Origin of the sequence: Streptomyces sp. NPDC057099 (assembly GCF_042671245.1) — a bacterium.
GTDB classification, from domain to species: Bacteria; Actinomycetota; Actinomycetes; order Streptomycetales; family Streptomycetaceae; genus Streptomyces; species Streptomyces purpurascens.
In genome coordinates, this window is sequence record NZ_JBHUTX010000048.1 from 1 (window position 1) to 57445 (window position 57445).

Below are 57445 nucleotides of genomic sequence, written 5' to 3' on the forward strand. Positions count from 1 at the left end.
GACCCGGGGCCGTACAGCTGTGGCTGCGTACATCCTCCGACGCGTCATGGGCGCGGTGCTGTTGCTGCTGGTGGTCAGCGCAGTCACTTTCGCCATCTTCTTCCTGGTTCCCCGCATCGGGGGCCAGACGGCCGACCAGTTGGCCACCCAGTACGTCGGCAAGGACGCGAACCCCGAGTCCGTCGCCGCGATCAAGCAGAACCTCGGCCTGGACCAGCCGGTCTACGTCCAGTACTGGGACTTCATCAAGGGCATCGTGATCGGCGCCGACTACAAGTTCGGTCCCGACGCGACGCACTGCAGCGCACCCTGCTTCGGGTACTCCTTCAAGAACCACGTCGAGGTGTGGCCCCAGCTTCAGGAACGGATCCCCGTCTCCTTCTCGCTGGCCGTCGGCGCCGCGGTGATCTGGCTGGTCTTCGGTGTCACGACCGGTGTGATCTCCGCGCTGCGCAAGGGCAAGCCCATCGACCGCATCGCCATGTTCATCGCCCTCTCCGGCGTCTCGCTCCCGATCTTCTTCACCGGCCAGATCCTGCTCGCGCTCTTCGTCTACGAGATCCCCATCTGGGACAGCGTCGACTACGTCCCGTTCACCGAGAACCCCGCGGAATGGGCCTGGCACCTGATCCTGCCCTGGGTCAGCCTCGCCTTCCTCTTCTCCGCTCTCTACGCCCGGCTCACCCGGGCGGGCATGCTGGAGACGATGGGCGAGGACTACATCAGAACGGCCAGGGCCAAGGGCCTGAAGGAGACCACGGTCGTCGCCAAGCACGGACTGCGCTCCGCGCTGACCCCGATCGTCACGATCTTCGGTATGGACTTCGGTCTGCTGGTCGGCAGCGCGGTGCTCACCGAGACCGTCTTCTCGCTGCAGGGCATCGGGGCCTACGCCATCCAGTCCATCCAGCAGAACGACCTGCCCATCATCATGGGTGTGACCATGGTCGCGGCGTTCTTCATCGTCTTCTGCAATCTGATCGTCGACCTGGTGAACGCCGCCATCGACCCCCGGGTGAGGTACTCGTGAGCAAGCTCGACAAAGCCGCTCTCGGCGAACCGGACCCCGTCGCCCCGTCCACCGCGGACGACGTGTTCCTGTCCGTACGGGATCTGCGCATCCACTTCGACACGGACGACGGTCTGGTCAGGTCGGTGGACGGCGTCAGCTTCGATGTCCGCAAGGGCAAGACCCTGGGCATCGTGGGCGAGTCCGGCTCCGGCAAGTCCGTCACCTCCCTCGGGCTGATGGGCCTGCACCGCTCGGCGCGTGCCCACGTCTCCGGCGAGGTGTGGCTGGACGGCCAGGAGCTGATCGCGGCCGACCCCGACGAGGTACGGCGGCTGCGCGGCCGGAAGATGGCCATGATCTTCCAGGACCCGCTGTCGGCGATGCACCCCTACTACACGGTGGGGCAGCAGATCGTCGAGGCGTACCGGGTCCACCACGACGTCAGCAAGAAGGCCGCCAAGCAGCGGGCGGTCGACATGCTCGACCGGGTCGGCATCCCCGAGCCGGCCAAGCGCGTGGACGGCTACCCGCACGAGTTCTCCGGCGGTATGCGCCAGCGCGCGATGATCGCCATGGCGCTGGTGAACAACCCCGAGCTGCTCATCGCGGACGAGCCGACCACCGCCCTGGACGTCACCGTGCAGGCGCAGATCCTCGATCTGATCCATGATCTGCAGAAGGAGTTCGGCTCCGCGGTCATCATGATCACCCACGATCTGGGCGTGGTCGCCGAGATGGCCGACGACCTGCTGGTCATGTACGGCGGCCGGTGCGTGGAGCGCGGTCCCGCCGAGGACGTGTTCTCCGAGCCCCGGCACCCCTACACCTGGGGTCTGCTCGGCTCGATGCCGCGTATGGACCGGGAGGAGACCGACCGGCTCATCCCGATCAAGGGGGCGCCGCCCTCCCTCATCAACCTCCCGTCCGGCTGCGCCTTCAACCCGCGCTGCCCGTACGCGGACCTCCCGAAGGACAACGTCACCCGCACGGTCCGCCCCGAGCTGACCGAGGTCGGCGGCGGGCACTGGGCCGCCTGCCACATGACCCAGGAGCAGCGGGAGCGTATCTGGACCGAAGAGATTGCGCCGAAGCTGTGAGCGACGAGAAACCGGTGAGCAAACCGGACACCAGCGCGGCCACCCTCACCAAGGACTCCGCCGCCGACGGCGAGATCCTGCTGAAGGTGACCGGCCTGCAGAAGCACTTCCCGATCCGCAAGGGCCTGCTCCAGCGGCAGACCGGCGCGGTGCGCGCCGTCGACGGCATCGACTTCGAGGTCCGCAAGGGCGAGACGCTCGGTGTCGTGGGCGAGTCGGGCTGCGGCAAGTCCACCATGGGCCGGCTGATCACCCGGCTGCTCGAACCGACCGGCGGCTCGGTCGAGTTCGAGGGCAAGGACATCACACACCTCGGCACGGGCGATCTGCGCCCGATGCGCCGTGATGTGCAGATGATCTTCCAGGACCCGTACTCCTCGCTGAACCCCCGGCACACGATCGGCACGATCGTCGGCGCCCCCTTCAGGCTGCAGGGCGTCGAGCCCGAGGGCGGCGTGAAGAAGGAGGTCCAGCGGCTGCTGTCGGTGGTCGGCCTCAACCCCGAGCACTACAACCGCTATCCGCACGAGTTCTCCGGCGGCCAGCGCCAGCGCATCGGCATCGCCCGGGCGCTCGCGCTCAACCCCAAGCTGGTCGTGGCGGACGAGCCGGTCTCCGCGCTGGACGTGTCGATCCAGGCGCAGGTGGTGAACCTGCTGGACGACCTCCAGGAGGAACTGGGCCTGACGTACGTGATCATCGCGCACGACCTGTCGGTCGTCCGGCACGTCTCGGACCGGATCGCGGTGATGTACCTCGGCAAGATCGTCGAGCTGGCCGACCGCGACAAGCTGTACAAGTCGCCGATGCACCCGTATTCCAAGGCCCTGCTGTCGGCCGTGCCGGTACCGGATCCGAAGCGCCGGGGCACCAAGAGCGGGCGCATCCTGCTGAAGGGCGACGTGCCCTCGCCGATCGCCCCGCCGAGCGGCTGCCGTTTCCACACCCGGTGCTGGAAGGCGACCCAGATGTGCAAGACGACCGAGCCGCCGCTCAAGGAGCTGCGGGCCGGGCAGCGCGTCGCCTGCCACCACCCGGAGAACTTCGAGGACCAGCAGCCGCAGGACACCGAGCTGCTGTCGTCGGCCCACAAAGCCGCCGCGGAGAAGACCACTCCCTCCGTCGAGAAGTGATTCCGCCCGAGCCCCCGCCCCTCACCCGGGGGGCGGGGGCTCGGCCGTGGGTAAAAATGTTCGGGTGCTCCAGGAACTCTTCACCCCGTCCGTCCAGCACTCGCTCGAGCTGATCGGCATCTTCGTCTTCGCGATCTCCGGCGCCCTGCTGGCCGTCCGGAAGAACTTCGACGTGTTCGGCATGGCCGTGCTCGCCGAGGTCACCGCGCTGGGCGGCGGTCTCTTCCGTGACCTGGTCATCGGGGCGGTGCCGCCCGCCGCCTTCACGGACCTGGGGTACTTCCTCACCCCGCTGCTCGCCACCCTCCTCGTCTTCTTCCTCCACCCCCACGTGGAACGCATCCAGGTCGCCGTGAACGTCTTCGACGCGGCCGGCCTCGGCCTGTTCTGCGTCGCCGGGACCACGAAGGCGTACGAGTACGGGCTCGGCCTGACCGCCTCCGCGTGCCTGGGCATGGCCACCGCGGTGGGCGGGGGAGTGCTGCGGGACGTGCTCGCCAACGAGGTGCCCTCCCTGCTGCGCTGGGACCGCGACCTCTACGCGGTCCCGGCGATCGTCGGCTCCACCATCGTGGTGCTGTGCATCCGGTACGACGCCCTGTCCCCGCTGACCAGCGCCCTCGCGGTGATCACCGGCTTCGTCCTGCGGTTGCTCGCGATGCGGTACCACTGGCGAGCTCCGCGGGCCTGGCATCGGCGGTCGACGGTGAGCGAGGAGGAGGAGCCCCTCCTGCCGTGACGGGCACGCGGCCCGTCATCGCCGTCAGCCGGCGGAACGCCGGGACCACCTGCGGCCGCCACAGTGCCATGGTGTGACCGCCCGCGCTCCTCGGCAGGGGCCTCTTCGCGGCCTGCTCCAGCGCCACGGCGTCCTCGTAGCCTCGTGCGGCCGGCCGGAGAGGTAGAGCGCGATCCGTGGCGGGGCGGGCGCCTCGCGCAGCAGCGTGTACGGGTCGTTCCCGGCACGCAGGGCGGGGCTCCGCGCGGCGAGCGAGTCGCGTTCGCCGATCGGGCCGTTGTAGCCGGACAGGCTGACGGCGGCCCGGTGGCGGTCCGGGTGGGCGACGGCGAGCTCGGCCGCGCAGTGCGCGGAAGCTGTCCATGACCATCCTCGGCACATCGACGCTCAGCCAGGTGTCCGCGTCGAAGGTCTGGCGCACCATGGGCAGCCGCTCCAGGGCGAGGCCGCCGGTGCCGACCAGGGTGAAGACCAGGGCCACGGCCGTCCCCTGCGCGAACAGCGGCATCAGCGTCCGGGCCGCGGCGCGCAGGGCCCGGGTGCCTGTCCGGACGAGTCGGACACTTGCCGAGAAATTGCCCGTGTCTCACCGAGTCGGGGGTGCGGGCCGAGCGAGAAAAGCTACCGCTTAGTAGTCAGTTCTTGTACTGTTCAGCCATGCCAGAAGCAGCCACCGCCCCGGCCGTCCGGGCCACGATCGGCGACAGCGAGTTCGACCGCGACACCGCGCTCACCCCCCGCGCGCCCGGCGTCTACGACATCGACCTCTCCGCCGGCTGGACGATCATCAGCGCCGTCAACGGCGGCTATCTGCTGGCCGTCCTGGGCCGCGCGCTCGCGGACGCCCTGCCGCATGCCGACCCGTTCACCGTCTCGGCGCACTACCTGACCGCGTCCCAGCCCGGCCCGGCGGTCGTCCGCACGGACGTCGTGCGCACCGGCCGCACCCTGTCGACCGGCCAGGCCTCCCTCTTCCAGTACGACGACGAGGGCCGCGAGGTCGAACGCATCCGTGTCCTCGCCTCCTACGGCGACCTGGACGCCCTGCCCGACGACGTCCGTACGACGGCCGAGCCGCCCGCGATCCCGCCGATGGAGCACTGCTTCGGCCCCGAGGACGGGCCGGCCCCCGTCGACGGCAGCTCGGCCATCGCCGACCGCCTGATGCTCAAGCTGGACCCGTCGACGCTGGGCTGGGCCCTCGGGCAGCCGTCCGGCAAGGGCGAGATGCGCGCCTGGTTCGGGCTCGCCGACGGCCGTGACCACGATCCGCTCTCCCTGCTGCTGGCGGTGGACGCCCTGCCGCCCACCGCCTTCGAGATCGGGCTGAAGGGCTGGGTCCCCACCGTCGAGCTGACCGTGCACGTCCGCTGCCGCCCGGCGCCGGGCCCCCTGCGCGTCTCGATCACCACGCGCAACCTCGCCGGCGGCTTCCTGGAGGAGGACGCCGAGGTCTGGGACAGCGCCGACCGCCTGGTCGCCCAGTCCCGGCAGCTCGCCCGGGTCAGGCTCGGCTGAACTTCGCCTCACTGACAGGCAGATCACAGGGCGTCCCGAGGGGAGTCCTGGGCGGCGTTGGTTGAGTGCTCGCCTCAGGACTTCCTCATCCTCCCTGGAGCTGTCTCTCATGAAGCGTGCTCGTCTCCTTCCTGCCGTGGCCCTGCTGGCGTTGTCGCCCCTCGCTCTGGCGGCCTGCGGCTCGGGTGACTCCTCGTCGTCCTCGAACAGCGGCGGCGGCTCCGGGCAGCAGCAGGCCTGCCAGGTGCCGTCGGGTGCTCCTTCCGGGGCTCCGTCGGGCGTCCCTTCTGGTGCACCCTCGGGGGCGCCCTCCGGGGCACCTGCGGACGCTGCTTCCGGAGGTGCCAAGCCGTCGGGGGCGCCGTCCGGGGCGCCGTCGGGGGCGCCCAGTGGTGCGCCGGGCGGTGCTCAGGGCGGCGGGCGGGGCGGCCCCGGCGGTGGCCAGGGCGGCGGCTGCGGCGGGCCGGGCGGCGGTGGTCAGACCTCGGGCGGGCAGGGGCAGCAGACCCCGCAGGCGCAGAAGGAGCAGTAGGCGGAATACGACAGGGGCGGCGTGCTCGGCGAACGGGCGTGCCGCCCCGGCGCGTTGTGCGCGCGGTGTCAGTCCAGCCAGTGGTGGCGGCCGAGGCCGATCAGCCGCATCTGGCGGGTCGCCACCTGCGCGACGTGCCGATTCCGCTGCTCACGCTCCTCCTCGGGGCCCTCCAGTGCCTCCAGGAAGAGCGACGCCGTGATCAGCATCTGGTCGACGTAGAGGTGCGCGAGCATCAGCAGGTCGTCCTCGGTCCAGCCCTCGGAGACCGGGTCCTTGGCCAGCTCGTCCTTGACCTCCTGGGCGAAACGGGCCAGTTGCTCCCGTATCGCCTCCCGTACCGGCTGTACTCCGCCATGCCGTTCGCGGGCGATGAAACGGACATGCGCGGGGTACGTGTCGACATGACGGGCGATCAGCTCGATGGCGCGTGTGACGCGCTCCTCGTGGTCGCCGGTCGCGGACACCGTCGTCCGGATCATCGGGTGCAGGCTTCCCAGCGCCTCCTCGACCAGGGCCACGCCCAGATCCGCCGTGGAGCGGAAGTGCCGGTAGAAGGCCGTCGGGGCGACACCGACGGCGCGTGTGACCTCGCGCAGCCCCAGGCTGCTCAGGCTCTGCTCCTCCAGCAGTCCCAGGGCCGCGTCCAGGAGTGCCTGCCGGGTCTTCTGTTTCTGGGCCTGCCGGATGCCGAGAGTGTGACTCATACCATGCAGTTAACAACTGTTCTCTGGAATTTGAAAGTCATGGGAGACGCTAGACTGGGAAGTCAGTGAACAACTGTAACCACAACCGTTCATCGAAACTCTGGGGGCTTTTCCCATGCTGTTCATCGTCGCCGCACTCCTGCTGCTGGGAGTCCTGCTGGGCACCGTGGCCCACGCGCCGCTCACGTTCTCCGTCGCCGCCGGCGTGGTCATCGCCGCCTGGCTCGGCATCTTCGCGATCCGCGAGCGCCACAGCCGCCGGCGCCACACGCAGGCCCACTGACCGCCGTCCCGCGACCACCGCCCGCCGACCCGACAGGGAGTCGATCATCATGCAGCTCACCGCTCCGGCCACGCGCCGCACCGGTATCCGCGACACCGACGGCATGGCCGTCGCGTCCTTCATCCTCGGCCTGCTCGGCCTGCTCGTCCTCAACCTCTTCCTCGGCCCGATCGCCATCGCGCTCGCGAGCATCGCCCTGTGGCGCGGCACCGAGCGCCCCGGCCGCGCCTACCTCGGCCTCGGCCTGGGTATCGCGGACCTGCTGGTCCTGGCGGCGTTCATGGAGTTCGACAGCTCGATCTCCTGGAGCTTCTGAGCCGCACTCCTGAGCCTCCGAGCCGCCGTCGGACGACCGTGCGCCGGCATGGCGCGGCCGGGCCCGTGGACGACGGGCGGCAGCCGTGCGGGAAAGCGGTTCACGTTCGGCCAACCTTGCTCTGAGGCCCGTGGAAGCAGAGCCGTAGAATCGGGCTCACCATGGCTTACCTCGACCACGCCGCGACCACCCCGATGCTTCCGGAGGCGGCAGAGGCGCTCACCGCGCACCTGGGTGCCACCGGCAACGCCTCCTCTCTCCACGCAGCCGGCAGGCAGGCCCGCCGTACCGTCGAGGAGGCTCGCGAGATCCTCGCCGAAGCCCTCGGCGCCCGCCCCAGCGAGGTCGTCTTCACCTCGGGCGGCACGGAGGCCGACAACCTCGCCGTCAAGGGCCTGTACTGGTCACGCCGCGACGCCGACCCGGCCCGCACCCGCGTCCTCGCCAGCCCCGTCGAGCACCACGCCGTCCTCGACGCCGTCCACTGGCTCGGCGAACACGAGGGCGCCACCATCGAGTACCTGCCGGTCGACGCCCACGGTCGCGTCCACCCGGACGCCCTGCGCGAGGCGATCGCCCGTGACCCCGACGACGTGGCCCTCGCCACCGTCATGTGGGCGAACAACGAGATCGGGACGATCCTGCCGATCCGCGAACTCGCCGACGTGGCCGCGGAGTTCGGGGTCCCCCTGCACTCGGACGCCGTCCAGGCCTTCGGCCAGATCCCCGTGGACTTCGCCTCCTCCGGCCTCGCCGCGATGACGGTCTCCGGCCACAAGGTCGGCGGCCCCTACGGCATCGGCGCCCTGCTCCTGGGCCGCGAGCACGCCCCCGTACCGGTCCTGCACGGCGGCGGCCAGGAACGCCATGTGCGCTCCGGCACCCTCGACGTACCCGCCATCGCCTCCTTCGCGGTCGCCGGGCGACTGGCCGTCGAGCAGCGCGAATGGTTCGCCCGCGAGGTCGGCGCCCTGCGCGACGCCCTGGTCACCGCGGTCCGCTCGGCCGTGCCGGACGCGATCCTCGGCGGCGACCCCGCACCGGAGGGCCGCCTCCCCGCCAACGCGCACTTCACCTTCCCCGGCTGCGAGGGCGACTCCCTCCTCCTCCTGCTCGACGCCCAGGGCATCGAATGCTCCACGGGCTCCGCCTGCACCGCCGGCGTCGCCCAGCCCAGCCACGTCCTCCTCGCCACCGGCACCGACCCCGACCTCGCCCGAGGCACCCTCCGCTTCTCCCTCGGCCACACCTCCACCGAGTCCGACATCAAGGCCCTCGCCAAGGCCATCGGCCCGGCGGTGGAACGGGCGCGGGCGGCGGGGCTGACCTGAGGCCAGGTCAGTCGGACGCGGTCCGCTGCGGCTTGTGCCCGCTCCCCGGCGCCGACTGCGGGGCGGCGGCCGGAGCCGTGATGGCGCGGAGCACGGACTGCTGCGGCGCGATGCTCTGCGGGGGCGGGAACTTGGCCGCGAGGCCTGTCAGCAGCCGGATGTAGGCGGCCCGTTGGGGTGGACGGGGCTCCGAACGGCCCGCTTCCCACGCGCTCACGGCCTCCCTGCGGACCCCCAGTGTGTGGGCCACACGTTCCTGACTGAGACTGCCGGCCTCACGCAGGCGCTTGCGCTCGGCGGGCTCGGGCAGTCCGTCCACTGGTGAAGCCTCTTCCAGCAGGGCGTCGACCGCGTCGAACAACGCGTTCCCCTGTTCCTCGGACACGCTGGTCACCTACCGTTTCCGTTTCTGGGAGCATACCGAAGCGCACGTTGAACCGCTTGGCGAACCGCGCATCTGGAACGCACGTGTTTCGCACGCGGAACGCTTGCCCCCGCTTTTCGGGAGCGGCGTCGCAGGTGAGGCCCTCAAAGGGCTGATGACCTGGGCTTCAGCGCGACAGGTCCGATCTGCGCCACCCAACCGGCTCCCAGGACCCCATCAGAGGCTTCTGTGCGACCGGGATAGTTTTCGGGGTCGCAGATTGTGCATTTCTGCCGACGAGGTCTCGGTGGTCGCAACGTTAACGTGAGCTTTGCGCGCACGTTTCTCACGGGTCGCGCACAGTCCCCCGCTGCGGGACATCGCCTGCCCTTGGGAACGGAACCTGCCATGCCTTCGCACGCGCTGACCGAAGCCGCTGCCGCCGCCGCGCCCGTGTATCTCACGGCCGTGGTCACGGCGGGCCTCGGGCTTCTCGCTCTGGCGGTCAATCTCGTCCTGCGCAAGCTCAAGCAGCGCCGTCAGGACCTCGCAGGCCCGCTGGCGGCGCTGACCGATCTCTTCACCCGGCTCCGTCAGCTGGACACCAGGCCCACGACCGCCAAGGACCTGGAGTTCGTCCAGGAGAAGGTCGATGTGTTCGAAGCCGCGGTACTCAGGCGGAAGAGGCTGGGCGAGGTTCTCGGCGACGTCATCCGTCTCGCCGGCGCGTACCGGGCCATCGAGTTACCCGAGGTCGGCGACCGTCTTCCGGCCGGCTTGAGCGCCAGCGCCCTGTACGAGCGCTCGCGCAAGCAGGGCGCCGTCGCGCGGGAACTCCATGACGCCGTGGTCGCCGCCACGAAGCAGCTCGAGCGGATGCACAGCCGCTGATCGCCGCTCCCGTCACGCCCGGGCCTTGCGCGCCTCCCGCACCAGCCGCATGTACTTGTCCCAGTCCCAATGCGGCCCCGGGTCCGTGTGGTCCGTGCCCGGGACCTCCACGTGGCCGATGATGTGCTCGCGGTCGACGGGTATGTCGTAGCGCGCGCAGATGCGGGCCGTGAGGCGGGCGGAGGCCTCGTACATCTCGTCCGTGAGGTCCTGCGGGCGGTCCACGAAGCCCTCGTGCTCGATGCCGACACTGCGTTCGTTGTAGTCGCGGTTGCCCGCGTGGTACGCCACGTCCAGCTCGCGGATCATCTGCGTGACGTGCCCGTCCTGGCGGACGATGTAGTGCGTGGCCGCCTTGTGCCCCGGGTCCTGGAAGGCCTTCACCGCGCTGTCGAAGCTGCCCTGCGTGACATGGACGATCACCATGTCTATGCCGAAGTCGTCGGGGCGGTCCGCCCGGCGCCAGTTCGCCTCCGACGCCGCCACCCAGCGGGCACCCGCGAAGTCGACCTCGCCCGCCTTGCGCGGCTTCTCGACGCCGGGAGTCCGCCACCACAGGCGCGCGAGCTCGTCCCGGGCCAGCACGGCCGTGCCCGCCGCTGCCGCCGCCCCGCCGATCAGCAGCGCGCGACGCCCGACCTTCCGGTCGCCGTCCTTCGAAGCCTTCCGCTGTCCCATGTGATCGTCAACGGATACTCGTGAGCTCTGGTTCCCGCGCCCCCTTACCCTGGAGGGGCTATGACTGACACCCCGCAGCGCTCCCGTCCCCTCCGCGTCCTGGCCGCCATGTCCGGCGGAGTCGACTCCGCCGTCGCCGCCGCCCGCGCGGCCGAGGCGGGCCACGATGTGACCGGCGTCCACCTCGCCCTCTCCGCCAACCCCCAATCCTTCCGGACGGGCGCGCGCGGCTGCTGCACCATCGAGGACTCGCGCGACGCCCGCCGCGCCGCGGACGTCATCGGGATCCCCTTCTACGTCTGGGACCTCGCCGATCGCTTCCGCGAGGACGTGGTCGAGGACTTCGTCGCCGAGTACGAGGCCGGCCGCACCCCCAACCCCTGCCTGCGCTGCAACGAGAAGATCAAGTTCGCCGCCCTCCTCGACAAGGCGCTCGCGCTGGGCTTCGACGCGGTGTGCACCGGCCACTACGCCAAGGTCGTCACGCTCGCCGACGGCACCCGTGAGCTGCACCGCGCCTCCGACATGGCCAAGGACCAGTCGTACGTCCTGGGCGTGCTGGACGACCGGCAGCTCGCCCACGCCCTCTTCCCCCTCGGCGACACGGTCACCACGAAGGACGAGATTCGCGCGGAGGCCGAGCGCCGCGACCTGGCGGTGGCCAAGAAGCCCGACTCCCACGACATCTGCTTCATCGCCGACGGCGACACCCAGGGCTTCCTGGCGGACCGGCTCGGCAGGTCCGAGGGCGACATCGTCGACGAGTCCGGCACACGGATCGGCACGCACGAGGGCGCGTACGGCTTCACCATCGGCCAGCGCAAGGGCCTGCGCATCGGCACCCCGGCCCCCGACGGCAAGCCGCGCTACGTCCTCGACATCTCCCCGGTGGACAACACCGTCACGGTCGGCCCGGCCGCCGCGCTGGACGTCAGCGCCCTGACCGCGATCAAGCCGCGCTGGTGCGGTGCCGCCCCCGCGGGCCCGGGCACCTACACGGCCCAGCTCCGCGCCCACGGCGGCGAGACCGAGGTGCGTGCCGAACTCGTCGACGGCTCCCTTGAGGTCACCTTCACCGAGCCGGTCCGCGGCGTCGCCCCCGGCCAGGCGATCGTGCTGTACGACGGCACGCGCGTGGTGGGCTCGGCGACGATCGCCTCGACGACCCGGGCGACGGCGGGCGTGGCCTGACGCCGGGCCCGTCAGCCCTGCAGGAAGAAGTCCGTCAGCACCGGCGCCAGCACGTTCGGCTCGACCATGTGCGTCTGGCCCTGGAGCGTGCGGTACGTGCCCGTGGGGACCGAGTCCGCGATCGCCCGGGCCGCCTCACGCAGCCAGGCGGGGCTCGCGTCGCCCGCGACCGCCAGCACCGGGACGCCGACCGCGGCCAGCCGGTCGCGGGGCACCCGGCCGTCGCGCATGACGGCGTCGTCGTAGGCGAGGCTCGCGGCGATCGCCTCCATGCCGGCCCACATGGGGGACTGGCGGGCGCCCTGGATCATCCCCTCGGCCAGGCCGGCCAGCCGCAGGAACAGTTCGACCGCGTCGCCGCGCCGTCCCTCGGCGAGCGCCTCCGTCAGCCGCCCGGTGTACTCCGCGCGCTCCTCGGCGCCCTCCTCGGACATCGCGAACGGTGTCTCGTACACCGCGACGCGGCGCACCGGCAGTCCGCTCGCCGCCGCCTCCAGGGCCAGCGCCCCGCCCGACGAGATGCCGTACAGGAACGACTCGCCGCCCACCGCCTCGATCACCGCCGCCAGGTCCTCGAGCTCACGCTCCACGGCGTACGGCGCGGTGTCCCCGCTGGCACCGCGGCCCCGTCGGTCGTACACCACGGCCTGGAAACGCTCCGAGAGCGACACGGCCAGCGGCGCCAGGGTGCCGCCCGTCGACATCGCGCCGCTCACCAGAACGACCGCGGGGCCCTGTCCGGTGCTCTCGTAGGCGATGCGGGTGCCGTCGCGCGAAAGGATCTTCTTGTCCATGCTCATGCAGACTGCCGCACGGCACGGTGTTCATCGGTGAGGCGGGCCGTGCGTCAGCCGATCACATCACTTCCACCTCGTAGAAGCACAGGTGGTCCTTGATCTCCGCGACATCCGGCTTGGGATCCGGATACGCCCACACGAGGTCCGCCGCGCCCGGCAGCGACCAGTAGGAGGCGTCCCCCTTGAACGGGCAGTGTGTGTGAGTGCCCGACGGTGTCAGCAGGTCCAGGCGTACGTCCTCGGCCGGGATGTAGTACCGCTCGGGACAGCCCGTCTCGCGCAGGACCAGCGACCGGTCGCTCTCCGCCAGGATCTGTCCGCCGTGCACCACGCGCACGTGGCGGCCGCTCGGTTCGACGGTGATGCGGTGCCCTCTGGTCACGATCGCCCTCCTTGGGTAGCCGAGTCCCTCGTTACAGCGCACGCTGTAGCGGAGTTCTTCCCTCGCCGCAGGAGGCCCCCATGCGAGCAACGGAACCATCCGGAAACCGCAGCACCCTGGCCCACCAGGTCAGGTACGCCCTGCGCCACCCGGGGCGCGTGCCCGCGCACGCCCGGCGCACGGTGCGGGACGCCTGGCTGCGGCTGCGGTACCGCGACCACATCTCCTACTACCGCGCCGTCATGGCCTCCGACGCGGCGCGCAGCGCGGAGGCGGCGGTGGGGCACAACCCCTCCCGCGAGGCGTGGACGCGGATCGGGCGCATGCAGTTCGACTACCTGGTGGGGCACGGCCTCCAGCCGCAGCACCGGATGCTGGAGATCGGCTGCGGCAATCTGCGCGCCGGACGCCTGTTCATCGACCACCTCGACGCCGGCCACTACTACGGCATCGACATCTCGCCGCACATCCTGCTCGCCGCCCAGGACACCCTCGTGTCCGAGGGCCTCCAGCCCAAGATGCCCTACCTGGCGCTCGCCGACGACCTCACCTTCGCCTTCCTGCCCGACGCGCACTTCGACGTCGTGCACGCGCACAGCGTCTTCTCGCACTCGCCGCTGCACGTCATAGAGGAGTGCTTCGCCCATGTCGGCCGGATCCTCGCACCCGGCGGCTTCTTCGACTTCACGTTCGACCGCACCGAGGGCGTGGAGCACCAGGTGCTCCACGAGGACTTCTACTACCGGACCCGGACGCTGACCGAACTCGCCGCGAAGCACGGCCTGGAGGCCCGGTTCATGGACGACTGGGAGAAGCTCCCGCACCGGCAGTCCAAAATGCGGGTCACCGCGGCGCCCGACCGTGCCCGTACGGTGGGCTCATGAACATCTGTGTCTTCCTCTCCGCCGCCGACCTCGACGAGCGCTACACCCGCCCCGCACGCGAATTCGCGACCCTGCTGGGCAAGGGCGGTCACACCCTGGTGTGGGGCGGCTCGGACGTCGGCCTCATGAAGGTGGTCGCCGACGGGGTCCAGGAGGCGGGCGGCCGGCTCACCGGCGTCTCCGTGCAGTTCCTCTCGGCGAAGGCCCGCCCGGGCGTCGACGAGATGGTCGTCGCCAAGGACCTCGCCGAGCGCAAGAGGCTCCTCCTGGAGAAGGCCGACGCCGTGGTCGTCATGGTCGGCGGCACGGGCACGCTCGACGAGGCGACCGAGATCCTGGAACTGAAGAAGCACGGCCACACGGACAAGCCTGTCGTCCTGCTCAACACCGCGGGCTTCTACGACGGTCTGAAGGAGCAGTTCCGCCGCATGGAGGCCGAGGGCTTCCTGCCCCGCCCGCTCACCGACCTGGTCTTCTTCGCGGAGGAGCCGGTGGGTGCCCTGGCGTACCTGGAGGAGAGCCGCGGCATCGAGTGATGAGGGGCCCGGCGCTGATGCGAGCATGGCGGGCATGGCTACTCATGTGATCACCGGAGCGGGCTCCGGCATCGGCGCGGCCGTGGCCCGCCGTCTGCACGCGCGCGGGGACGACCTCGTGCTGCACGCGCGCGACGCGGGCCGTGCGAAGGAGCTGGCGGCCGAGTTCCCGGGGGCGAAGACCCTCGTCGGCGACCTGGCCGACCCCGACAAGCTCTCCTGGGCCTTCTCCCACCAGTCGCTGCCCGACCGCGTGGACTCGCTGCTGCACATCGCCGGGGTCGTCGACCTCGGCCCGGTCGGCGACCTCACCCCGAAGACCTGGCGGCACCAGCTCAACGTCAACCTCGTCGCCCCCGCCGAGCTGACCCGGCACTTCCTGCCCCAGCTGCGCGCCGCCCGGGGCCACGTGGTCTTCGTCAACTCCGGCGCCGGACTCAACGCCCACGCCGGCTGGTCCGCGTACGCCGCCTCCAAGCACGGCCTGAAGGCCCTCGCCGACTCCCTGCGCCACGAGGAGCACGCGGGCGGCGTCCGTGTCACCTCGGTCTACCCCGGCCGCACGGCAAGCCCCATGCAGGCCAAGGTCCACCAGCAGGAGGGCAAGGAGTACGACGCCGCCAAGTGGATCGACCCGGAGTCCGTGGCCACGACGATCCTGACGGCCCTGGACCTGCCGAGGGACGCCGAGGTCAACGACCTGACGGTGCGACCGGGGAACTGACCCCGGCGGAGCCGCTGCGTAGGCTTCTCCGGTGAGCGAAAACAGCCAGTTCAGCTTCGGCGCGGCCACCGGTGTGGGCTCCCTGCCCGGTGGCGACGCCCGAGAAGCCGCCAAGACCGCCACCGGAACCTTCGAGGACTTCCCCTTCCTGCCCGAACTGCCCGCCCGGGGACCGGGAGCGGACATGATCGGGCGGACCGCGGGCCTGCTCGTCGAGCTGTACGCGCGCGTGGAGCCCAGCGGCTGGCGGCTCGGCGACCGGCCCGGGCGGGACACCAAGCGGGCCCGCTCCTGGCTCGGCGAGGACCTCGACGCGCTGGAGGAGTTCACACAGGAGTACGAGGGCCCGCTGAAGGTCCAGGCCGTCGGGCCCTGGACTCTCGCCGCCAACCTGGAGCTGCGAGGCGGCGAGGTCGCCCTCTCCGACCCCGGAGCCTGCCGCGACCTCGCCGCTTCCCTCGCTGAGGGACTGCGTCTGCATTTCGACGAGGTGCGGCGGCGCATCCCGGGCGCGCAGCTCGTCCTGCAGCTCGACGAGCCGTCCCTCACGGCCGTCCTGCGCGGCCAGGTGAAGTCCGCCAGCGGCTACCGCACCCACCGGGCCGTCGACCGGCAGGTCGTCGAGGCCACGCTCCGCGATGCCATGGGGGTGCACGACGGCCCGGTCGTCGTCCACTCCTGCGCACCGGACGTCCCGTTCGCCCTGCTCCGCCGGGCGGGCGCGGCGGCCGTCTCCTTCGACTTCTCCCTGCTCACCGAGCGTGACGACGACACGATCGGCGAGGCGGTGGAGGCCGGCACCCGGCTCTTCACCGGTGTCGTCCCGGGCACGGAGGGTCCATTGTCAGACCCTGCCGGTAGCGTCATGGGTGTCAGGACGCTGTGGCGCAGGCTGGGGCTGTCACCGGGGCTTCTCGCGGAGGCGGTCACGGTCACCCCGGCGTGCGGACTCGCGGGGGCCTCCCCGGGGTACGCGCGCACGGCTCTCGCCCACTGCGTCCAGGCGGCGAGATCTCTCGCGGACAACCCAGAGTAACGGGAGGACGACACGGTGGCCGGGGACAAGCAAGCGGAGACGACGACGGTGCCCGCCGAGGCACGGGAGAAGCACGCGCGCCTCGCTGAGCAGATCGAGGAGCACCGCTTCCGGTACTACGTGAAGGACGCTCCCGTCGTCAGCGACGCGGAGTTCGATGAACTGCTGCGTTCCCTGGAGGCGCTGGAGGAGCAGTATCCGGAACTGCGCACGCCGGACTCGCCGACCCAGAAGGTCTCCGGGTCGTACGAGACGGAGTTCACGGCGGTCGAGCACCGCCAGCGCATGCTCTCCCTCGACAACACGTTCAACGACGAGGAGATGGCCGCCTGGACGGAGCGCATCGCCAGGGAACTGGGCGAGCAGGACTACCACTTCCTGTGCGAGCTGAAGGTCGACGGCCTCGCCGTGAACCTCACCTACGAGCACGGCCGTCTCACCCGCGCGGCCACCCGCGGCGACGGCCGCACCGGCGAGGACATCACACCGAACGTCCGGACGATCGCCGAGATCCCGGAGCGCCTCAAGGGCGACTCCGTTCCCGACCTCGTGGAGATCCGCGGCGAGGTCTACTTCCCGATGGAGAAGTTCCAGGAACTCAACGCCCGTCTGGTCGAGGCCGGCGACAAGCCCTTCGCCAACCCGCGCAACGCGGCGGCCGGTTCACTGCGCCAGAAGGACCCGCGCGTCACCGCCACCCGCCCCCTGCACATGGTGGTCCACGGCATCGGCGCTCTTGAGGGCTTCACCGGCCTGACCCGCCTCTCCCAGGCCTACGACCTGCTGAAGACCTGGGGCCTGCCGGTTTCCGGCCACAATCGCGTGGTCGACGGCCTCGACGGCATCCGGGAGTTCATCGCGTACTTCGGCGAGAACCGCCACTCCGTGGAGTGGGAGATCGACGGCGTCGTCGTCAAGCTCGACCAGATCCCGCTCCAGGGCCGCCTCGGCTCCACCTCGCGCGCGCCGCGCTGGGCCATCGCGTACAAGTACGCGCCGGAGGAGGTCAACACCAAGCTCATCAACATCCGCGTGGGCGTGGGCCGTACGGGCCGGGTCACGCCGTACGCGCAGGTCGAGCCGGTCACGGTCGCGGGCTCCGAGGTCGAGTTCGCCACCCTGCACAACCAGGACGTGGTCAAGGCCAAGGGCGTCCTCATCGGCGACACCGTGGTGCTGCGCAAGGCCGGTGACGTCATCCCCGAGATCCTCGGGCCGGTCGCCGACCTGCGCGACGGCAGCGAGCAAGAGTTCGTGATGCCGAGCGAGTGCCCCGAGTGCGGTACGGCGCTGCGGCCGATGAAGGAGGGCGACGTCGACCTGCGCTGCCCGAACGCCCGCACCTGCCCGGCCCAGTTGCGCGAGCGCCTGTTCTACCTCGCGGGCCGCAAGGCGCTGGACATCGAGCACTTCGGCTATGTGGCGGCGGCGGCCCTCACCGCGCCGCTGGAGCCGAAGGACCCCCCGCTGGTCGACGAGGGCGACCTGTTCGACCTCACCATCGAACAGCTGCTGCCCATCAAGGCGTACGTCCTCGACTCGGACAGCGGCCTGCCCAAGCGCGACCCCAAGACCGGCGAGGAGAAGGTCGCCACGATCTTCGCCAACCAGGAGGGCAACCCCCGAAAGAACGCGCTCGCCATGCTGGAGAACATCGCGGCGGCCAAGCAGCGTCCGCTCGCCCGCGTCCTCACCAGCCTGTCGATCCGTCACGTCGGACCGGTCGCGGCCGAGGCGCTGGCCAGGGAGTTCCGCTCGATCGAGCGCATCGACCAGGCCACGGAGGAGGAACTGGCGGTCACCGAGGGCGTCGGTTCGACCATCGCCGCCTCCCTCAAGCAGTGGTTCGCCGAGGACTGGCACCGCGAAATCATCCGTAAGTGGGCGGCCGCCGGTGTCCGCATGGAGGAGGAGAGCACCGGCGAGGACGAGGGGCCGCGCCCGCTCGAAGGGCTCACCGTCGTCGTCACCGGCACCCTCGAACACTTCACGCGGGACGGCGCCAAGGAGGCGCTGCAGAGCCGCGGAGCGAAGGTGACCGGGTCGGTTTCGAAGAAGACGTCATTCGTCGTTGTGGGTGACAGCCCAGGATCGAAGTACGACAAGGCGATGCAGATGAAGGTGCCGGTCCTGAACGAGGAGGGTTTCGGCGTCCTGCTGGAGCAGGGATCCGACGCGGCGGCCGAACTCGCGCTTTCGGCCGAGGAGTAGCGGTTGAAGGCCACCCGTTCGGCGCATACCAGATGCATACGGGTGGCCGGGGCGCATTCGGGCAACCGTCCGCGACCGCTGCCCGTGGAAGCCTTCTGCGGCCTACTGTTGAGATGTGCGCCTGCCGTGCCCAGCTGCGGTCGGGGCATCTTCGTGCTCGCACAGAGCGCGGGGAAGGGTTTCCAACGCGGACCGTCGAGGGTTGTCGGGCACCGGGCCGCGGGGCGTGGGCACCGCCGGCTGTGAGAGGGACGGGAATGGAACCGACCGAGAGCGCCGTGCCGGGCTCACGGCTGCGCCTCAGCCGCCTGGCGGTCGTATGGCGCGCAGTTCGTGGGGCCGGACGGCCGGCGGGGCGTCCGGGTGCGGAGGTGCGCGCCGTCGGACAGTACACCGCGGACGGACGTGCCGTCGGAGGGCGCGCCGCGGCGGACGGCCGCGGCGCCGCACAGCCGGTCACCGAGCACACCCCAGGACTGACCGGCGAGGACACGGACGGCGAACGGCACCAGTCCTGGCCCGCGCTGCCCGCGGGGATCGTCGCGGCGGCCGGGTTCGTCCTGGGCGCCGGCTTCTACCGCGCCTTCACCGGCGGCCACGCGCTCTTCCCGTCCGGCACGGCCGGCTGGGCGCTGGCCGTGCTGACCGGCATCATCGTCGGCCATCTCGTCATGCTCGGCCGCTCCCGCTGGTGGGGCGGCACCGGCTCGGGCGCCGCCCTCACCCTCGCCGTGCTGCTGCTCTACGGCTGGGTACCGGCCGGCATGGTCAGCCTCACGGTCGTCGTGCTGGTCGGCGTGGCCCGCCGCAACCGCTGGCGCCAGGGCGTGCTGCACGGGGCGGTCGACCTCCTCGGCATCGGCGCCGGCGCCCTGGTGCTCGCCGCGTTCGGGACCGTGCCGACCGTCGAGTCGCCCGCGCGGCCCGACGCCTGGACACTCGCCACCGGCCCCCAGGTGGCGCTGGTCGCCGCCGCCTACCTGATGGTCACCCGCGTCCTGCTCTGGTATCTGCACGCCCCGCGCCCCGGACTGCCCACGGTCGCCCGCACCGCCCTGGTCAGACAAGGGCTGGTCGCGGTCGCGCTGCTGGGGATCGCGCCGCTGGTCTGCGTGGTGGCCGTGGCCAAGCCGATCCTGCTTCCCCTGTTCTCCATCCCCCTCATCGCCCTGGACTCCACCCTGTGGATAGCCCGGGCCCGGGCCGAGGAGCAGCTGCGCGACCCGCTCACCGGGCTGCCCAACCGCCAGTGGCTGCTGGAGCGCATCTGGACCGCGCTGGACGACGCCGAGCGGATCGACGCCCGCGCCGCCCTGATGCTGATCGACCTCGACCGCTTCCGGTCGGTCAACGACACGCTGGGTCATCTCGCCGGCGACCGGCTGCTGCTGCAGATCGCCGACCGGCTGCGGGTGGCGCTGCCGCGCGGGGCCGAGGCCGCCCGGCTCGGCGGGGACGAATTCGCCGTCTTACTGCCCGTCGCCGACTCCACGACGTCCGCGACCCGGGTCGCCCGGGGCCTGGTCGCCGCACTCAGCTCCCCCCTCGACCTGGACGGCCTCACCCTCGTCCTGGAGGCCAGCGCCGGAGTCGCCGTCTTCCCCGACCACGCCCTGGACGCCGAAGGGCTGCTGCGGCGGGCGGACGTGGCGATGTACCAGGCGAAGCGGGACCGTACGGGCGTAGAGGTCTACGAGTCCAAGCGCGACTCCAACACCCCCGACCGGCTCGGTCTGCTGGGCGATCTGCGCCGCGCCCTCGAAGCCAACGAAGTGCATCTGCACTACCAGCCGAAGGTCCGCTTCGACGGACAGGTCGTGGGCCTGGAGGCCCTGGTCCGCTGGGTGCACCCCGAGCGGGGCAAGGTGCCGCCGGACGAGTTCATAGCGATCGCCGAGTCCTCGGGCCTGATGCCCCACCTCACCGAGTACGTCCTGGAGGCCGCGCTCGGCCAGGTCGCGCGCTGGCGCTCCCAGGGCCTGTTCGTCCCGGTCGCGGTGAACGTCTCCCCGCGTGACGTGCACAGCGCCGGCTTCGCGGGCTCCGTCGCCGCCCGGCTGGCCCGGCACGGCGTGCCCGCGGGAGCGCTCCAACTGGAGATAACGGAACACGTCCTCCTGGAGGACCCGCAGCGCGCCGCCGACACCCTCAACGCGCTGACCGGGCACGGCGTGAAGATGTCCCTGGACGACTTCGGCACGGGGTACTCCTCGCTCGTGCACCTGCGCCGGCTCCCGGTCAGCGAACTGAAGATCGACCGCTCGTTCGTGGCGCGGCTCGCGGTCGACACCGAGGACGCGGAGATCGTGCGCTGCACCGTCGACCTCGCGCACTCCCTCGGCCTGCTCGTCGTCGCCGAGGGCGTCGAGGACGACGAGACCTGGGAGCGGCTGCGCGACCTCGGCTGCGACGCCGTCCAGGGCTGGCTGGTCGCCGCCGCGATGCCCCCCGACGAGACGACGGCCTGGCTCCGCGCCCGGGGCTCCCGCGGCTGGCAGCGGCCCCGCGCCGCCCTGCCGGCGGCGACGGCGGACGACTCGGGCCGGGTCGGCTAGGTTCCGTACCTGAAGCGCCCCGGCGGGGCCGGGGCGCGGCTGCCCGCGAAACCGTTTCACGGGCATGGCCCCCCGACCCATAGGATTGGGCCAAACCACACTCACTCACCACCCCAGAGGATCGCTGCATGCCTGGCATCACGCGCGAGGAGGTCGCCCACCTCGCCCGGCTGGCGCGTCTGGAGCTGAAGCCCGAAGAGCTCGACCACTTCGCGGGACAGCTGGACGACATCATCGGCGCGGTCGCCCGCGTCAGCGAGGTCGCCGACCAAGACGTACCGCCGACCTCGCACCCGCTCCCGCTGACGAACGTCATGCGCGTGGACGAGGTCCGTCCGTCGCTCACCCCCGAGCAGGCGCTCTCCGGCGCCCCGGCCCAGGAGCAGCAGCGTTTCAAGGTGCCGCAGATCCTGGGGGAGGACTAGAAGTCATGACGGACATCATCAAGCTCACGGCCGCCGAGACCGCCGCGAAGATCGCCTCCGGCGAGCTCACGGCCGTCCAGGTCACCGAGGCCCACCTCGCCCGCATCGAGGCCGTCGACGAGAAGGTGCACGCCTTCCTGCACGTCGACCGCGAGGGCGCCCTCGCCCAGGCCCGTGCCGTCGACGAGAAGCGCGCCAAGGGCGAGAAGCTCGGCCCGCTGGCCGGCGTCCCGCTCGCGCTGAAGGACATCTTCACCACCGAGGGCGTGCCGACCACGGTCGGCTCGAAGATCCTCGAGGGCTGGATCCCGCCGTACGACGCGACCGTCACCCAGCGCCTGAAGGCCGCCGACGTCGTCATTCTCGGCAAGACCAACATGGACGAGTTCGCCATGGGGTCCTCCACCGAGAACAGCGCCTACGGCCCGACCGGCAACCCCTGGGACCTCACCAAGATCCCCGGCGGCTCCGGTGGCGGTTCGTCCGCCGCGCTCGCCTCCTTCCAGGCCCCGCTCGCCATCGGCACCGACACCGGCGGCTCCATCCGCCAGCCCGCCGCCGTCACCGGCACGGTCGGTGTGAAGCCGACGTACGGCGGGGTGTCCCGGTACGGCATGGTCGCCTTCTCCTCCTCCCTCGACCAGGGCGGGCCCTGCGCCCGCACGGTCCTGGACGCGGCCCTGCTGCACGAGGTCATCGCCGGGCACGACCCGCTCGACTCGACCTCCATCGACGAGCCCGTCCCGGCGGTCGTCGAGGCCGCCCGCAACGGCAGCGTCGAGGGCATGCGCGTCGGCGTCGTCAAGCAGTTCCGCGGCGAGGGCTACCAGGCCGGCGTCATCCAGCGGTTCGACGAGTCCGTCGCGCTGCTGAAGGAGCTGGGCGCCGAGATCGTCGAGCTGGACTGCCCGTCCTTCGACCTCGCGCTGTCGGCGTACTACCTGATCGCGCCGTCCGAGTGCTCCTCCAACCTCGCCCGCTTCGACGGCCTGCGCTACGGCCGCCGGACCGGCGACGACGGCACGCACTCCGCCGAGGAGGTCACCTCCCTCACCCGAGAGGCCGGCTTCGGCCCCGAGGTCAAGCGCCGCATCATGCTCGGCACGTACGCCCTGTCGAGCGGCTACTACGACGCGTACTACGGCAGCGCCCAGAAGGTCCGCACGCTCATCAAGCAGGACTTCGACAAGGCGTTCGAGCAGGTCGACGTCATCGTCTCGCCGACGACCCCGACCACCGCCTTCGCGATCGGCGAGCGCGCCGACGACCCGATGGCGATGTACCTCGCCGACCTGTGCACCATCCCGACCAACCTGGCGGGCAACGCGGCCATGTCGCTGCCGTGCGGTCTCGCCCCGGAGGACAACCTCCCGGTCGGCCTGCAGATCATCGCCCCCGTCATGAAGGACGACCGCCTGTACAAGGTGGGAGCCGCCGTAGAGGCCGCCTTCGTGGAAAAGTGGGGCCATCCGCTGATCGAGGAGGCTCCGTCGCTGTGAGTGCACTGACCAAGGCCAAGGGCTTCAAGAAGTCCAAGTCCGGCACGTACCTGTCCATGGCCGGGACCGCGTTCGGCGCGATCGGCGTCGCCAAGCGGCTGAAGAAGGCCCGCGCCGAGCAGGACACGCTGGTCCTGATCGACGCCACCGTGTCCGCCGTCGCCATCGTCACCGGCCTCGCCATCCTCTACCGCGAGCTGAAGCGGCTGGGCGACGACGACGTCCTGCTGGGCTGAGAGGGAAGTTTCACCGTGACCACCACGACCGACCTGGCGTCGTACGAGGAAGCACTCGCGTCGTACGACCCCGTCATGGGCCTCGAGGTCCATGTCGAACTCGGCACCAAGACCAAGATGTTCTGCGGCTGTTCGACCGAACTCGGCCAGGACGCCAACACGCAGACCTGCCCGGTCTGTCTCGGCCTGCCCGGCGCGCTCCCGGTCGTCAACGCGACCGGCGTCGAGTCCGCGATCAAGATCGGCCTCGCGCTGAACTGCGAGATCGCCGAGTGGTGCCGCTTCGCCCGGAAGAACTACTTCTATCCGGACATGCCGAAGAACTTCCAGACCTCCCAGTACGACGAGCCGATCGCCTTCAACGGCTACCTCGACGTACAGCTGGAGGACGGCGAGACCTTCCGCGTGGACATCGAGCGCGCCCACATGGAGGAGGACACCGGCAAGTCGACGCACGTCGGCGGCGCCACCGGCCGTATCCACGGCGCGTCCCACTCCCTGCTCGACTACAACCGCGCCGGCATCCCGCTCATCGAGATCGTCACCAAGCCGATCGAGGGCGCGGGCGAGCGTGCCCCCGAGGTCGCGCGGGCCTACGTCCGTGAGCTGCGCGAGCTCATCAAGGCGCTCGGCGTCTCCGAGGCCCGGATGGAAATGGGCCAGATGCGCTGCGACGTGAACCTGTCGCTGCGCCCGAACGGCACCGAGAAGTTCGGCACCCGCTCGGAGACCAAGAACGTCAACTCCCTGCGGTCCGTGGAGCGCGCGGCCCGCTTCGAGATCCAGCGGCACGCGGCGGTCCTCAGCAGCGGCGGCACGATCATCCAGGAGACCCGGCACTTCCACGAGGACACGGGGTCGACGACCTCGGGCCGTGTGAAGGAGGAGGCCGAGGACTACCGGTACTTCCCGGAGCCCGACCTGGTGCCCGTGGCCCCGTCGCGCGCGTGGGTCGAGGAACTGCGGGGCGAACTGCCCGAGCTGCCGCTGGTCCGCCGCAGCCGGCTCCGTGAGGAGTGGGGCGTCTCGGCCGTCGACATGCAGGCGATCCTCAACGCCGGTGCGCTGGAGCCGATCGTCGCCACCATCGAGGCCGGGGCCGACGCCGCATCCGCCCGCAAGTGGTGGATGGGCGAGCTGGCCCGCAGCGCCAACGAGTCGGGCAAGGCGCTCGACGAGCTGGCGATCACGCCGGAGCAGGTCGCCCGGGTCACCGAGCTGGTGGCGAAGGGCGACCTGAACGACAAGCTGGCCCGCCAGGTCATCGAGGGCGTCCTCGCCGGAGAGGGCACCCCGGACGAGGTCGTCGACAAGCGCGGTCTGAAGGTCGTCTCCGACGAGGGCGCGCTGACGGCGGCCGTCGAGGAGGCCATCGCGGGCAACCCGGGCGTCGCGGACAAGATCCGCGGCGGCAAGGTGGCCGCGGCCGGCGCCCTGGTCGGCGCGGTCATGAAGGCGACCCGGGGCCAGGCCGACGCGGCTCGCGTCAAGGAGCTGATCCTGGAGAAGCTGGGCGTCAGCGAGGGCTGACCTTCGCGGACCCCACAGGGGGGATGCACCGGACCCGGTGCATCCCCCCTGCGCGTGTTCTACGGCTTGCGCCCGACGACCCGGACGAAGCCCAGCGTGCCGCCCTGGTCGAGCCGCAGCATCTCGGCGCACTGGCCGGCCATCCGGATGTGCCAGTCGTCCGTGTGCTCGTCGGCGACGACCTCGCACCAGCGCAGCCAGTCGCGCCAGCCGTCCTCGAGCCAGTCGGCCGTCTCGACCTCCACGGCCCCGCTGCGGGTCCAGTGGCGTCGCCACCAGGCGGCGGTGTGGAAGCACCAGAATCCGGGCTCCCAGAATGGCTTGAGGTGCTCCGGCGGCTCGACGCCGTCGATCTCCTCGCGCAGCGCCGGTACGACGACACCGATCCGCCCGCCGGGCTTCAGCAGCCGCGTCAGTTCGGGCAGGTACAGGTCGTTCGTGCCGAAGTACTGGTAGGCGTCGACGGAGACGATCGCGTCGAAGGTGCCCTCGCCGAACGGCAGGTCGTGCGCCTCGGCGAGCACGGGCAGGACACGGTCGGCCACGCCCGCCTCGGCGATGCGCGGCGCGTTCTCGCCGGGCTTGACCCACAGGTCGGCGGCGGTGACCTGAACGTCGTACTCCTTGGCGAGGAAGATCGACGTCATGGCGCGTCCGCAGCCCAGGTCGAGCACGCGGGAGCCGGGGCTCAGGGTGTCGAGCCCCAGGGCCGGGGCCAGCCACTCCAGCAGCCAGAGCGCGTGCGGGCCCATCTGGTTGTCGATGGTCCAGCGGGCGTCGTAGCGGTTGCTGCGCGGGTAGCGGGGGTGGTCGGTGCGGTCAGAGAGGGGGTCGTTCGGGGTCCGCGAAATGATGTCCGACATCGGTGAACGGGCTCCTTGAGTCCTTGAGGAGGAAATGGGATGCGTAGGAGCTCGGTCGGACCGTCAAACAATGCACCTGCTTCGGCCGGGCGGCGGGCTGCCGCGGGCGTTTCCTCGGACCGGCGGACGCTAACAGGGGGCCGCACGACCCCGCACCCGATTTTCGTTCACGACGCGCTACCGTCTCGCCCATGAATGGACGCGCTGATTCCGACACCGAACCAGAGATAGCGGACTCGGAGACGGCCGCCGTTCAGGAAGCCGACCAGAAGGCCGACCAGGACGAGGAGCCCGACGACGAGCCGGACGACAGCGCGGACGATCCGGCCGACGCCTCCGCCGATGATCCGGACGCCGACGATCCGGACGATGACGATGACGATGACGATGGCGACGACGAAGAAGACGACGACCCGGACGACGACGAGCCGGACGAGGACGCCCGGCGGGCCCGCTGGACCGCCGCCGGGACCGGGGCCCTGCTGACCCTCGCCGGCCTGGCCGCGGCGCTGCTCCGCCTCACTCGCCCCGCCGCCCCGGCGCTCGTCCCGGCGGCGTACGCCTGCGGGGCCGTCGTGTGCGCCGGCGCCGCCGTGCTGGGCTCCCGGGGACGCACCCGACGGGCCCTGTGGCTGCTGATCGCGGGGACGATGGTGATGGCGCTGGGGGACCAGTTCGACTGAGGCCCGGCCGTTGTGAATAAGCCCACGAAAGCGACAAACGATCTCGTGCGCCTGTAAGAGTGGCTGCGCATTGCTCATGCGTTCTTTGCTGGATGTTCAGGTCATGGACGACTGCTCCCGGTCAAAGATCCACAAAAAGTCACCCTGGGAGCACGTCTCGTGGCAGCCCTAGCACGCTGGTGTGTCCAACGCCGTCTGGTCACCGTTCTGCTGTGGCTCCTCGCCTGCGCGGGGGTGGCCGCGGGCGCCGCCGTCGCCGGCTCCGCGTACTCGAACGACTACCAGGTCCCCGGCACCGAGTCGGGCCGCGCCACCGAGCTGCTGCACGAGGGCTTCCCGAAGCTCGGCGGCGACAGCGACACCGTCGTCTGGCACACCACGTCCGGCACCGTCCGCTCCGCCGACGTCGAGCAGACGATGACCCGCACCCTGGACCGGATCGAGAACCTGCCCGGCGTGGCCTCCGTGACCAGCCCCTACGACGGGCCGGGCACCGGCCGCGTCAGCGAGGACGCCCGTACCGCGTACGCCACGGTCACCTTCGACGACCGGGCCGAGGACATCGACCAGGGCGAGGCGAAGGCCGTCGTCGACACCGCGAAGAGCGCGGAGACCGACGGGCTCCAGGTGGAGCTTGGCGGCAGCGCCGTCGCCCTCACCCAGTCCTCCGGCGGGCACATCGCCGAGATCGTCGGCGTGGTCGTCGCCGCGGTCGTGCTGTTCCTCGCCTTCGGCTCGCTCGCCGCCTCCCTGCTGCCCATCGCCACCGCACTGGTCGGCGTCGGCACCGCCTACGCCGGGATCGTGCTGCTCGGGCACGCCATGACCGTCGCCGACTTCGCCCCCATGCTCGGCATGCTGATCGGGCTCGGCGTCGGGATCGACTACGCGCTGTTCATCGTGACGCGGCACCGGCGCGGGCTGAAACGCGGTCTGTCGGTCACCGAGGCGGCCACGAACGCCGTCGCCACCACGGGACGGGCGGTCGTCTTCGCGGGTGCCACCGTTTGCATCGCCCTGCTCGGCATGCTGATCCTGCGGCTGAGCTTCCTCAACGGCGTCGCCATCGCGGCCAGCCTGACCGTGGTCCTCACCGTGGCGGCCTCCGTGACGCTGCTGCCCGCCCTGCTGTCCTTCATCGGCACACGCGCGCTGAGCCGCCGAGAACGCCGCCGCCTGGCCGAGCACGGGCCCGAACCGGAACTGCCCACCGGCTTCGCCGCCCGCTGGTCGGCGTTCGTGGAGCGCCGCCCCAAGGTGCTCGGCGGGGTCGCCCTCGTCGTCATGGCCGTCCTCGCGCTGCCCACGTTCTCCCTGCACCTGGGCACCTCCGACCAGGGCAACGACCCCAAGGCGGCCACCACCCGGCAGGCCTACGACCTGCTCGCCGACGGGTTCGGGCCCGGCGTGAACGGCCCGCTCACCCTCGTCACGAACGTCGACGGAGCCGACGACAAGCTCGCCCTGGACAACCTCGACGGCACCCTCCGCGCCACCGACGGCGTCGCCTCGGTCACCCCGGTGATCTTCGACTCCGGTGGTCACACCGCGTACCTGACCGTCGTACCGGAGTCCTCGCCCCAGTCGAAGCAGACCAGCGACCTCGTCGACCGGCTGCGCGGCGAGGTGCTGCCGCGCGCCGAGGCGGGCACCTCGCTCGATGTGCAGGTCGGCGGCATGACGGCCGGCTACGACGATTTCGCCGACGTCATCGTCTCCAAGCTGCCCGTCTTCGTCGGGGTCGTGATCGGCCTGGGCTGTCTGCTGCTCCTGCTCGCCTTCCGGTCCATCGGCATCCCGCTGAAGGCCGCCGCGATGAACGTCGCCGCCGTGGCCTCCGCCTTCGGGGTGGTGGTCGCGATGTTCCAGTGGGGCTGGGGCAGCGAACTCCTCGGCCTCGGCAGCGCGGGCCCCATCGAGCCCTTCCTGCCCGTGATCATGGTCTCGGTGCTCTTCGGCCTCTCCATGGACTACCAGGTGTTCCTGGTCAGCCGGATGTACGAGGAGTGGCTGGAGACCGGCGACAACCGGCGAGCCGTGCGCGTCGGCCTCGCCGAGACCAGCCGGGTGATCAACTCGGCGGCGGTCATCATGATCTCGGTCTTCCTGGCCTTCGTCCTCAGCGGCGACCGGGTGATCGCCATGTTCGGCATCGCCCTGGCCGCCGCCGTCGCCCTGGACGCCTTCGTCCTGCGGACGCTCCTCGTCCCCGCCCTCATGCACATGCTCGGCGGCGCCAACTGGTGGCTGCCCCGCTGGCTCGACAAACGCCTGCCGCGGATCAGCATCGAACCCCCCGAGGCCCGGGCCGCCCATGAGAGGCTGGCCGCCGCGACGGACGCCGAGGTGGCGGACGTCCTGGCGGAGGAGGAGCGGCAGCGGGATGTACGCGATATCCCTGGGTGACGACGCCGAACTGAGGCCCCTCGAGCCCTGGCACGCCGAAGAGTTCTTCGCGCACCTGGAGCGGGGCAGGGACTTCATCGGGCAGTTCATCGGCTTCGGTTCGCAGGAGACGGACGTGGAGTCCGCGCGGGCCATGCTCCAGCGGTACGCCGACATGCGCGCGGCCGACACGCGCTCGCTGCACGGCCTGTGGCTGAACGGCAAGCTCGTGGGCGGCGTGCTGTTCCTGAACTTCGACGCGGCGAGCGGCAACTGCGAGGTGGGCTGCTGGCTGGAGCCCGCCGGGACGGGGCGCGGCCTGGTCACCCGGGCCATGCGCGTCCTCATCGACTGGGCGGTCGAGGAGCGCGGCATTCACCGGATCGAGTGGGTCGCCGCCTCGGGCAATCAGCCGAGTCTGAACGTCGCCCGGCGCCTCGGCATGACCCGCGACGGTGTGCGACGCGAGGCGCACCCCTACGGTGGCGTAAGGCACGATCTCGAAGTCTGGTCGGTGCTGGCGCCCGAGTGGCGCGCCGCACGCGCGGGTGCCGCTCACAAGGATCATTAAGAGACTTCTCAGACAGCGACTTTACGGTGCGAGACATGGCAACGAACGCAGTGGACGAGACCAAGGCCACCGAGGCCACGACCGAGAAGGCGGTGGACACCACCGAGTCCGACGAGGCGACCCGCACCGAGGCCCCGGCCAAGGCCGAGGTCGTCGAGACAGAGGTCACCGAGACAGAGGTCGCGGAGACCAAGGAGGAGGCCCCCACCGGCACCGGCCAGGGTGCCGCCGCCGTGGTCTCCGCCGCGCTGGGCCTCGTCTCGCTCACCGGCAGCTGGGTCGGCACGATCGCCGCGGCGCGCCAGAACCTGGTCGGTCAGCTGGAGACCGCGCAGAACGCGGGCGTGGCCCAGCAGATCCAGGCCGTGTACGGCGACGCCTGGCAGGCCACCGCCCTGTGGGGCGGACTGTTCGCGGTGGTCGCGCTGGTCGTCGGCGTCGTGACGCTGGCCCGGCCCGCGTTCGGCACGCCCGGCAGGGTCCAGGCCACCTGGATCAAGTCCGTCGCCTGGGCGGGCGTCTCGCTCGGTGTCATCGGCCTGTTCCTGGCCGTCCTCAAGTACACCGGCATCCTGCTCGGACTGCCGTCCGCGAGCTGAGTCACCGCAGGTCCTGAGGGGTCTTAGGAGTTCCGTAAGCACCTTACGGAGCCCCTGGGGCCCCTCAGCCGTGTCCTAAGGCCCCGGCCGCCGCCGAAGATGCGGAACTCTCCCGATGTGGCCGGCCCGCCTGGGAGACGAGAGTGAGGTCATCACGGAGAAACGCTCCGTGACCGGCTCTCACGAAGGACACGCCATGTACGAGTACGAGCTCCAGCAGCTGCGCACCGCCGACCTCATCCGCCGGGCCGAGCACGCACGCCTGGTCCGCGAGGCCGCCCGGGCCCGCCGCGCCGCCCGCGGAGAAACGGCCCGGAACTCCGCCGAGCACGAAAGCCATATCCGCGGCTTCCGCCGGACCCGGTCCGCCCGGGCCGCGTGAACGGCGGGGAGGGACCGGCCGGAGCGACGGCGGTCGGTGTCCTGGCGGCTCCTCGGAAAACCGGTGCCGTCGTGTCAGTGGCGCATGCGATGCTCGGGGCCGTGGAGACCAGGTCCGTCAGCCCCGTGTTCGTCGGCCGTGCCGAGGAGTTGGGCGCGCTGCACGACGCCCTCGCCCGCTCCCGCGAGGGCGAGCCGCAGGCCCTGCTCATCGCCGGGGAGGCCGGAGTCGGCAAGACCCGCCTGGTGGAGGAGTTCGCCGCCGCCGCCCGCCGCCGGGGGGCGGTGGTCGCACTCGGCGGCTGTGTGGAGATCGGCGCCGACGGACTGCCCTTCGCGCCGTTCTCCACCGCGCTGCGCGCCCTGCGCCGCGAACTCCCCGGCGAGCTGGCCGCCGCGGCCGCCGGACAGGAGGAGGAGCTGGCCCGGCTGCTGCCCGAGCTGGGCGAGTCGGGCACCGGGCGGCACGACGAGAACGGCATGGCCCGTCTCTTCGAACTCACCGCACGTCTGCTGGAGCGCGTCGCCGCCGACCACACGGTCGTCCTCGCCCTGGAGGACCTGCACTGGGCCGACGCCTCCACCCGCCATCTGCTCGCCTATCTCTTCCGCACCCTGCGCACCGGCCGCCTCGTCGTCCTCGCCACCTACCGCTCCGACGACATCCACCGCCGCCACCCGCTCAGGCCCCTGCTCGCCGAACTCGACCGGCTCCGCACCGTCCGCCGTCTCGAACTCGCCCGCTTCAACCGCGAGGAGGTGTGCCGCCAGGTCGCCGGCATCCTCGCCCACGCGCCCGACCCGGACCGGATCGACGCGATCTTCGAACGCTCCGACGGCAACGCCTTCTTCGTCGAGGAACTCGCCGTCGCCGGCCACGAGGGCTGCCGCACGGGCCTGACGGACTCCCTGCGCGATCTGCTGCTCGTCCGCGTGGAAGGGCTCCCCGAGACCGCCCAGCAGGTCGCCCGGATCGTCGCCGAGGGCGGCTCCACCGTCGAGTACCGGCTGCTGGCCGCCGTCGCCCGGCTCGCCGAGGACGACCTGATCGAGGCGCTGCGGGCCGCCGTGAACGCCAGCATCCTCGCCCCCGCACCCGGCGGCGACGGCTACCGCTTCCGCCACTCCCTGGTCCGCGAGGCCGTCAGCGACGACCTGCTCCCCGGCGAACGCTCCCGCCTCAACCGCCGCTACGCCGAAGCACTGGAGAGCGACCCGACCCTCGTCCCCGCCGATCAGCGCGCGGCCCGCCTGGCCAGCTACTGGTACCACGCCCACGATCCCGCCAAGGCCCTGCCCGCCGTCCTCGACGCCTCCGTCGAGGCCCGCCACCGCCACGCCTACGCCGAGCAACTGCGGCTGCTGGAACGGGCCATGGAACTGTGGGACGCCGCCCCCGACGCCGTACGCCGCACCCTGCGCCCCGTCGACTACGCCGAGGTCTATCCTCCCTGCGGCTGCGACCCGGCCAGCACCGCGCTGCGCCACCTCGACCTGCTGGCCGAGGCGGCCGTGGCCGGACGGCTCAGCGGGGAACGCGAACGCGCCCTGCAGATCACCAAGCGGGCGCTGCGCCTGCTGGACGACGAGGACGACCCTCCCCCAAGCTCTCAGCTGCGTTCGAGCAGGGGGGACCCCCACCGCGCCGCCTGGTTCTGGATCCAGCGCTCCCGGCTGGTGCAGAGCCTCGCCCGCGGCGACGGCTGGAAGGAGATCGCCACCGCGCAGGAGCTGGTCCGGGGCCTGCCGCCGTCCGAGGTGCACGCCGAGGTGCTCGCCACGGCCGCCCACTGGTCGATGCTCCACGAGCCCGGCCCGGAGACCCTGACGGCCGCCGAGCGGGCCGTCGAGTACGCGCGCATGGTGAACGCCGACGACATCGAGTCCAACGCCCGGCTCACCCTCGGCGGCCTCATGGTCGACGCCGGGCAGATCGAGGCCGGGCTCACGCACATGTACGAGGTCAGGGACGAGGTGGTCACCCGGAGCCTCGCGTCGGTCGTGGGCCGCAGCCATGTGAACCTGCCCTCCGTCCTCGAAGGCGTCGGCCGCTCCGAGGAGTCCGTCGACATCCTGCGCGAGGGCCTGCGGCTCACCGGGGCGATGGGCCTGCGGGTCGCCGAGGCCTGGATCTGGAGCAATCTCGCGGAGTCGCTCATCTCGCTGGGCCGCTGGGAAGAGGCCGCCGAGGCCGCGGGCAACGCCCAGCGGCGCGGGCAGACGGCCGGGCCGCACGGCTCCGGCGCCAACAGCCTGGCGTTCCTCGCGCTCGCCCGCGGCGATGTCCCCGAGGCCGCCCGCCACCTGGCCGAGGGCCGCGCGGCCTACGGCCCGCACGACCCCATGCCGCAGCACGACCTCCCGGTCTCCTGCCTCACCATCGCCGTCGCCGTCGCCGAGGGCCGCCTCCCCGACGCCCGCGCCGAACTGGCCCGCACCCTGGAGTCCGGCTTCCCGCCCGGCACCCAGCGCTACGCCTGGCCGCTGCTGCTCGAAGCAGCCACCGCGGAGGCCGACGCCCGGGCCCTGCCCGCCGCGCGGGACGGCCGCGCGGAGGCCCTGGACGGCATCTTCGCGGCCGCCAAGCGCCTCACCACCAACGCCCCCGTCTGGCTCGCCCACGAGCGCTGGGTCCGCGCCGAACTCCACCGCGCCGAGGGCCGGAGCACCCCGGACACCTGGTCGCAGGTGGTCACCGCCTTCGAACCCCTGGAGCGGCCCTACGACCTCGCCCGCGTCCGGTACCGCCTGGCCGAGTCCCTGCTGACGGGCGGCGGCGAGGACGAGCGCGACCGCGCCACCGAGCTGCTGCGCCTCGTCCACGCCGTCGCCGGCCACCTCGCCGCCCGGCCCCTGGCCGAGTCCGCCGGCGCGCTCGCCCAGCGCGCCCGCCTCCCGCTGACGCCCGCCTCGGAACCGGCCCGCGCCCCCGCCGACCCCGCCGAGGCCCTCGGCCTCACCAGCCGGGAACGGGACGTGCTGCGCCTGGTCGCCGTCGGCCACACCAACCGCCGGATCGCCGAGGAACTCTTCATCTCCCCGAAGACCGCGAGCGTCCACGTCTCCAACATCCTGGCGAAGCTCGGCGTCTCCGGGCGCGGCGAGGCGGCGGCGGTGGCGCACCGGCTGGGGCTGTTTCCGGCCGAATCGCTCATACCCCGCCCGGCGGGCTGAGGCATACGCTGTAAGGGAGGCCGCTGTCGCCGCGGCCGAGGGAGGCACCGTGTTCAACGTGTTCGAGGAGCTGTTCTCGCCCGGCCGCAAGCACACCCGCGACGAGCAGAACCGCCTGGAACTGACCCGGGAGGACACCGGCGACGGTGATCCCGGACGCGGGCCGATAGACCTGGCGTCCGGGAAGGTCGTCGTACGGCCGCAGCAGGAGCCGGAGGACCGCGAGGGCTAGGCGGCTACGACACCCGCAGCTCGAGGATCCGGTCGTCCCCGTCCTTGGGGCTGCCCCGGCCGTCCGTGTTGCTGGTCACGAGCCACAACCGGTCGCCGCCCGCCGGGACCACCGTGCGCAGCCGGCCGTACTCGCCGTCCAGGAAGGCCTGCGGTTCCGCCGAGGCCTCCGTGCCGTTCAGCGGGATGCGCCACAGCCGCTTGCCGCGCAGGCCCGCCATCCAGACCGACCCCTCGGCGTAGGCGATGCCGCTGGGGGACGCCTCGGCCGTGGTCCACTGGTCGATCGGGTTGTGGAAGTCCCCGTCGCCCGACCTGCCCTCGGCCTCCGGCCAGCCGTAGTTGTCGCCCGGCTTGATCGCGTTGAGCTCGTCCCACGTGTCCTGGCCGAACTCCGACGCGAAGAGCCGCTGCTTGGTGTCCCAGGCGAGGCCCTGCACATTGCGGTGGCCGTACGAGTACACCGGCGAGCCGGGGAACGGGTTGCCCGGCGCGGGCTCGCCCTCCGGGGTCAGACGCAGGATCTTGCCGCCCAGGGAGTCCTTGTCCTGGGACAGGCCGGTGTCGCCGCTCTCGCCGGTGCCTGCATAGAGCATCTTGTCCGGGCCGAACTCGATCCGGCCGCCGTTGTGGATGAAGCCCTTGGGGATGCCCCTGAAGACCGTGTCGGGAGCGCCGAGCTGCTCACCGGCGGGCTTCTTCTCGTCGTAGAGCATGCGGACGATGCGGTTGTCGCCGGCGGAGGTGAAGTACGCGTAGACCATGTGGTCCGAGGCGTAGTCGGGTGACAGGGCGATGCCCAGCAGGCCGCCCTCGCCGGCGGCCGAGACGCCCGGCACCTCGCCCAGCTCGGTCTTCTTCCCGGTCTTCTCGTCGACCCGGACGATCGTCCCGTCGTCCCGGGAGGAGACGAGCAGGCCGCCGCCCGGCAGGGGAGCGAGGCCCCAGGGGGAGTCCAGGCCCTCGGCGACGGTGCGCACCACCGTCACCGAGCCCTTGGCGGGTGGTGTCTCCTCGGCGGCCTGCCCGGGCGGCGCGGAGGACTGCGGTGCCGTACGGCCAGGGGAGGCGCCCTCGTCCGAGCCGGACGATCCTCCGCCGTCGGAGGAGCAGCCGGCCGTCAGCAGGAGCGCGGCGGCGGCCAACACGGCCGGCACGGCTCGACGTTGCACGATCATGGTCCCTTCGACGCGGCGGGTTCTCCTTGTCATACACCGCTCGCGCCTCACAAGTTCCCGATCGCCGAACCCCGAACCGAGAACCGGGGGCCCTGGGCGGGTTTGTGCCGTAGCTCCCGGGTCCGGACCCGGCTCAGTCCCACGACCCCTGGGCCCGGGGCAGCACCGCCACTTCCCGAAGATTGTCCGGCGTCAGACGCAGGGTCGTCGCGGCGGCGTTCTCCGTGACCCAGCGCTCCTGCTTCGCGCCCGGGACCGGGACCACGTGCGGGCCCTGGGCGAGGACCCAGGCGAGGGCGACCTGGGCGGGGGTGACGTGCTCGCCGTGACGGCGGGCCACGCGGCGCAGGCCCGCGACGATCGGCTGGTTCGCGGCCATCATCTCGCCCGTGAAGCGCGGGTGCCGGGCGCGCAGGTCGTCCGCCTCGAAGCCGGCGCCGGTCCGCAGCCTGCCGGTCAGATAGCCGTTGCCCAGCGGCATCGCGGCGAGGAAGCCGACGCCCCGCGTCTGGCACCACGGCAGCAGGGTCTCCAGCGCCTCGGGCGACCACACCGACAGCTCCGCCTCCACCGCGCTCACCGGGAAGACCTGCTGCACCCGCTCCAGCTGCCGTATCGTCGCGTCGTGCAGCCGGGCACCGCCGCGGCGGCCGGCCCGCGCCCCGACCGCGCACAGGCCCAACGCCCGCACCTTCCCGGCCTGGACGAGCTCCGCCATCGCGCCCCACGTCTCCTCGACGGGCACCTCCGGGTCGGCGCGGTGCAGCTGGTAGAGGTCTATGACGTCCGTCTGGAGGCGCCGCAGCGAGGCGTCGCAGGCACGTTTCACGTACCCCGGGCGGCCGTTGGCGACGATGTGCTGGTCGCCCACGAGCAGACCGACCTTGGTCGACACGAACGCTTCGGACCGGCGCTCCCTCAACGCCCGCCCCACCAGCAGTTCGTTGGTGAAGGGGCCGTACATGTCGGCCGTGTCCAGCAGGGAAGCGCCGAGGTCGAGCGCCCGGTGCACCGCCCTGAGCGACTCGTCGCCACGCTGCCGAGAGGTGCTGTAGGCCCAGCTCATCGGCATGCACCCGAGTCCGACGGCCCCCACCGCGAGCGCCGCCGCGCCGATCGTCCTGCGCTCCACCTGGTCGTGACCCTCCCTGTTCCGGCCACCCCAACCTAACCTCTGCCGTCGCACGCTCCTGACATAGCCTCCAGAGCATGACTGCTGACGTGTGGCTGCCCATCCCGCCGGAAGAGATCGAGGGACTCCCCGAGGGTCCCGGCTACCGCTACTGGAACGGCGGGGACGACTTCCCCGCGGACCCGGCGGACTGCGCCTTCTACGTCGTCCCCTACATGAAGCCCAGCCCGCTGTGCGTGCGTCCCATGCCGGAGATGAGCCATGTAGAGGTCGTGCAGACCCTCTCGGCCGGGATCGACCACGTGCAGCCGGGGCTGCGGCACCTGCGTCCGGGGGTGCGGTTGTGCAACGCGCGCGGGGTGCACGAGGCCAGCACCGGAGAGCTCACCCTCGCGCTGATCCTGGCCTCGCTGCGCGGGATCCCCGACTTCGTCCGCGCGCAGGACCGGGGGGAGTGGCTCGGCGGATTCCGGCCCGCGCTCGCCGACAAGAACGTCCTCATCGTGGGATACGGATCCATCGGCGCGGCCATCGAGGACCGGCTCGTGCCGTTCGAGGTGGCGCGTGTGGCGCGCGTCGCGCGCTCCGAGCGCACCACGGCGCGCGGTCCGGTGCATCCGCTCACCGAACTCGCCTCCCTGCTCCCGGAAGCGGACATCGTCATCCTGTCCACGCCGCTCACCGAGACCACCCGCGGACTGGCCGGGGCCGACTTCCTGTCCCGGATGAAGGACGGCGCGCTCCTGGTCAACGTGGCCCGCGGCCCCGTCGTCGACACCAAGGCCCTGCTCGCCGAGGTGGAGACCGGCCGCATCACCGCGGCCCTCGACGTCACCGACCCCGAGCCCCTGCCGCGCGAACACCGGTTGTGGCGTGCGCCGGGGGTACTCATCAGCCCGCACGTCGGCGGGCCCACCTCCGCGTTCCTTCCGCGCGCCGAGCGGCTCCTGGTGGACCAGTTGAACCGTTATGTGAACCGGGAGCCGCTCCGCAACGTGATCCTTACGACGGGTGCATCAACAGACTGAACCGACCTCGGGTACCGTCCGCAATCCTTCGGGTGCGGTGGGTACTCATATATCTGTTGATCGTCACGGAGAGTAGAGAACCTATGTCCCTGAGTGACGAGACTGGTGTATCGTCCCGACAGGGGCAGCGCCGGGGGTATCCGGCGCCGGGGACGGACACTTCGGACTGTGAGGGGGGCGACAGGCGATGCACGGCCTATGGACGAGCGATCCGACGGGGCGGGGCGGCCGGCGGCGACCCTGGCGGACGGCCGCGTTCAGACGCGGTCACCACGCCGATCACGGCGGCCACCACACCCACCACAGTGATCACCATCAAGGCGTACGGACCGGGAGGGTCCGGTGACCGCGCCGCCGACCCCCATGCTGGACGGAGCGCTGCGGGCACAGCCTTCGTCGCCAGGGATGCTGCTGCCCCGCACGCCGGCCCGCGGCCATCGGCCGGGCCTGGCCCTCCAACTCGTCCTGGCCCTGGTCTGCGCGGGATACGCCGTCGGTTCCGCGCTCGGCTGGGGCTCGTACGAAGTGGCGCTCATCATGGGCGACTTCGGGCTGAGCGCCGCGGCGGCCACCGCCTCCGTGTCGTGCTTCCTCTACGCCCGCAACCGCCGCACCCGCTTTCGACCCGCCTGGCTGCTGTTCGGCCTCTCCTCGGCCATGGCGTCCCTCGGCAACCTGGTCTGGGGGTGGTACGAGGTGGTCCTCGGACTGCCCGTGCCCAGTCCCAGCTACGCCGACCTGTTCTTCCTGTGCTTCGCACCGCCCGCGATCGTCGGGCTGCTCGTGCTCGCCAAACGGCCGGTGAACAAGGCCGGCTGGGTCTGTCTCGGGCTGGACGCCTGGCTGATCGGCGGCTCGCTGCTCACCCTGGCCTGGAGCCTCGCCCTCGCCCAGGCCGCGAAGTCGGAAGGGCCCGGCGTGGCGCACATCGCGCTGTCGCTGGCCTACCCGCTCCTCGACATCGCGCTGGTCAGCATGGTGCTCGCACTGCACTTCAGGCGGTCCGCGGTGAACCGCTCCGCGGTCAACACCGCCATCGGCGCGCTCGCGCTGACCGTGATGTGCGACGCCCTGTTCACCTCGCCGCTGATGCACCACGACTACCGCTCCGGCCAGCTGCTCGACGCGGGCTGGTTCGCCGGCTCGCTGCTCCTGGCGTACGCCCCGTGGGCCGCGCCCCGCACGCCGGACACCGACCGGCACGGCCTCGACCGGCAGAGCACGGCCGGGCACACCCGCGTGGTGCACGAGCACCTGCCCGGGCAGCGCAGCGGCCCGCACCACCAGCCGCCCACACCCGGAGGCGAGCTCGGTCGGTATCCGGCCGCCCGGCCCATCTCCGGCTCCCTCGCCGCCCTCACGCCGTATCTCGCGGCCGCCGTGTGCACGCTGGGGATCCTCTACAACGTCCTCAACGGCCGCAGCGTCGACCGCGTGGTCCTGCTGACCGGGGGCACGGTCGTGCTCGCGCTCGTCGTGCGCCAGGGCATCATGCTGCTCGACAACATCACCCTCACCCAGGAGCTGGCGCAGAAGGAGAACCACTTCCGCTCCCTGGTGCAGGGCTCCAGCGACGTGATCATGATCGCCGCCCCCAGCGGCGTCCTCCGGTACGTCTCCCCGGCCGCCGCCGGTGTGTACGGCCGCTCGGCGGAGGATCTGGTGGGTACGGAACTGGCCAACCTCATCCACCCGGAGGACCTGGGCTGCGTCGTGCACGAGGCGCGCAGGTTCCTCGCCGCCAACCCGGTCGAGGAACCCACTACGCGCATCGAGTGCCGATTCCGGTCGGGTGACGAGGGCTGGCTGAACGTCGAGTCGACCGTCAACCGCCATCACGGCGGCCTCATCTTCAACAGCAGGGACGTGACCGAAAGGGTCCGGCTCCAGGCCCAGTTGCAGCACAACGCCGAGCACGACCCGCTCACGGACCTGCCCAACCGCGCCCTGTTCACCAAGCGCGTCCAGCACGCCCTCTCGGGCCGCCGGGCCTCCGACCGGGGCGTGGCCCTGCGGAACACGGCCGTGCTGTTCATCGACCTCGACGGCTTCAAGGCCGTCAACGACACGATCGGGCACCAGGCGGGGGACGAGCTGCTCGTCCAGGCCGCCCGCAGACTCCAGGACTCGGTCCGCCAGGGGGACACCGCCTCCCGGCTGGGCGGCGACGAGTTCGCGGCCCTGATCGTCGGCGACAACACCCGCGACCGGTCCGCCCGGGAACGGCACATAGTGGAACTCGCCGACCGCCTCAGGGCGGCGCTGTCCCAGCCGTACCTCATCGACGGCAACGATGTCCGTGTCAACGCCTCCATCGGCGTCGCCTTCGCGGAAGCGGGCCTCGGCGCGGGCGAGCTGCTGCGCAACGCCGACCTGGCCATGTACCGCGCCAAGGCCGGTGGCAAGGGCCGCGTCGAGCTGTACAAGCCACAGATGCAGCAGGACGTCGTACGCAAGGCGGAGCTGGCCACGCGCCTGCGGGCCGCGCTGCACGACGGCGAGTTCGCCCTGCTGCACCAGCCGGTGGTCTGCCTGGAGGACGGCCGGATCACCTCGGTGTCCGCGCAGGCGCGCTGGCGCTCCTCTCAGGGCGTGCTCTTCACCCCGGCGGAGTTCCTGCGCGTGGCCGAGGACAGCGACAAGACCGCCGAGCTGGGCCGGTGGATGATCGAGGAGGCCGTCGAGCAGGCCGCCGAGCGGCAGGCGACCGGGCTGTCCGTGCCGGTCGTCGTCCGGATGAGCGCCCGTCGGCTGCTGGACCGGTCGATGCCGCTCGGCTCGATCGAGGCGCTGCTCACGCGCCACGGGCTGCCGTCCGGGTCGCTGATCATCGAGCTGTCCGACACCGACCCGAGGGTCTCGCAGGACGAACTGGAGCGGCGTCTCGGAGCCCTGCGACGGGTCGGCGTCCGGATCGCGCTCGACGGGTTCGGCAGCGACTGCGCGGCGATCACGGCCCTCAGGCGGCTCCCCGTCGACATCCTGAAACTCGACCGCGGTCTGGTCGAGGGCGTCGTCGAGTCCGCCCGGCTGTACAAGATCACCAGCGGGCTGCTGCGCATCGCCACCGACCTCGGGCTGAAGTCCGTGGCCGAGGGGGTGGACCTGCCCGAGCAGGTCGTCGCCCTGCGCGCGATGGGCTGTACGCACGGACAGGGCATGGCGTTCTCCGGACCGCTCGACGAGTACCGGCTGCGCCGGGCACTGGCCGGCGGTCACTACCCGGTGCCGAACGCACCGGCCGAGCCGGCGTTCGCGGGCGGCGCCCCGCGGGTGTACAGCTCGGGAGTGTCCGCCGTCATCGGAGGCGGTACGGCCCTACGCTCACATAATGAGACTCCCGTCCCACCCACTTGACAGTGGGTGTGTGCCGGGGGGAGGGTCTGTGCCATGCGCACCCGAATTCTCGTACTTGGAAAGCGCGTCGGCTGACGCTGAGCCTCGACCGCTCAGCGACTCCACCCGGCGCGCTCCCCTCGCTTGCCTTATGGCACGAGGGGTTTTTTGTTGCACAGGCGCCTGACGTGCAGCAGCAGAAAACCGCACGAACCTCGCAAAAAACCCTCAGCATCTGAGAAGAGAATGCCGATGACCGAGCAGGCCACCGGGGCCCATCACCCGCAGCCCCGGCCCCGATCCGGAGGACACTCCGCCCCCGAGCAGGTGACGGGCGCGCAGTCCCTCATCCGCTCACTCGAGGAGGTCGGCGCCGACACGGTATTCGGCATTCCAGGCGGTGCGATCCTCCCGGCCTACGACCCGCTGATGGACTCCACCAGGGTGCGCCACGTCCTGGTCCGGCACGAGCAGGGCGCCGGTCACGCCGCCACCGGCTACGCGCAGGCCACCGGCAAGGTCGGCGTCTGCATGGCCACCTCGGGCCCCGGCGCGACCAACCTGGTCACCCCGATCGCCGACGCGCACATGGACTCCGTGCCGCTGGTCGCGATCACCGGCCAGGTGGCGTCCAAGGCGATCGGCACGGACGCCTTCCAGGAGGCGGACATCGTCGGCATCACCATGCCGATCACCAAGCACAACTTCCTCGTCACCAAGGCCGAGGACATCCCGCAGATCATCGCGCAGGCCTTCCACATCGCCTCCACCGGCCGCCCCGGCCCGGTCCTGGTCGACATCGCCAAGGACGCCCTCCAGGCGAAGACCACCTTCTCCTGGCCGCCCGCCATGGACCTGCCCGGCTACCGCCCGGTGACCAAGCCGCACGCCAAGCAGATCCGCGAGGCCGCCAAGCTGATCACCCAGGCCAGGCGGCCCGTGCTGTACGTCGGCGGCGGCGTGCTCAAGGCCAGGGCCACCGCCGAGCTGAAGGTCCTCGCCGAGCTCACCGGCGCGCCCGTCACCACCACCCTGATGGCGCTCGGCGCGTTCCCCGACGACCACCCGCAGCACCTGGGCATGCCCGGCATGCACGGCTCCGTGGCCGCCGTCACCGGTCTGCAGAAGGCCGACCTGATCGTCGCCCTCGGCGCCCGCTTCGACGACCGCGTCACCGGCAAGCTGGACAGCTTCGCCCCCTTCGCCAAGATCGTCCACGCGGACATCGACCCGGCCGAGATCGGTAAGAACCGCGCCGCCGACGTGCCGATCGTCGGAGACGCCCGCGAGGTCATCGCCGACCTGATCCAGGCCGTCCAGAAGGAGCACAGCGAGGGCCACGAGGGCGAGTACAGCGCCTGGTGGAAGGACCTGAGCCGCTGGCGCGACACCTACCCGCTCGGCTTCGACCAGCCCGACGACGGCTCGCTCTCCCCGCAGCACGTCATCCAGCGCATCGGCCAGCTCGCGCCCGAGGGCACGATCTTCGCGGCGGGCGTCGGCCAGCACCAGATGTGGGCCGCCCACTTCATCGAGTACGACAAGCCGGGCACCTGGCTGAACTCCGGCGGCGCCGGAACCATGGGCTACGCCGTCCCGGCCGCCATGGGCGCCAAGGCCGGCGCACCCGAGCGGGCCGTCTGGGCCATCGACGGCGACGGCTGCTTCCAGATGACCAACCAGGAGCTCACCACCTGCGCCCTGAACAACATCCCGATCAAGGTCGCCGTCATCAACAACGGCGCCCTCGGGATGGTCCGCCAGTGGCAGACCCTCTTCTACAACCAGCGGTACTCCAACACCGTCCTGCACTCCGGCCCGGACGACGTCAACCCGCAGGCCCGCGGCACCCGCGTCCCCGACTTCGTGAAGCTGTCGGAGGCCATGGGCTGCTACGCCATCCGCTGCGAGTCCCCGGACGACCTCGACAAGGTCATCGAGGAGGCGAACTCGATCAACGACCGCCCGGTCGTCGTCGACTTCATCGTCCACGAGGACGCGATGGTCTGGCCGATGGTCGCCGCCGGCACCTCCAACGACGAGATCATGGCCGCCCGGGACGTCCGCCCCGACTTCGGCGACAACGAAGACGACTGAGCGAGAGAGACGTAAAAGATCATGTCCAAGCACACGCTCTCCGTCCTGGTGGAGAACACGCCCGGCATCCTCGCCCGGATCGCCGCCCTGTTCTCCCGCCGCGGCTTCAACATCGACTCGCTCGCCGTCGGTGTCACCGAGCACCCCGACATCTCCCGCATCACCATCGTCGTGGGGGTGGAGGACCTGCCGCTGGAGCAGGTGACCAAGCAGCTCAACAAGCTCGTCAACGTGCTCAAGATCGTCGAGCTGGAGCCGTCGCAGGCGGTGCAGCGCGAACTCGTTCTGGTGAAGGTGCGCGCCGACAACGAGACGCGCTCCCAGATCGTCGAGATCGTCCAGCTGTTCCGCGCCAAGACCGTCGACGTCTCCCCGGAGGCCGTCACCATCGAGGCCACCGGATCCGGCGAGAAGCTGTCCGCCATGCTCAAGATGCTGGAGCCGTACGGCATCAAGGAGCTGGTCCAGTCCGGCACGATCGCGATCGGCCGCGGCGCCCGCTCCATCACGGACCGGTCGCTGCGCGCCCTGGACCGGTCGGCGTAAGACCCGAACCGGGCGGTCGGCGCGCCGTCGGCCGCCCGTATTCCGAGACCCTCAGACTTCCCTTCCGCCCCCCGTCATACGGTGGGACGCAACACCTGCACTCCCGAGGAGAGAACCCAAAGTGGCCGAGCTGTTCTACGACGCCGACGCCGACCTGTCCATCATCCAGGGCCGCAAGGTCGCGGTCATCGGGTACGGCAGCCAGGGCCACGCCCACGCGCTGTCGCTCCGTGACTCGGGTGTCGACGTGCGCGTCGGTCTGCACGAGGGCTCCAAGTCCAAGGCCAAGGCCGAGGAGCAGGGCCTGCGCGTGGTGAGCCCGTCCGAGGCCGCCGCCGAGGCCGACGTCATCATGATCCTGGTCCCGGACCCGATCCAGGCCCAGGTCTACGAGGACCACATCAAGGACAACCTGAAGGACGGCGACGCGCTGTTCTTCGGGCATGGCCTGAACATCCGCTTCGACTTCATCAAGCCCCCGGCCGGCGTGGACGTCTGCATGGTCGCCCCGAAGGGCCCGGGCCACCTGGTCCGCCGCCAGTACGAGGAGGGCCGCGGCGTTCCGTGCATCGCCGCCGTCGAGCAGGACGCCACGGGCAACGGCTTCGCGCTGGCCCTGTCGTACGCCAAGGGCATCGGCGGCACCCGCGCCGGCGTCATCAAGACGACCTTCACCGAGGAGACCGAGACCGACCTCTTCGGCGAGCAGGCCGTTCTCTGCGGTGGTACGGCCGCGCTGGTCAAGGCGGGCTTCGAGACCCTGACCGAGGCCGGCTACCAGCCGGAGATCGCCTACTTCGAGTGCCTGCACGAGCTGAAGCTGATCGTGGACCTCATGTACGAGGGCGGCCTGGAGAAGATGCGCTGGTCGATCTCCGAGACCGCCGAGTGGGGCGACTACGTCACCGGCCCGCGCATCATCACGGACGCCACCAAGGCCGAGATGAAGAAGGTCCTCGCCGAGATCCAGGACGGCACCTTCGCCCAGCAGTGGATGGACGAGTACCACGGCGGTCTGAAGAAGTACAACGAGTACAAGAACCAGGACTCCGAGCACCTGCTGGAGACCACCGGCAAGGAGCTGCGCAAGCTCATGAGCTGGGTCGACGAGGAGGCGTGAGCCCCCGGGGGCCGGCCGCGGCACCGCTCCGCGGCCGGCCCCTTTCTCGTCCGGGTGATCCTTCCGCACAGGCGTGAGGCGCCCTCCGCAGCACCACTACACTGCTGCATATATACGCGTCAGGCTCACAGCGTCGTGCGTCTTCCACGCGGCTAGCCCCTCCACCGCCTGCGGCCGTCGGGACGGCCGTCCGCAGCACTGGATTTGTGAGGACTCACGTGAGCTCGAAACCTGTCGTACTCATCGCTGAAGAGCTGTCGCCCGCCACCGTCGACGCGCTCGGCCCGGACTTCGAGATCCGGCAGTGCAACGGCGGGGACCGAGCCGAGCTGCTCCCGGCCATCGCCGATGTCGACGCGATCCTGATCCGCTCGGCCACCAAGGTCGACGCCGAGGCGATCGCCGCCGCGAAGAAGCTCAAGGTCGTCGCGCGAGCCGGCGTCGGCCTGGACAACGTGGACGTCTCCGCCGCCACCAAGGCCGGCGTGATGGTCGTCAACGCCCCCACCTCGAACATCGTGACCGCCGCCGAACTCGCCTGCGGTCTGCTGCTCGCCACCGCCCGCAACATCCCGCAGGCCAACGCCGCGCTGAAGAACAGCGAGTGGAAGCGCAGCAAGTACACGGGCGTCGAGCTGGCCGAGAAGACCCTCGGTGTCGTCGGCCTCGGCCGTATCGGTGCCCTCGTCGCCCAGCGCATGTCCGCCTTCGGCATGAAGGTCGTCGCCTACGACCCCTATGTGCAGCCGGCCCGCGCCGCGCAGATGGGCGTCAAGGTCCTGTCGCTGGACGAGCTGCTCGAGGTCTCCGACTTCATCACCGTCCACCTCCCCAAGACGCCCGAGACCCTCGGCCTGATCGGTGACGAGGCGCTGCGCAAGGTCAAGCCGAGCGTGCGCATCGTCAACGCCGCGCGTGGCGGGATCGTCGACGAGGAGGCGCTGTACTCCGCCCTCAAGGAGGGCCGGGTCGCCGGTGCCGGTCTCGACGTGTACGCGAAGGAGCCCTGCACGGACTCCCCGCTCTTCGAGTTCGACCAGGTCGTCGCCACCCCGCACCTCGGTGCCTCCACGGACGAGGCGCAGGAGAAGGCCGGTATCGCCGTCGCCCGCTCGGTGCGTCTCGCCCTCGCCGGTGAGCTCGTGCCGGACGCGGTGAACGTGCAGGGCGGTGTCATCGCCGAGGACGTCAAGCCGGGCCTGCCGCTCGCCGAGCGTCTCGGCCGGATCTTCACCGCGCTCGCCGGTGAGGTCGCGGTCCGCCTCGACGTCGAGGTGTACGGCGAGATCACCCAGCACGATGTGAAGGTGCTGGAGCTGTCCGCCCTCAAGGGTGTCTTCGAGGACGTCGTCGACGAGACGGTGTCCTACGTGAACGCCCCGCTGTTCGCGCAGGAGCGCGGGGTCGAGGTGCGCCTGACCACCAGCTCCGAGGCGTCCGAGCACCGCAACGTCGTCACCGTGCGCGGCACCCTCGCCGACGGCGAGGAGGTGTCGGTCTCCGGCACGCTGGCCGGACCCAAGCACCTCCAGAAGATCGTCGCGGTCGGTGAGTACGACGTCGACCTCGCGCTCGCCGAGCACATGGTCGTGCTGCGGTACGAGGACCGTCCGGGTGTCGTCGGCACCGTGGGCCGCATCCTCGGCGAGGCGGGCATCAACATCGCCGGCATGCAGGTGTCGCGGGCCGCGGTCGGCGGCGAGGCGCTTGCGGTGCTGACCGTGGACGACACGGTGACCGCCGGGGTGCTGGCCGAGGTGGCGGCGGAGATCGGTACGACCTCCGCTCGTTCCGTGAACCTGGTCTGACCTGCCTTCAGACGCCGGACGGGCTGAGTTGATCAGCCCGTCCGGCGTTTTCCTTTTCGGGGATCCGCCGCAGGGTCACCGTGGCGGCCACCGCCGCTCCCACCAGCAGCACCGCGCTGGTGATCGCCGCCGCGTGCATACCGCTGGTGAAGGCCTCGCGGGCCGCCGTCGCCAGGGCGTCTCCCGCGCGCCCCGGCAGCCGGTCGGCGACGGCCAGGGCGCCGCCCAGGGTCTCGTGGGCCGGGGCGGGCGCCGAGGCCGGGATCTCGTGGCGGTAGACGGCCGTACCGATGGAGCCCAGGAACGCCATGCTCAGCGCGCCGCCGAACTCCGTGCCCGTCTCCAGCAGGGACGAGGCCGTACCCGCCTTCTCCACCGGGGCCGCGCTCAGGGCCAGGTCGGCCACCTGGGACATGACGGCGACGACGCCGCAGGCCAGGACGGCGCAGGCGGCCAGCAGCAGCCAGAGCGAGTCCGTGCCGGCCAGGGCCAGCAGCACATAGCCGCACGCGGTGACCGCGAAGCCTCCGCCGACGACGTACGCGCGGGGCACGCCCCGCTGGACCAGCTGTGCGCCGGCCACGGCCGCCAGTCCGATGGGCACCGACGGCAGCAGGCTCCACAGCGCCGCCTCCAGGGGGCCCATGTCCAGGACCGACTGGATGTACTGCGTCGTGAAGTACGCCGAGCCCATCATGCCGAAGGCGGCGACGAGGTTGAGGACGACGGCCGGGCCGAAGCCGCGGGCCCGGAACAGCTCCGGTGAGATCAGCGGGGACAGTGCCGTGCGCTGGCGGTGGACGAAGAGCGCGGCGAAGAGCAGACCGAAGGTCACCGACAGCGCGTACCGCACGTCCCAGCCCTGCGACGCGAGTTCCTTCAGGCCGTAGATCACGGGGAGCACCGCCGCCATCGACAGGGGAACGCTCAGCCGGTCGAAGCGGCCGGGGTGCGGGTTCTTCGACTCGGGCAGCAGGAAGGGCCCGAGGAGCAGGAGCAGCGCCATCGCGGGCAGATTGACCAGGAAGACCGAGCCCCACCAGAAGTGCTCGACGAGCACGCCGCTCATCACCGAGCCGAGCGCGATGCCGGCCGTCATCACCCCCGACCACACGCCGATCGCCTTGGTGCGCTGCGCGGGGTCGGTGAACATCGTGCGCACCAGCGCCATCGTCGACGGCATCAGCGTCGCGCCGCCGATGCCGAGGACCGCGCGGGCGGCGATCAGGGTCTCGGCGCTGTTCGCATAGGCCGCCACGAGGGAGGCCGTGCCGAAGGCGGCGGCGCCGAACAGCAGGAGCCTGCGGCGGCCGATGCGGTCGCCCAGGGAGCCCATCGTCATCAGCAGGCCGGCCAGGACGAAGCCGTAGATGTCGAAGATCCAGAGCTGTTGGGTGGCGCTCGGCTCCAGGTCGGCGCTGATCGCGGGGATCGCGAAGTAGAGGACGGAGACGTCCATCGAGACCAGCAGCAACGGCAGCATCAGCACGCCGAGCGCCGTCCATTCGCGGCGCCCGGCGCGGGCCGCAGGGGTGGGGTTCGTTGCCATGGGCTGGACTGTACGACCGTCTTAAACGCTTGTCTAGTACGCACGTATAAAACGCACGTCTGGGACGGGTGTATGAATGCCGGGGTAGAGTGAGCTGTCATGGGACACCGTGAGGATCTGCTCGAGGGCGCCAAGCGCTGCCTGCTGGCGAAGGGGTTCATGCGCACGACCGCGCGCGACATCGTCAAGGAGTCGGGAACCAACCTGGCTTCGATCGGCTACCACTACGGCTCGAAGGATGCGCTGGTCGCAGAGGCGTACCTGTCGCTGGTCGGTGAGCTCTCCGACGCCTTCGAGGGGGAGGAGCCCGGGGGGAGCGAGGCCGAGCCCGGCTCGCTGGAGCGGTTCCAGGAGGTGTGGTCCAACATCATCGGGACCATGCGGGGGCCCGGTTCGATGTGGCGCCTCAGCATGGAGATCGTGGCCATGGGGGACCAGTTGCCCGTGGTGCGCGACCATCTGGCTCAACAGCAGCGGGATGCCGAGCGTGCCCTGGTCGCGCTCTTCATGGGTGTTCGTGAGGAGGACATCCCGGACCAGACCCTGGACACGCTCGGCAGGTTCTACACGACGCTGATGACGGGGCTCATCGCACAGTGGAACTTCGACCCCGAGCGTGCGCCGGACGCCGACGCGCTCACCGAGGGGCTGCGCCAGGTCATCGAGGCCGCTGACCGGACGTGAGGCGGCCCTCGCGCATCTCGATCACCCGGTCGGCGACGTGCCGTACGACCGCCCGGTCGTGGCAGATGAACAGGTAGCCGAGGCCCAGGTCCTCCTGGAGTTCGGCGAGGAGGTTCAGTACGCCCGCCCGCACCGACGGGTCGAGCGACGACACCGGCTCGTCCAGGACCAGCAGACGTGGGTCGCAGGCCAGGGCGCGGGCGATGCCGGCGCGCTGGCACTGGCCGCCGGAGAGTTCGTGCGGCCGGCGGTCGCCGTAGGCGGCGTCGAGACCGACCCGGTCGAGGAGTTCGGCGACCCGGGCCGGTCCGTCGGCGGGGTGCCAGCGGCCCTGGACCTTCAGCGGTTCGGCGATGGCGTCCCGGATGCGGTGGCGGGGGCTCAGTGAGCCGTACGGGTCCTGGAAGACGGGCTGCATACGGGGGCGCAGCGGACGCAGCTCGCGTTCCGGGAGGGACGTCAACTCCCGCCCTTCGAAATGGACTTCTCCGCCGGCCGGGCGGCGCAGCTGGAGCACCGCGAGGGCCGTGGAGGACTTGCCGCAGCCGGACGGGCCGTTCAGGGCGAGGGTCTCACCGGCGGCCAGGGAGAAGGAGACGCCGTCCACGGCGGTGACCTGGCCGTAGCGGACGATCAGGTCGCGGACGTCGAGCAGGGGGTCGGTCATGCGGGCTGTCCCTCCTTCAGGAACAACTCCGTCGCGGGGTGGGGGAGTTCCTCCCAGTGGTGGCAGGCGACCAGGCGTCCGGCCGCCTGCCGGGGCTCCGGTTCCGCCGAGTGGCAGGGGTCCGCGGCGAGCGGGCAGCGCGGGGCGAAGGCGCAGCCCGGCGGGAGTGTGCCCGGGGCGGGCGGGGTGCCGCGCAGGGCGGGGAGGCGGCGGCCCGGGGGAGCGTGCTGCGGGAGGGACGCCAACAGGCCCGCCGTATAGGGGGCGCGGGGGCGGGCCAGCACCTCTTCCGCCGGGCCGAGTTCGGTGAGGCGCCCGGCGTACATGACCAGTACCCGGTCCGCGTGGGCCGCCACGGCGTCCATGTCGTGGGTGACCAGGACCAGCGCGGCTCCGACCGCCTCCCGCTGTTCGGCGAGCAGCCGCAGCACCTGGTCGCGGCGCTCCTCGTCGAGGGCGGTGGTGGGTTCGTCGGCGATGACGAGGTCGGGCTCGTTGATCGTGGCCATGGCGATCACCGCGCGCTGCCGCATACCGCCGGAGTACTCGTGCGGATACGCCCGCGCCTTGCGTGCCGCGTCCGGGATGCCGACGCGGTCCAGGGCCGCGACCGCCCGGGCCCGGGCCTCCTTGCGGGAGACCCCGGCCACCGACCGTACGGCGGCGCCGAGTTGGTCGCCGACCGGGTGCACGGGGGAGAGGGCGGACAGGGCGTCCTGCGGGACGAGGGAGATACGGCGGCCGCGTTGGGCGGAGAGGTCCGGGGTGATCGTCCCGCCGGTGGTCGCGCCGCGCGGCGTCATGCCGAGGAGCGCGCGGGCCGTGAGGGACTTGCCCGCCCCCGACTCTCCGACGATCGCCAGGACCTCACGCGGCAGCACGTCGAAGGACAGGCCGCGCACGGCCTCGACCCCGTCGAAGGCGATCCGCAGCTCGCGCACGGACAGCAGGGGCTCAGACTCCAACGGGGGCCTCCTTCTCCACCTTGGCTTCGACGGGCGCCGGGGTGGTTCGCCGTACTCTCCGGCCCTGCGTGAGCGCCGCGCCGGACACCGCCAGCCCCGCCAGCAGGGCCAGGGCCACCGCCGGGGCGAGGGCCGCCCACGGGGCGCGTTCCACATAGGCCCGGGACTCCTCCAGCAGCAGGCCCCACTCGGGGGCGGGCGGCTGCGCGCCGAGGCCCAGGAAGCCGAGGGAGGCCAGGGCGAGGGCGATGCCCGGCAGTCGCAGCAGGGCATGGCGGGCCACCGGGCCGGCCACCGACGGCAGGACATGCCGGGTGAGGATCCAGAACGGGCTCGCCCCGATGGCCCGTTGGGCGGTGAGGAACGCGGACGCCCGCACCTCCTGCACCAGGGCCGCCGCGTGCGCGGACAGGGCCGGCCAGGAGATCAGCGCGACCGCCAGGGCAGCCCCGCCGGTGCCCGGTCCGACGGCCGCCGCGACCAGGATGCCGACGATCACCGGGGGCAGGGCATTGGCGATGTCCGACGCGCCCGCCGCGATGCCCGGCACAAACCCCAGCACGAGCGCGATCAGCAGGCCCAGCAGACAGACCGCCGTCGCCGTGCCGACCGTCGAGGCGGCGCCGTGGCCGAGCCGGGCGAGCACATCGCGGCCGAGACCGTCGGTGCCGAGCGGATACGCCCAGGAGGGCGCGGCGAGACGGACGGTCGTGTCCACGGTGTAGGGGTCGCGCAGCAGGCCCCAGCCGATGGTGAGCACCAGGACGGCGGCCAGGACCACCGGGACCGCCGGGTGCGCGCGGACCGGGCGGGCCGGTGGCAGCGTGAGCCCGGCGTCCCGCAGCGCGGGTCCCAGCAGCCGGCGCCGTACGCCCGCCGCCACCGCGCCCGCGACCAGCCCGAGCAGCAGCAGCGCGAGGACCGCGCCCTGCAGCAGCGGAAGGTCCTGCGACCGGGCCGCGCCGAGGGCCGTACGGCCGATGCCCGGCACCGCGAACACCGTCTCCACGGCCACCGCGCCGCCCGTCAGACCGACGGCGACCATCCCGAACTGCGGGACCAGCGGCGGCAGAACGCGCCGCAGCGCCGCCCCCGCGATCCGCGCCCGGCTCACCCCGGCGCCCCGCCACAGCTCCGCCCACCGCTCGTCGAGCACGGCGGGCAGCGCGTCCGCCACCAGCCGCCCGAGCAGCCCGCCCGCCGGGACGCCGAGGGCGAGCGCGGGCAGCACCAGGTACTCGGCGCTCTGCCAGCCGGACGTCGGCAGCCATCCGAGCCACACCCCGAACACCAGCAGCACCACGGTGGCCAGCAGAAACTCGGGTACGGCGGCCAGCATCGCGGCGCACGCCCCGGCCGAGCCGCGCCCGCGCACCAGCACCGGCGCCACCAGCGCGGCGGCCAGCAGCACCGCCACGCCGAGCGCCGCGCCCATCAGCCCCAGCGACACCTGGAGCCCGGCGACCACGGAGGGCAGCACATCGTGGCCCGACACCCAGGAGGTGCCGAAGTCGCCGTGCAGCAGGTCGGCGCCCCACCTCCCCAGCAGGGACAGCGGACCGGCGTCCAGGCCGAGGTCGGCGCGGATCGCGGACAGGGCCTCCTCGGTCGCCTCCTGCTCGGCCGACCGGGCGCGCAGCACGGTGAGCGCCGGGTCGCGGCGGGAGAGCCAGGGCAGCAGGCCGACGACGGCCAGCACGGCGAGGAGACCGAGACAGCGGGTCAGCCCGGCCGTGCTCTTCGCGAGGGACCTCACTTGACGTAGGTGTCCGCGGTCACGAGTTCCCGCTCACGCGGGTCGTGCGCGGCGTTCACGACCCCGGCGGCATCGCCCTGGATCACGCGCTCGTGGAGCATCGGAACGGCAGCGTCCGCGGCCAGGACGGCGGCTTCCGCCTCGATGACCGCCTTGCGGCGGGCGTCGCCGACCCGGGTGTCGGTGGCCTTCTTCAGCGCCTTGTCGACCTCGGGGTCCGCGAAGCGCGAGAGGTTGAAGGTGCCCTGGGAGGCGAAGTCGCTGTAGAGGTACGCGGCCGGGTCGCCGGAGTCGAGGACGGTGGCGCGGGAGAGGACGAACGCGTCGAAGCGGCCCGCGAGCGCGTCGGACTCGATGTTCGCGTACTCGCGCACGTCCAGCTTCACCTTGAACCCGGCCTTCTGGAGCTGCTGTTGCAGCGCGGCGGCGACCTCGGGCATCTCGGAGCGGTCGGTGTACGTGCCGATGGTGACGGTCTCGCCGGCCGGGTCGCCCGGCTTGGCGCGCTCGACGGGGGTGCGCAGGTCGGCGGCCCAGGGGAGGGCGGGGTCCGAGCAGGCCCTTCGCGACGTCGGCGCGGCCCTCGTACACGCCCTTCACGATCGACTCGGCGTCGATCGCCGCCCGGGCGGCCGCCCGGATCGCGGGATCCTCGAAGGCGCCCTTCTCCGTGTTGAGGTAGAGGGTGTTGGTGCGGGGCATCGGGACCTCGGTGACGAGATCCTGGTCGAGGACGGCGGCCTGCGAGACGGGGATCGCCTCGACGATGTCGGCCTCGCCGCTGCGCAGCGCCGCCGCGCGGGCGGTGCCGTCCGGGACGAACTTCACATCGATGCCGGGGGATTCGGCCTTCTCGCCCCAGTAGCCGTCGTAGCGGTCGAGGGTGGCGGAGGAGGTGCCGTCGACCTTCGTCAGCTCGAAGGGCCCGGTGCCGGCGCCGACGGGGTCGACCGTCTTCCCGCGGTAGGCCTTCGCCGCGAGGATCGCCAGCTGCGGGGAGCTGAGCCGCTGCGGGACCAGGGGGTCCTCGGCGGCGGTGGTGACGGTGACCTTCTCGCCGTCGGCCTTCGCGGTCAGCTCCACGCCGTCGAGGATGCGGGGCTTGGGGGAGGCGGTGGCGGCCTTGGTGAGGGCGCGGACGACGGCTTCGGGGGTGAGTCTCGTGCCGTCGTGGAAGGTGACGCCGTCGCGGAGGCCGAAGGTCCAGGTGCGGCCGGACTGCGTCCACTCGGTGGCGAGCGCGGGCCGGGCGTCGCCCTCCTTGTCCAGCTTCATGAGCGTCTCGGCGGTCGACCAGCGCGACAGCTTGAACGCGTCGTCGGAGAGCGGGGAGAGGCCGGAGCGGGGTGGCTGGAGCATGGCGACGCGTATGCGTTTCCCGCCGGGCCCGGAGTCGTCCGTGGCCTGCTGGGTGCCGGTGAAGCAGCCGGTGAGCAGGGCGGAGGCCGCGGTCACGGCGGCGAGGGGGATGAGTCGAGCGGGGACGCGCACAGGACACCTCGGTCAAGGCCTGGTAAATGGTTGAACGCGCCATGACCGTAGCATGATGATAATCGTTTTCAGAAGTGTGGGCGTCGAAACGCGCCACACCCGGCACCGGCGCACCGGGTGGTGGCGTCGGTCAGGGGACAGGGCGGAAAAACTTCCGCAGTGCCCAGGCGGCGAGTCGGCGACCGGTGGCGTTGCCCACTTCGTCCGCCGTCCGGGTGTGGATCCCGCCCCAGACCCGGGCGTCGACGACGTCCCGCTCGTACTCGTGGGCGTAGCGGTAGTGGCGGGTCGTACCGGTGGTGGTCGACCGGATGCGCAGGTCGACGCGGGAGGTGCCGAGGACATCGGTCAGCGCGCGCATCAGCGCACCGCCCATGGTGGCGTGGCCGCTGAGGTAGTCGGGATGCGCCGGGGTGACGAGCAGAGGTTCCCAGTGCCGGTCCGCCCGGGTCGCCGGGTTGCCGTCGGTGTCCGCCTCCCGGATGGCGGTGACGGGCCGCCAGGTGCCGTAGTGGAGTTTGGCGTCCCAGGCGGCGACGACGGCGTCCACCTGGGCGGTGTTGGCCGCCGCGTACAGGCGTGCGGTCTCGGCGATGTCGAACCCGTGCCGGGTGGCGTGGTCGCCCAGGGCTCCTTGCAGGTCCAGGTTGGTGAAATACCGCGCGGTGTCCGTCTGTTCGGGGGTCCGGTGCGAGCCGGTCCGGCCTCCGTAGGCCGCCAGTTCGCTGAGGTCCTTCGCGTACCGGGCGGAGCGGAGCGCCGGTGGCGGGCCGGGGCGGAACTGGTGCGGGGAGTCCAGCAGCAGCGGCCGGAGCCTGCCGATCCAGGCATTGCGGAAGGGCTCGTGGCCGGGCGGGGTGGGACGCCAGACGCCGGGGCGCGGACGCGCGGGGAACGGCACGGACGCGCCGCGGCCGTCATCGCGGCGGAGGTCGATGATGTGGTCGGCGGCGAGCTTCCCGAACGCGACGCCCTGGTCCTCGGCCTCGCCGTCGGGGATCTTCGCGAGGGTGCCGGTCAGGGCGGCGTCCAGCCGGGGCGCGGCCCCGGGGAAGGAGTGGCGCAGTACCCGGTGCGCCGCCGAGGCGGCGGCCGCCGCGGACGAGGCCGTACGAGGAGCCCGCCCGTCCCACTTGTACGGGGTGAAGCGCCCCTCGATACCGACGACGGCGTTGTAGACGGCGGTGGAGACGTACGCCTCCCAGATGAACGACTCGGGTGGCACCGGGCGAGCCTCGGCCTCGATGGTGGCATCGGCCGTGCGCATCCACTCGATGACCGTGGATGCGTTCCGTTCGCCCTGCTCGGCTCCGTACGCCGCTCCCGCGGTACGGCCGGACCCGGCACTCGCGTGGGCGCCCGGCAGCGCGAGCGCGAGCACCCCGCAAGCCAGCCCCGCGACCACCGTTCGCTTCGCAGACCAGGCGCGTCGGTTCCGCACGTGAACTCCTCCCAGCCGATGGCACACCGGGAGATCCGTGACCGCACGCGGCGCCCGACGGCACGGGGTCGTCCTGAGAACCGCCCGTTCGGGCGACGGGTCTCACCCGGACGGCCCGATGGCCCGACCGTGCGCGAGCCGGGCCCCCTTCAACGCCATGTGCAGGAGCAGACGGTCCTCGCCGTCGTCCAGCTCCAGGCCGGTCAGCTTCTCGATCCGGGACAGGCGGTAGTACAGGGTCTGGCGGTGGATGCCCAGCTCGGCGGCGGCCCGGGCGGCCTGGCCGGCGCAGTCGAGGTAGACCTCGGCGGTACGGGCGAGTTCCTGATGTACGGGAAAGAGCAGGGTGTGCACCGCGGGGTCGCGGGCCACCTCCGGCGGCAGCGCGGTGAGCAGCCGGAACGGTCCGATCGCTGCCCACTGCGCGACCGGACCCAGCCGCGCCTCGGCCCACGCCGCCCGAGCCGCCGCTGACGCCTCCCACCAGGAGGTGCCCAGCTCCGCGAGGCCGGAGCGGGGGGTGGCGAGGCCGGCGGCGCTGCCGGCAGGCCCGTGGGCAGAGGGGCCGGCGCGGCCGGACCCGGTGGAGGAAGCACTGCCGCCCGCCCGCTCCAGCAGTCGCGCCGCCGCCGTGGTCGCCGGAGTCAGGACGTCCGTCGAGCGCAGCCGGATCAGCAGGGCCACGCACTGGGCCGACGCCCCCCACGGCAGCGTGCACAGGGCCGTCGCGCCCGGCATCGTGCGGACCGAGGGGGCGTCGTCGGGGTCGGCCGAGGGCCAGGGGGCCACGCAGATCACCGTGTGCAGACCGTCGGCGCGGGGGCCGAGGGCGGTGCGGAGTTCCGCGATGGCCATGTCGCGCTGCCAGTCGCGTTCCGCCGTGAGGACGGCGCGCAGTTCACGGCTGAGGTCGGCACCGTGCTGGGCCTCGTCCGCGAGCAGCGCCCCGATCCGGGTCGTGACCTCCATGGCGGCGGAGAGCCGGCGTTCGCTCGGGCCGGGATCGTCGTCCAGGAGCCAGACATAGCCGTGGACCACGCCCCGGTGGCGGACCGGGAGGCAGATCCGCCCCCGGTTCACTCCCGCCTCGGGCGTCGGCGGGATCCGCACCGGGCCGGTCGCGCGCGTGATGCCGAAGCCCTCGAACCACGCCCGCACGGCCGCCGTCGAACGGCGGGTGAGGATCGAACGGGTGCGCACCGGATCCAGGGCCGAGGGATCGAGGTCGCCCTCACTGTCGTACGCCCCGAAGGTGATCAGCTCGAAGTCCCGGTTCTCCAGCGTCGCGGGCGCGCCGAGCAGCTCCGAGATCTCGTCGACCAGCTCCTCGTAGTCACCCCGGTGTTCCGACGTCATGCGGGCATTGTCCCCCACCGGCCACGCCCCTTCATACATCTGTCTGAGATCTGCGGCACGGATGCGTGACAGGTGTCGATGGCCGACGATCGAAGGGATCCCTAGGTTTCACGGTGGTTCTCCGCGCCGTACCCGAAGCGTCATCCGCCCGGGGTCCGGCCATCCGTTTGGTTGTGCTCTGGAGGTGCCCCGTGCTGGGTCCCGTGATTCTCGCCGCGTCTCGCAGCGACCGGATGCGACGCCTGATCTCGGCGGCCCCGGTGACCAAGCAGGTCGTCGACCGCTTCATCCCGGGCGAAGGCGTCGACGACATCGTCCCGGTGGTCCGGGACCTCGCCGACCGGGGTCTGGAGCTGACGATGGACGTCGTCGGCGAGGACATCACCAACCCCGCGCAGGCCGCCGCCGCCCGGGACGCCTACCTGGAGCTCGTCGACCGCCTCAAGCCGCTGGAACTCGGCACCCGCGCCGAGATGTCGGTGAAGCTGTCGATGTTCGGGCAGGCGCTGGAGGACGGCCACGAGCTCGCCCTGAAGAACGTCCGCCCGGTCGTCGAGGCCGCCGCCGAGATCGGCACCACGGTCACCCTCGACGCCGAGGACCACACCACCCTCGACTCGATGTTCGCCATCCACGAGGAGCTGCGGAAGGACTTCCCGCAGACCGGCTGCGTCATCCAGGCCTATCTCTTCCGCACCGAGGCCGACGCCCGCCGCCTCGCCGCGAACGGCAGCCGGGTGCGCCTGGTCAAGGGCGCCTACAAGGAGCCCGCCTCGGTCGCGTACCAGGACAAGCACGAGATCGATCGGGCGTACGTACGGATTCTCGGTACGTTGATGGAGGGGACGGGGTACCCGATGATCGGGTCCCACGACCCCCGTCTGATCGCCATCGGACAGGAGCTCGCGCACCGCGCCGGGCGCAAACTGGACGAGTACGAGTTCCAGATGCTCTACGGCATCCGCGGCGACGAGCAGACCCGCCTCGCCGCCGAGGGCCACCGCATGCGCGTGTACACCGCCTACGGCACCGACTGGTACGGCTACTTCATGCGCCGACTCGCCGAGAAACCGGCCAACCTGCGGTTCTTCGCACGATCGATGCTCACCAAGGGCTGACCGACACACCGCTCAGTAAGGAGTTTGGGAAAACATGGACGCTGTGACCCAGGTCCCCACCCCCGTCAACGAGCCGGTGCACGGCTACGCCCCCGGCTCGCCCGAGCGTGCCCGGCTGGAAGCCAGGCTGAAGGAGCTGGCCGACAACCCCGTCGACCTGCCCTGCACCATCGGCGGCGAGAAGCGGATGGGCGGCGGCGAGGCCTTCCAGGTCGTCCAGCCGCACAACCACCAGGCCGTGCTGGGCACGTACCGCAACGCCACCCAGGCCGACGCCCAGGACGCCATCGACGCGGCCCTGGCCGCCGCGCCCGCCTGGCGTGCCCTGTCCTTCGACGACCGCGCGGCGATCATCCTGCGCGCCGCCGAGCTGCTGTCCGGCCCCTGGCGCGAGACGCTCGCCGCCTCCACCATGCTCGGCCAGTCCAAGACCGCGCAGCAGGCCGAGATCGACACGCCCTGTGAGCTGATCGACTTCTGGCGCTTCAACGTCGCCTACGCCCGCGACCTGCTCGCCGAGCAGCCCCCGGCGAACTCCCAGGGCGTGTGGAACCGTCTGGACCACCGCCCGCTGGAGGGCTTCGTCTACGCGGTCACGCCCTTCAACTTCACCGCCATCGCGGGCAACCTCCCGACGGCCCCCGCCCTGATGGGCAACGTCGTCGTCTGGAAGCCGTCC

The 57445-nt window shown here is 71.6% G+C and carries 51 protein-coding genes and 1 pseudogene (1 of these 52 cut by a window edge); 37 read left to right on the forward strand and 15 right to left on the reverse strand.

All coding sequences use genetic code 11. The features are described 5' to 3' along the window. The first annotated feature begins 19 nt into the window (after positions 1 to 19). The 6 genes from ACFT4A_RS35240 (at position 20) to ACFT4A_RS35265 (ending at position 6031) form a co-directional block, all read left to right on the forward strand. Positions 20 to 1030, forward strand: coding sequence for an ABC transporter permease (locus ACFT4A_RS35240; RefSeq protein WP_376391508.1), 1011 nt, complete (start codon positions 20 to 22; stop codon positions 1028 to 1030). Continuing rightward, positions 1027 to 2109, forward strand: coding sequence for an ABC transporter ATP-binding protein (locus ACFT4A_RS35245; protein WP_382838697.1), 1083 nt, complete (start codon positions 1027 to 1029; stop codon positions 2107 to 2109). The genes ACFT4A_RS35240 and ACFT4A_RS35245 overlap by 4 nt, the downstream gene beginning before the upstream one ends. Positions 2110 to 2123: 14 nt before the next feature. Next, entirely contained in the window at positions 2124 to 3242 is a 1119-nt protein-coding gene (locus ACFT4A_RS35250; RefSeq protein ID WP_382838700.1) for an ABC transporter ATP-binding protein, read from the forward strand. 64 nt (positions 3243 to 3306) lie between these two features. After that, on the forward strand, positions 3307 to 3981 hold the full coding sequence (locus ACFT4A_RS35255) for a trimeric intracellular cation channel family protein (RefSeq protein ID WP_382838703.1): 675 nt from the start codon (positions 3307 to 3309) through the stop codon (positions 3979 to 3981). 657 nt (positions 3982 to 4638) lie between these two features. Beyond that, on the forward strand, positions 4639 to 5499 hold the full coding sequence (locus tag ACFT4A_RS35260; protein WP_382838706.1) for a thioesterase family protein: 861 nt from the start codon (positions 4639 to 4641) through the stop codon (positions 5497 to 5499). Between the two features lie 109 nt (positions 5500 to 5608). Continuing rightward, complete coding sequence (locus tag ACFT4A_RS35265; RefSeq protein ID WP_382838709.1) at positions 5609 to 6031, forward strand: hypothetical protein; 423 nt, start codon at positions 5609 to 5611, stop codon at positions 6029 to 6031. Positions 6032 to 6099: 68 nt separating this feature from the next. Here the strand turns inward: ACFT4A_RS35265 and ACFT4A_RS35270 are convergent, their stop codons facing one another. Next, positions 6100 to 6738 carry a TetR family transcriptional regulator gene (locus ACFT4A_RS35270; RefSeq protein ID WP_382838711.1) on the reverse strand — a complete coding sequence of 213 codons (639 nt, stop codon included), beginning with the start codon at positions 6736 to 6738 and terminating at the stop codon, positions 6100 to 6102. A gap of 115 nt (positions 6739 to 6853) precedes the next feature. Here ACFT4A_RS35270 and ACFT4A_RS35275 point away from each other — a divergent pair, with 115 nt between their 5' ends. From ACFT4A_RS35275 to ACFT4A_RS35285, 3 genes are all read left to right on the forward strand, one after another. After that, entirely contained in the window at positions 6854 to 7021 is a 168-nt protein-coding gene (locus ACFT4A_RS35275) for a hypothetical protein (protein ID WP_382838714.1), read from the forward strand. 49 nt (positions 7022 to 7070) lie between these two features. Next, positions 7071 to 7337 carry a DUF4190 domain-containing protein gene (locus tag ACFT4A_RS35280; RefSeq protein WP_382838716.1) on the forward strand — a complete coding sequence of 89 codons (267 nt, stop codon included), beginning with the start codon at positions 7071 to 7073 and terminating at the stop codon, positions 7335 to 7337. A 161-nt stretch (positions 7338 to 7498) separates the two neighbouring features. Then, positions 7499 to 8668: a cysteine desulfurase family protein gene (locus ACFT4A_RS35285; protein ID WP_382838719.1), complete on the forward strand. Its 1170-nt coding sequence runs from the start codon at positions 7499 to 7501 to the stop codon at positions 8666 to 8668. 7 nt (positions 8669 to 8675) lie between these two features. On the opposite strand, the gene ACFT4A_RS35290 is transcribed toward ACFT4A_RS35285, so the two are convergent. After that, positions 8676 to 9062 (reverse strand): helix-turn-helix domain-containing protein, encoded by a 387-nt coding sequence (locus ACFT4A_RS35290; protein ID WP_382838722.1) that lies wholly within the window; start codon positions 9060 to 9062, stop codon positions 8676 to 8678. 378 nt (positions 9063 to 9440) lie between these two features. On the opposite strand from ACFT4A_RS35290, the gene ACFT4A_RS35295 reads away from it, so the two are divergent. Beyond that, complete coding sequence (locus tag ACFT4A_RS35295) at positions 9441 to 9923, forward strand: hypothetical protein (protein ID WP_382838725.1); 483 nt, start codon at positions 9441 to 9443, stop codon at positions 9921 to 9923. A gap of 12 nt (positions 9924 to 9935) precedes the next feature. On the opposite strand, the gene ACFT4A_RS35300 is transcribed toward ACFT4A_RS35295, so the two are convergent. Next, the gene (locus ACFT4A_RS35300) at positions 9936 to 10601 is read right to left on the reverse strand and encodes an N-acetylmuramoyl-L-alanine amidase (protein ID WP_382838727.1); all 666 of its coding nucleotides are present in this window, start codon (positions 10599 to 10601) and stop codon (positions 9936 to 9938) included. A gap of 60 nt (positions 10602 to 10661) precedes the next feature. On the opposite strand from ACFT4A_RS35300, the gene mnmA reads away from it, so the two are divergent. After that, entirely contained in the window at positions 10662 to 11792 is a 1131-nt protein-coding gene (gene mnmA, locus ACFT4A_RS35305; protein ID WP_382838729.1) for a tRNA 2-thiouridine(34) synthase MnmA, read from the forward strand. Between the two features lie 11 nt (positions 11793 to 11803). On the opposite strand, the gene ACFT4A_RS35310 is transcribed toward mnmA, so the two are convergent. Both ACFT4A_RS35310 and ACFT4A_RS35315 read right to left on the reverse strand, forming a co-directional pair. Continuing rightward, the gene (locus ACFT4A_RS35310; RefSeq protein ID WP_382838732.1) at positions 11804 to 12586 is read right to left on the reverse strand and encodes an alpha/beta fold hydrolase; all 783 of its coding nucleotides are present in this window, start codon (positions 12584 to 12586) and stop codon (positions 11804 to 11806) included. Between the two features lie 61 nt (positions 12587 to 12647). Further along, on the reverse strand, positions 12648 to 12971 hold the full coding sequence (locus tag ACFT4A_RS35315; RefSeq protein WP_382838734.1) for a DUF427 domain-containing protein: 324 nt from the start codon (positions 12969 to 12971) through the stop codon (positions 12648 to 12650). An 80-nt stretch (positions 12972 to 13051) separates the two neighbouring features. Between ACFT4A_RS35315 and ACFT4A_RS35320 the strand changes: the two genes are divergently transcribed. The 10 genes from ACFT4A_RS35320 (at position 13052) to gatB (ending at position 24607) form a co-directional block, all read left to right on the forward strand. Next, complete coding sequence (locus ACFT4A_RS35320) at positions 13052 to 13855, forward strand: class I SAM-dependent methyltransferase (protein WP_382838737.1); 804 nt, start codon at positions 13052 to 13054, stop codon at positions 13853 to 13855. Further along, complete coding sequence (locus ACFT4A_RS35325) at positions 13852 to 14391, forward strand: TIGR00730 family Rossman fold protein (RefSeq protein ID WP_359896984.1); 540 nt, start codon at positions 13852 to 13854, stop codon at positions 14389 to 14391. The genes ACFT4A_RS35320 and ACFT4A_RS35325 overlap by 4 nt, the downstream gene beginning before the upstream one ends. 25 nt (positions 14392 to 14416) lie before the next feature. Then, positions 14417 to 15115, forward strand: a complete 699-nt coding sequence (locus ACFT4A_RS35330; protein WP_382838740.1) for an SDR family oxidoreductase — start codon at positions 14417 to 14419, stop codon at positions 15113 to 15115. Positions 15116 to 15146: 31 nt separating this feature from the next. Then, positions 15147 to 16151: a methionine synthase gene (locus ACFT4A_RS35335; RefSeq protein ID WP_382838742.1), complete on the forward strand. Its 1005-nt coding sequence runs from the start codon at positions 15147 to 15149 to the stop codon at positions 16149 to 16151. 15 nt (positions 16152 to 16166) lie between these two features. Continuing rightward, entirely contained in the window at positions 16167 to 18362 is a 2196-nt protein-coding gene (gene ligA, locus ACFT4A_RS35340; protein ID WP_382838745.1) for an NAD-dependent DNA ligase LigA, read from the forward strand. 257 nt (positions 18363 to 18619) lie between these two features. Then, a complete protein-coding gene (locus ACFT4A_RS35345) occupies positions 18620 to 20917 on the forward strand; it encodes a putative bifunctional diguanylate cyclase/phosphodiesterase (RefSeq protein ID WP_382838747.1) in 2298 nt (765 codons plus the stop codon). A 128-nt stretch (positions 20918 to 21045) separates the two neighbouring features. Further along, positions 21046 to 21342 carry an Asp-tRNA(Asn)/Glu-tRNA(Gln) amidotransferase subunit GatC gene (gatC, locus tag ACFT4A_RS35350; protein WP_095936815.1) on the forward strand — a complete coding sequence of 99 codons (297 nt, stop codon included), beginning with the start codon at positions 21046 to 21048 and terminating at the stop codon, positions 21340 to 21342. 5 nt (positions 21343 to 21347) lie between these two features. Further along, positions 21348 to 22841, forward strand: coding sequence for an Asp-tRNA(Asn)/Glu-tRNA(Gln) amidotransferase subunit GatA (gene gatA / locus ACFT4A_RS35355; RefSeq protein WP_189727823.1), 1494 nt, complete (start codon positions 21348 to 21350; stop codon positions 22839 to 22841). Continuing rightward, complete coding sequence (locus ACFT4A_RS35360; protein WP_215118383.1) at positions 22838 to 23077, forward strand: hypothetical protein; 240 nt, start codon at positions 22838 to 22840, stop codon at positions 23075 to 23077. The genes gatA and ACFT4A_RS35360 overlap by 4 nt, the downstream gene beginning before the upstream one ends. Before the next feature lie 15 nt (positions 23078 to 23092). Continuing rightward, positions 23093 to 24607, forward strand: coding sequence for an Asp-tRNA(Asn)/Glu-tRNA(Gln) amidotransferase subunit GatB (gatB, locus tag ACFT4A_RS35365; RefSeq protein WP_382838751.1), 1515 nt, complete (start codon positions 23093 to 23095; stop codon positions 24605 to 24607). A gap of 59 nt (positions 24608 to 24666) precedes the next feature. On the opposite strand, the gene ACFT4A_RS35370 is transcribed toward gatB, so the two are convergent. Continuing rightward, positions 24667 to 25470 carry a methyltransferase domain-containing protein gene (locus ACFT4A_RS35370; RefSeq protein ID WP_382838754.1) on the reverse strand — a complete coding sequence of 268 codons (804 nt, stop codon included), beginning with the start codon at positions 25468 to 25470 and terminating at the stop codon, positions 24667 to 24669. Positions 25471 to 25661: 191 nt separating this feature from the next. On the opposite strand from ACFT4A_RS35370, the gene ACFT4A_RS35375 reads away from it, so the two are divergent. From ACFT4A_RS35375 to ACFT4A_RS35405, 7 genes are all read left to right on the forward strand, one after another. Further along, positions 25662 to 26153, forward strand: a complete 492-nt coding sequence (locus tag ACFT4A_RS35375; protein ID WP_382838756.1) for a hypothetical protein — start codon at positions 25662 to 25664, stop codon at positions 26151 to 26153. A 159-nt stretch (positions 26154 to 26312) separates the two neighbouring features. Next, on the forward strand, positions 26313 to 28559 hold the full coding sequence (locus tag ACFT4A_RS35380; RefSeq protein WP_382838759.1) for an MMPL family transporter: 2247 nt from the start codon (positions 26313 to 26315) through the stop codon (positions 28557 to 28559). Then, entirely contained in the window at positions 28537 to 29109 is a 573-nt protein-coding gene (locus ACFT4A_RS35385) for a GNAT family N-acetyltransferase (RefSeq protein WP_382838762.1), read from the forward strand. Before ACFT4A_RS35380 ends, ACFT4A_RS35385 begins: the two co-directional genes overlap by 23 nt. Before the next feature lie 35 nt (positions 29110 to 29144). Then, entirely contained in the window at positions 29145 to 29708 is a 564-nt protein-coding gene (locus ACFT4A_RS35390) for a hypothetical protein (RefSeq protein WP_382838764.1), read from the forward strand. A 196-nt stretch (positions 29709 to 29904) separates the two neighbouring features. Beyond that, positions 29905 to 30090: a hypothetical protein gene (locus tag ACFT4A_RS35395; protein ID WP_382838767.1), complete on the forward strand. Its 186-nt coding sequence runs from the start codon at positions 29905 to 29907 to the stop codon at positions 30088 to 30090. An 89-nt stretch (positions 30091 to 30179) separates the two neighbouring features. Next, positions 30180 to 33263 carry an AAA family ATPase gene (locus ACFT4A_RS35400; RefSeq protein WP_382838823.1) on the forward strand — a complete coding sequence of 1028 codons (3084 nt, stop codon included), beginning with the start codon at positions 30180 to 30182 and terminating at the stop codon, positions 33261 to 33263. A gap of 49 nt (positions 33264 to 33312) precedes the next feature. Continuing rightward, positions 33313 to 33495 (forward strand): DUF6191 domain-containing protein, encoded by a 183-nt coding sequence (locus ACFT4A_RS35405; RefSeq protein WP_376391475.1) that lies wholly within the window; start codon positions 33313 to 33315, stop codon positions 33493 to 33495. Between the two features lie 4 nt (positions 33496 to 33499). On the opposite strand, the gene ACFT4A_RS35410 is transcribed toward ACFT4A_RS35405, so the two are convergent. Together ACFT4A_RS35410 and ACFT4A_RS35415 are read right to left on the reverse strand one after the other, a co-directional pair. Continuing rightward, positions 33500 to 34705, reverse strand: a complete 1206-nt coding sequence (locus ACFT4A_RS35410) for a PQQ-dependent sugar dehydrogenase (RefSeq protein WP_382838771.1) — start codon at positions 34703 to 34705, stop codon at positions 33500 to 33502. 100 nt (positions 34706 to 34805) lie between these two features. Then, positions 34806 to 35804 (reverse strand): aldo/keto reductase, encoded by a 999-nt coding sequence (locus tag ACFT4A_RS35415; protein WP_382838773.1) that lies wholly within the window; start codon positions 35802 to 35804, stop codon positions 34806 to 34808. Between the two features lie 77 nt (positions 35805 to 35881). Between ACFT4A_RS35415 and ACFT4A_RS35420 the strand changes: the two genes are divergently transcribed. From ACFT4A_RS35420 to serA, 6 genes are all read left to right on the forward strand, one after another. Further along, entirely contained in the window at positions 35882 to 36832 is a 951-nt protein-coding gene (locus ACFT4A_RS35420) for a 2-hydroxyacid dehydrogenase (protein ID WP_382838776.1), read from the forward strand. A 342-nt stretch (positions 36833 to 37174) separates the two neighbouring features. Continuing rightward, positions 37175 to 40189: a putative bifunctional diguanylate cyclase/phosphodiesterase gene (locus tag ACFT4A_RS35425; protein ID WP_382838779.1), complete on the forward strand. Its 3015-nt coding sequence runs from the start codon at positions 37175 to 37177 to the stop codon at positions 40187 to 40189. A gap of 231 nt (positions 40190 to 40420) precedes the next feature. Further along, positions 40421 to 42265 carry an acetolactate synthase large subunit gene (locus ACFT4A_RS35430; protein ID WP_382838781.1) on the forward strand — a complete coding sequence of 615 codons (1845 nt, stop codon included), beginning with the start codon at positions 40421 to 40423 and terminating at the stop codon, positions 42263 to 42265. A gap of 21 nt (positions 42266 to 42286) precedes the next feature. Next, positions 42287 to 42811, forward strand: coding sequence for an acetolactate synthase small subunit (gene ilvN, locus ACFT4A_RS35435; protein ID WP_010048631.1), 525 nt, complete (start codon positions 42287 to 42289; stop codon positions 42809 to 42811). Positions 42812 to 42932: 121 nt separating this feature from the next. After that, on the forward strand, positions 42933 to 43931 hold the full coding sequence (gene ilvC / locus ACFT4A_RS35440; protein WP_382838784.1) for a ketol-acid reductoisomerase: 999 nt from the start codon (positions 42933 to 42935) through the stop codon (positions 43929 to 43931). Between the two features lie 218 nt (positions 43932 to 44149). Further along, a complete protein-coding gene (gene serA, locus ACFT4A_RS35445) occupies positions 44150 to 45739 on the forward strand; it encodes a phosphoglycerate dehydrogenase (protein WP_382838787.1) in 1590 nt (529 codons plus the stop codon). A 7-nt stretch (positions 45740 to 45746) separates the two neighbouring features. Here the strand turns inward: serA and ACFT4A_RS35450 are convergent, their stop codons facing one another. Beyond that, a complete protein-coding gene (locus ACFT4A_RS35450) occupies positions 45747 to 47288 on the reverse strand; it encodes an MFS transporter (protein WP_382838790.1) in 1542 nt (513 codons plus the stop codon). Between the two features lie 99 nt (positions 47289 to 47387). Here ACFT4A_RS35450 and ACFT4A_RS35455 point away from each other — a divergent pair, with 99 nt between their 5' ends. Then, complete coding sequence (locus ACFT4A_RS35455; RefSeq protein WP_382838793.1) at positions 47388 to 47972, forward strand: TetR/AcrR family transcriptional regulator; 585 nt, start codon at positions 47388 to 47390, stop codon at positions 47970 to 47972. Here ACFT4A_RS35455 and ACFT4A_RS35460 read toward each other — a convergent pair. The 6 genes and pseudogenes from ACFT4A_RS35460 to ACFT4A_RS35485 all read right to left on the reverse strand — a co-directional run bounded on the left by ACFT4A_RS35460 (position 47947) and on the right by ACFT4A_RS35485 (position 55648). Then, complete coding sequence (locus ACFT4A_RS35460; RefSeq protein WP_382838797.1) at positions 47947 to 48639, reverse strand: ATP-binding cassette domain-containing protein; 693 nt, start codon at positions 48637 to 48639, stop codon at positions 47947 to 47949. The genes ACFT4A_RS35455 and ACFT4A_RS35460 overlap by 26 nt on opposite strands. Beyond that, the gene (locus tag ACFT4A_RS35465) at positions 48636 to 49604 is read right to left on the reverse strand and encodes an ABC transporter ATP-binding protein (protein WP_382838799.1); all 969 of its coding nucleotides are present in this window, start codon (positions 49602 to 49604) and stop codon (positions 48636 to 48638) included. The genes ACFT4A_RS35460 and ACFT4A_RS35465 overlap by 4 nt, the downstream gene beginning before the upstream one ends. Then, positions 49594 to 51360, reverse strand: a complete 1767-nt coding sequence (locus tag ACFT4A_RS35470; RefSeq protein WP_382838801.1) for an ABC transporter permease subunit — start codon at positions 51358 to 51360, stop codon at positions 49594 to 49596. Before ACFT4A_RS35470 ends, ACFT4A_RS35465 begins: the two co-directional genes overlap by 11 nt. Then, positions 51357 to 52851, reverse strand: a pseudogene (locus ACFT4A_RS35475) (ABC transporter substrate-binding protein). Before ACFT4A_RS35475 ends, ACFT4A_RS35470 begins: the two are co-directional and overlap by 4 nt. Positions 52852 to 52981: 130 nt before the next feature. After that, on the reverse strand, positions 52982 to 54292 hold the full coding sequence (locus ACFT4A_RS35480) for a vanadium-dependent haloperoxidase (RefSeq protein ID WP_382838803.1): 1311 nt from the start codon (positions 54290 to 54292) through the stop codon (positions 52982 to 52984). A 102-nt stretch (positions 54293 to 54394) separates the two neighbouring features. Next, positions 54395 to 55648 carry a PucR family transcriptional regulator gene (locus ACFT4A_RS35485; RefSeq protein WP_382838806.1) on the reverse strand — a complete coding sequence of 418 codons (1254 nt, stop codon included), beginning with the start codon at positions 55646 to 55648 and terminating at the stop codon, positions 54395 to 54397. A gap of 191 nt (positions 55649 to 55839) precedes the next feature. On the opposite strand from ACFT4A_RS35485, the gene ACFT4A_RS35490 reads away from it, so the two are divergent. Both ACFT4A_RS35490 and pruA read left to right on the forward strand, forming a co-directional pair. Further along, positions 55840 to 56766 (forward strand): proline dehydrogenase family protein, encoded by a 927-nt coding sequence (locus ACFT4A_RS35490; RefSeq protein WP_382838808.1) that lies wholly within the window; start codon positions 55840 to 55842, stop codon positions 56764 to 56766. Positions 56767 to 56800: 34 nt separating this feature from the next. Beyond that, on the forward strand, positions 56801 to 57445 hold the 5' end (the start) of the coding sequence (gene pruA / locus ACFT4A_RS35495) for an L-glutamate gamma-semialdehyde dehydrogenase (protein WP_382838811.1). 987 nt of this gene lie beyond the right edge of the window; 645 of the gene's 1632 nt are visible here — the first part of the coding sequence; the start codon lies at positions 56801 to 56803; the stop codon falls past the right edge of the window.

Coding starts and splice junctions, on each gene's coding strand:
- ACFT4A_RS35260 (WP_382838706.1), top strand. CDS start 4,639: ATGCCAGAAGCAGCCACCGCCCCGGCCGTCCGGGCCACGATCGGCGAC.
- ACFT4A_RS35265 (WP_382838709.1), top strand. CDS start 5,609: ATGAAGCGTGCTCGTCTCCTTCCTGCCGTGGCCCTGCTGGCGTTGTCG.
- ACFT4A_RS35270 (WP_382838711.1), bottom strand. CDS start 6,738: ATGAGTCACACTCTCGGCATCCGGCAGGCCCAGAAACAGAAGACCCGG.
- ACFT4A_RS35275 (WP_382838714.1), top strand. CDS start 6,854: ATGCTGTTCATCGTCGCCGCACTCCTGCTGCTGGGAGTCCTGCTGGGC.
- ACFT4A_RS35280 (WP_382838716.1), top strand. CDS start 7,071: ATGCAGCTCACCGCTCCGGCCACGCGCCGCACCGGTATCCGCGACACC.
- ACFT4A_RS35285 (WP_382838719.1), top strand. CDS start 7,499: ATGGCTTACCTCGACCACGCCGCGACCACCCCGATGCTTCCGGAGGCG.
- ACFT4A_RS35295 (WP_382838725.1), top strand. CDS start 9,441: ATGCCTTCGCACGCGCTGACCGAAGCCGCTGCCGCCGCCGCGCCCGTG.
- ACFT4A_RS35300 (WP_382838727.1), bottom strand. CDS start 10,601: ATGGGACAGCGGAAGGCTTCGAAGGACGGCGACCGGAAGGTCGGGCGT.
- mnmA (WP_382838729.1), top strand. CDS start 10,662: ATGACTGACACCCCGCAGCGCTCCCGTCCCCTCCGCGTCCTGGCCGCC.
- ACFT4A_RS35310 (WP_382838732.1), bottom strand. CDS start 12,586: ATGGACAAGAAGATCCTTTCGCGCGACGGCACCCGCATCGCCTACGAG.
- ACFT4A_RS35320 (WP_382838737.1), top strand. CDS start 13,052: ATGCGAGCAACGGAACCATCCGGAAACCGCAGCACCCTGGCCCACCAG.
- ACFT4A_RS35325 (WP_359896984.1), top strand. CDS start 13,852: ATGAACATCTGTGTCTTCCTCTCCGCCGCCGACCTCGACGAGCGCTAC.
- ACFT4A_RS35330 (WP_382838740.1), top strand. CDS start 14,417: ATGGCGGGCATGGCTACTCATGTGATCACCGGAGCGGGCTCCGGCATC.
- ACFT4A_RS35345 (WP_382838747.1), top strand. CDS start 18,620: ATGGAACCGACCGAGAGCGCCGTGCCGGGCTCACGGCTGCGCCTCAGC.
- gatC (WP_095936815.1), top strand. CDS start 21,046: ATGCCTGGCATCACGCGCGAGGAGGTCGCCCACCTCGCCCGGCTGGCG.
- gatA (WP_189727823.1), top strand. CDS start 21,348: ATGACGGACATCATCAAGCTCACGGCCGCCGAGACCGCCGCGAAGATC.
- ACFT4A_RS35370 (WP_382838754.1), bottom strand. CDS start 25,470: ATGTCGGACATCATTTCGCGGACCCCGAACGACCCCCTCTCTGACCGC.
- ACFT4A_RS35375 (WP_382838756.1), top strand. CDS start 25,662: ATGAATGGACGCGCTGATTCCGACACCGAACCAGAGATAGCGGACTCG.
- ACFT4A_RS35385 (WP_382838762.1), top strand. CDS start 28,537: ATGTACGCGATATCCCTGGGTGACGACGCCGAACTGAGGCCCCTCGAG.
- ACFT4A_RS35390 (WP_382838764.1), top strand. CDS start 29,145: ATGGCAACGAACGCAGTGGACGAGACCAAGGCCACCGAGGCCACGACC.
- ACFT4A_RS35395 (WP_382838767.1), top strand. CDS start 29,905: ATGTACGAGTACGAGCTCCAGCAGCTGCGCACCGCCGACCTCATCCGC.
- ACFT4A_RS35400 (WP_382838823.1), top strand. CDS start 30,180: ATGCTCGGGGCCGTGGAGACCAGGTCCGTCAGCCCCGTGTTCGTCGGC.
- ACFT4A_RS35410 (WP_382838771.1), bottom strand. CDS start 34,705: ATGACAAGGAGAACCCGCCGCGTCGAAGGGACCATGATCGTGCAACGT.
- ACFT4A_RS35420 (WP_382838776.1), top strand. CDS start 35,882: ATGACTGCTGACGTGTGGCTGCCCATCCCGCCGGAAGAGATCGAGGGA.
- ACFT4A_RS35430 (WP_382838781.1), top strand. CDS start 40,421: ATGACCGAGCAGGCCACCGGGGCCCATCACCCGCAGCCCCGGCCCCGA.
- ilvN (WP_010048631.1), top strand. CDS start 42,287: ATGTCCAAGCACACGCTCTCCGTCCTGGTGGAGAACACGCCCGGCATC.
- ACFT4A_RS35450 (WP_382838790.1), bottom strand. CDS start 47,288: ATGGCAACGAACCCCACCCCTGCGGCCCGCGCCGGGCGCCGCGAATGG.
- ACFT4A_RS35455 (WP_382838793.1), top strand. CDS start 47,388: ATGGGACACCGTGAGGATCTGCTCGAGGGCGCCAAGCGCTGCCTGCTG.
- ACFT4A_RS35460 (WP_382838797.1), bottom strand. CDS start 48,639: ATGACCGACCCCCTGCTCGACGTCCGCGACCTGATCGTCCGCTACGGC.
- ACFT4A_RS35485 (WP_382838806.1), bottom strand. CDS start 55,648: ATGACGTCGGAACACCGGGGTGACTACGAGGAGCTGGTCGACGAGATC.